The sequence below is a fragment of the Acidovorax sp. Root402 genome (assembly GCF_001425125.1).
Classification (GTDB): Bacteria; Pseudomonadota; Gammaproteobacteria; order Burkholderiales; family Burkholderiaceae_C; genus Acidovorax; species Acidovorax delafieldii.
On record NZ_LMDQ01000005.1, the window covers coordinates 1 to 54,804 of the forward strand.

Genomic DNA, 54,804 nt, shown 5'->3' on the forward strand with positions numbered 1-54,804 from the left:
CGTGCAGGGCCTGATGGCCGTGCTGCTGTTGCCCGCCGGGCAGCAGCAGGCCGAGCAGAGCACGGGCGGCAACACCCACCGCCAGCAAGGTGCCCGCAACGACGCCGACACACACGCGCAGGGCCGCGACCAGAAGCAGCAAGGCAGTCGCGATTCGCACAAGAGCCAGCCCTGAGACCAGGCAGGCCACAACAGCATGTGGCCAGCCGCACCCTTCCATTCCTATTCACTTTCAACTTTTGATATTCCCATTGACCGCAAGGAGAGCACCATGGGCTACAGAGACAGCGACGACAGCAACTTTTCCCGCCATGGCATGGGCCGCGATGCCGACGACATGCGCTTTACCGAGCGCGGTGACCACCAGGGCTACGGCAGCGAAGACCATCGCGGCAGCAGCCCTNCCCGCCATGGCATGGGCCGCGATGCCGACGACATGCGCTTTACCGAGCGCGGTGACCACCAGGGCTACGGCAGCGAAGACCATCGCGGCAGCAGCCCTGGCGGTTACCGCCAGGAGTTCGAGAACCGCAATGACCGCTATGAGCAAGAACGCTATGGCCAGGAGCGTTATGGCCAGGAGCGTTATGGCCAGTACGGCCTGAACCGCAGCCGTGGCGAATCGCAGGGCTACCCGCGCTCGGGGCGCGAAGGTTTTGGCGCGTATGGGCCTCAGGGCCGCTCAGGCTACGACAACGGCCCCGGCCGTCAGCACCAGGCATGGGGCGCCCCGTACGAGAGCCAGGGCTTTCGCGATGACGAAGGGCGCTTTGCCTCGCCCTATCGCGACGATGAACGCGGCCAGGGTGGCTACGGCAACGCCTATGGCTTCACCCGCAATACACCGCCCGCCCAGCAGAGCCGCGGCCACCGCGATCCCGACTACCAGCAGTGGCGCGACGAGCAACTGCGCATGCTGGATGACGACTACGACAGCTGGCGCAAGGAGCGCTACCAGAAGTTCNGGCCACCGCGATCCCGACTACCAGCAGTGGCGCGACGAGCAACTGCGCATGCTGGATGACGACTACGACAGCTGGCGCAAGGAGCGCTACCAGAAGTTCTCGGATGACTTCAGCCAGTGGCGATCCACACGCACCAGCGGCAGTTCGGGCCAGCAGCAGCCTGGTCAGCAGAACCAGAAAGGTGCGGGCTCCCAGAGCGCATCCAGCACTGCATCGGGCGGCAACCAGGGCAATACCGGCAAGTCCAAGGATGCCAGCTGACCGTTGCTGCGACTGACGCGGCCGGGCCGGGGCAGTGTGTGCTGCCCCGGCCCGGTCGTTGAACTCGCCGTCCGTACCACCGTGGGCGCACTGGCCTTGAAGCCCAGGCGCCCCTTTTTTTGGCTCCGGTTGACCTGGAGCCCCTGTCGGCAGAAAGACATTCCGCCATGACCGCCTCCGTCCCCTTCGCTCCCGGCCACCAAGGGTGCGATCCATGCCTTTACCCAGGGGCTGGCGCATAACTTGCCGACCGGGGAATCCGCGTGAAAGCGGTGGCGCCTGGGCCGGTGTGGGCACCGCGGATCCCGGCGGAGCGCCCGGCCAAAGAGGTGGAAAAGGTTGGCGTCACAACACGTCTGGACCGCCCGATGCAACCCGAGGAGATTTCGCCCGCCGGCGTGTTCCTGGCGGCCCCGTGTTGCTCCAGCTACATCACGGGCATCCTGCAGCCGATCACCGGCAACGCAGGCGACGGGGCCTGAGGCGGGGGGCAGGAGCGCAGCGTCAGAGCCGCTCTTTGGCGTACGAGCCCCGGTCCATATCGACGATCTCCACGCTCAATTGCACCATCACGCCCTGGGGCTTGGGGGTGCGCTCGCGCAGTACCGCGGCAATGAGGTCGGACAGCTCCTTCTTGGCCTCGGGCGTGCGGCCTGACAGCAGGCGCAGTTGTGCGTGCACAAAGGCGCGGTTGGCGGGCGCGATGCCGATCTCGAAGCTGTCGGCCACGATGAAGCGCGTCTTCAGGTCGGCCTCGTCCTGCACCTGGGGATGTGCGCACAGGGCGGAGTTCAGGGCCGTCAAGGTTTCGGCTTCGGGGTAGTGGGGCAGGTTGGCCGAGTATTCGATGGTCAGGTGGGGCATGGAATCGTCTCGCTGGAAGGATAGGGGAGGGCCTGCATTGGCAGGGCGCCTGGGCTGTGCATGGTACTGCGGCTTGTCAGCGACTCATCAACGGTGTCGCCAGCGCATGCAGCGCGGCCAGCAGTTGCGCCACATCGTCGGTGGTGTGCGCGGCGGACAGCGCAATGCGCAGCCGCGCCGTGCCCGCTGGCACGGTGGGCGGGCGGATGGCAGGCACCCACAGTCCTTTGGCGCGCAGGCCTTCCATCACCGCCAGCGCCGCTTCGTTGCTGCCGATGATCAGGGCCTGCACGGGGGTGTGCGACGGCAGCAGGTGCCAGCCCAGCGATGCAGGCAATGTGGACAGGCCTTGGCGCAGTTGCGCGATGAGTCCGTCCAGATGTGCACGCCGGTCGTCGGCCGCCTCCATGATCCGCAGGCTTTGGCGCAGTGCGCTCGCCAGCAGCGGTGGCGCGGCGGTGGCAAAGATGTAGGTGCGCGTTTTTTGCAGCAGCCATTCGATGAGGGCTGCATCGCCGGCCACAAAAGCGCCCGCCACGCCCGCTGCCTTGCCCAGCGTGGCCATGTACAGCACGCGGTGCGAGGCGTGGGGGCTCGTCAGCCCCGCCTGTGCCAGGCTGCCGCGCCCCTGGGGGCCCAGCACGCCAAAGCCGTGGGCATCGTCCAGCAACAACAGCGCGTCGTAGCGCTCACACAGCGCGAGCAGGGCTGGGATGTCGATGAGATCGCCGTCCATGCTGAACACCGCATCGCTGATCACCAGCTTGCGCCGAGCGGGGCTGGCGGCAAGCTGCGCTTCCAGCGCTGCCAGGTCGGCGTGGGGATAGCGGTGGATGGTGGCGCGCGACAGTCGGGCACCGTCGATCAGGCAGGCGTGGTTGAGTGCATCGGAGAACAGCGCATCGCCGTCACCCACCAGCGCGGGGATGATGCCGGTGTTGGTGGCATAGCCCGCGTAGAAGTACAGGGCCCGGGGCAGTTGTACATAGGCCGCCAGATCGTGCTCCAGCGCATCGTTGGCAGCGCTGTGGCCGCTGACCAGCGGCGAGCCGCCCGAGCCCACGCCATAGTGGTGTGTGGCCTCGCGCGCGGCTTCGGCCAGCGCAGGGTGGCCGGCCAGGCCCAGGTAGTCGTTGCTGCAAAAGGCCAGCATGGGCCGGCCGTCCACCAGCAGGCGGGCACCGCCGGCGGGCTGCACCACACGGCGGCGGCGCAGCAGGTGGGCGCGTTCGATGTCGGCCAGGCGCGCGGGGATCTCGTCGAGCCACGACGTTTGTGGTGCCGTGGCGCTTGTCATCGCCAGTCCTTGGGCAAATCAAACACCAGGCTGCCGGGTTCGGGTAGCTCCTGGTGCGGCACATCGGCCAGCAGCGGTGCACCCAGCCGGGTGCGCAGGTAGGCAATGTTGTCCTCCACCGCCTCCATGTCGGGGTCCACGCGGTTGGCCACCCAGCCCGCCAGCGTGAGGCCCCGCGCACGGATGGCCTCGGCGGTCAGCAACGCATGGTTCAGGCAGCCCAGCCGCAAACCCACCACCAGCACCACCGGCAAGGCCAGGGCCTGGGCAAGGTCTGCGCCAGTCAGCGTATCGGTGAGCGGCACATGAAAGCCGCCTGCTCCTTCCACCACCACGGCGTCGGCCTGAGCGGCCAGCGTTTGGTAGCTGGCGACGATGGCAGCGATGTCGATCTGCACACCCGCCCGCGCCGCGGCGATGTGGGGCGAGAGCGGGTCGGGCAGTAGCACGGGGTTGTCCAGCGATGGCGGCACGGCCAGGGTAGAGGCCGAGCGCAGCGCAATCGCGTCTTCACTGGCCCAGTCGTCCCCCCAGGGCACCAGGCCAGCCGCCACGGGCTTCATGCCCACCACGCGGCGGTGGTGGCGCGCCAGAGCGTGTAGCAGCCCGGCGGACACCAGCGTCTTGCCGACACCGGTGTCGGTGCCGGTCACAAAACATCCCATCATCAACTTTCCTCCTGCAGGGTGGCGTTCAGCGCATCAAGCGCGCCGCTGGCAAGGCACTGGACGGCCTCGTCGTCGAGCGCATAGGGCGGCATGGCGTACAGCGTTTTGCCAATGGGTCGCAGTACCAATCCGCGTGCCATGGCGTGCTGGTGGTAACGGCGCGCAAAGTCGGGCAGGGTAGTGTCTACATCCCAGGCCCAGATCATTCCCAGCCGCCGTGTATACCGCACACGCGGGTGCTGCGTGAGGGGTGCACAGGCCACATCGATGCGCTGCGCCAGTGCCTTGTTGGTTCTCAGTGCATCCAGTTGCTCAAACAGTTCCAGCGTGGCCAGCGCCGCGCGGCAGGCCAGCGGGTTGCCGGTGTAGGAGTGCGAATGCAGAAAGCCCCGCGCCACATCGTCGTCGTAGAACGCGGCGTACACCGCATCGGTGGTGAGCACGGCCGACAGCGGCAGTGTGCCGCCCGTGAGGCCTTTGGACAGGCAAATGAAATCCGGCCGGATTCCGGCCTGCTGGTGGGCGAACATGGTGCCCGTGCGGCCAAAGCCCACGGCGATTTCGTCTACCACCAGGTGCACCTCGTAGCGGCTGCACAGCGCACGTGCCAGGCGCAGGTATTCGGGGTCGTGCATCGCCATGCCGGCCGCGCATTGCACCAGGGGCTCGACGATGAAGGCGGCGGTGGTTGTGTGGTGCTCCTGCAGCCATGCTTCCAGCGCGGCAGCGGCGCGTCGGGCCACGTCCTGGGCGGTCTCCCCCGGTGCCGCACCGCGTGCGTCAGGGCTGGGCACGGTGTCGGCCAGGCGCACCAGCGGGGCATAGGCTTCGCGAAAGATCGCAATGTCGGTCACGGCCAGCGCGCCCACGGTTTCGCCGTGGTAGCCACCGGCCAGACCCACAAAGCGGCTCTTGGCGGGGCGACCGGTGTTGCGCCAGTAGTGCGCGCTCATCTTCAGGGCGATCTCGGTGGCGGCTGCGCCGTCGCTGCCGTAGAACGCATGGCCCAGACCGGTGAGGGCGGCCAGGCGCTCGGACAGCTCCACCACGGGCGCGTGGGTAAAGCCCGCCAGCATCACGTGGTCCAGCTGGCCCAGCTGGTCCACCAGCGCGGCCTGGATGTGTGGGTGGCTGTGGCCGAACAGGTTGACCCACCAGGAGCTGATGCCGTCCAGGTAGCGCTTCCCATCGGTGCCGTAGAGCCACGGGCCCCGCGCGCGGGCAATCGCCACGGGGGGCTGGGCCTCGTGCCGCTTCATCTGGGTGCACGGGTGCCAGACGGCAGCCAGGCTGCGGGCCACCAGAGCGTCATGGGTCGGTGCCATCGTTACAGGGCCTGCGTGGGCACTGCGTGGCGCAGTTCCGTCTGGCGGTTGTGGTCGTCCACAAACACCAGTTGCGGCTGGTGCGCGGCCACCTGGTCTTCGTGCACCTGGGCGAAGGCCGCAATGATGATGAGATCGCCCACTGCAGCACGGCGTGCGGCCGAGCCGTTCACCGAGATCATGCCGCTGCCGCGCTGGCCCTTGATGGCATAGGTGACAAAGCGCTCGCCGTTGTTGATGTTCCAGATGTGGATCTGCTCGTTCTCTGCGATGTTGGCGGCATCCAGCAGGTCTTCGTCGATGGCGCAGGAGCCTTCGTAGTGCAGCTCGCACTGGGTCACGGCCACGCGGTGGATCTTGGATTTGAGCAGGGTGCGGAACATCGGGCTTCCTTGGGTGAAGTCTGTGAACTTGTGGAGGGTGGCCTGCCGGTGGCAGGGCCGTGGCCGGTCAGGGCTGTGGAAAGTCCAGCGCGCAGCTGTCGCCCAGCGCCTCGCGCCACACGCGCACGCGGCTCAGGCTGGCGCGCAGGTCGGCGGGCAGCGCCTGGGCGATGAACAGGCACAGGTTCTCCAGCGTGGGTGTGCCCAGGCCGGGCACTTCGTCGAGCATGTGGTGGTCCAGCTGCTCGCGCACCACGGCCAGGCCCTGGCGCAGCAGGCCCAGGTCCAGCACCATGCCTGTGGCGGGGTCGCGCGGGCCGGTCAGGAACACTTCGGCGTGGTAGGTGTGGCCGTGTACGCGACGGCTGCCTTCGGCCTCGATCTCGCGGCGCAGGGTGTGGGCGGCGTCGAAGAAAAAGCGCTGGGAGATGGTGAACAACATACGGGAACCAGAAAAGAAAACCGCGTCACCGGATGCCGGTGAGCTTGTGGGTTTGCAGGCTCAATCGCCATGCAGGGTGGGCCAGGCAGGCGTCAATACAGGCGGCAGTGTTCTGGCGCTGCAGCAGGCCGTCCATGGGCTGCAGAAAGCGGTGGGCAAACTCGGTGTCGTTCTCAAGTGCCTGCAGGTCAAAGCCGGGCTGGGGCCACACCAGCTTCAGCTCTTGACCGCTGCGCTGCACCCAGGGTGCGCCGGCCTTCGGGCTGATGCACAGCCAGTCGATGCCTTGGGGCGCTGCGATGGTGCCGTTGCTTTCCACCGCGATGCGAAATTGCTGTGCGTGCAATGCATCCACGAGCGCCGTGTCCACTTGCAGCAGCGGCTCGCCGCCGGTCAACACCACAAGGCGGTGGCCCGCGTCTGCTGGCCACTGCGCGGCGATCAACTCCGCCAGAGCGGTAGCCGTCTCAAACTTCCCGCCCAGCGTGCCATCGGTGCCCACAAAGTCGGTGTCGCAGAACTGGCAGATGGCCTGGGCGCGGTCCTGCTCGCGGCCCGTCCAGAGGTTGCAGCCCGCAAAGCGGCAGAACACGGCGGGCGTGCCGGCCTGACCGCCTTCGCCTTGCAGGGTGTAGAAAATTTCTTTGACGCTGTAGGTCATGCGTATCCTTTCGCGTGGTGTGCTGATGCATCGGCCCATGCGACTGGCGCGGCCAGGGCGAGTGACACCGAGCAAGCGCCGCCCCGCAGCGAGAGTGTCGTCCCCCTTGAGAGGAAAAGCGCGAAGCGACTCAGGGAGTGTTTCATTTCACCGGGGGGACGAGGATGGTAGGGGCTGCCGGGGCAGCGACCTCTGGGTAATCGCGGCTGAAATGCAGGCCACGGCTTTCGCGGCGCAGCTGGGCGCTTTTCACGATCAGGTCGGCCACTTGCACCAGGTTGCGCAGCTCCAGCAGGTCGCGTGTGACGTGAAAGTGCGCATAAAACTCCTGTATCTCGCCCTGCAGCAAGGCGATGCGGTGCGCTGCGCGCTCCAGGCGCTTGTTGGTGCGCACGATGCCCACGTAGTCCCACATGAAGCGCCGAAGCTCGTCCCAGTTGTGGGAGATGACGACGGACTCGTCGGCATCCTGCACGCGGCTGTCGTCCCACGCGGGCACGGCGGGTAACTCGGCTGTGGGGGTGGCAGCAATGGCCTGTGCGGCCGCGCGTGCAAACACCATGCATTCGAGCAGCGAATTGCTGGCCAGGCGGTTGGCGCCGTGCAGGCCGGTGCAGGCGACCTCGCCCACGGCGTACAGGCCGGGCAGGTCGGTGCGGCCGGCCAGGTCGGTCAGCACGCCGCCGCAGGTGAAGTGGGCCGTGGGCACCACGGGGATGGGTTCCCTGGTGATGTCGACACCCAACGCGGCGCAGTGCGCCAGGATGTTCGGGAAATGCTCTTGCAAAAACTCAGGGCTCTGGTGCGAGATGTCGAGGTGCACGCAGTCCAGGCCGTGTTTCTTCATCTCAAAGTCGATGGCGCGGGCCACCACATCGCGCGGGGCCAGCTCGGCGCGCGGGTCGTGGTCGAGCATGAAGCGCGTGCCACCTGCCGATGGGGGCAGCAGCAGCTTGCCGCCTTCGCCGCGCACAGCCTCGCTGATGAGAAAAGACTTTTCGTGCGGGTGGTACAGGCCCGTGGGGTGGAACTGGATGAACTCCATGTTCGCCACGCGGCAGCCCGCACGCCAGGCGGTGGCAATGCCGTCGCCGGTGGCAGTGTCGGGGTTGGTGGTGTACAGGTACACCTTGCCCGCACCGCCTGTGGCCAGAATGGTCTGGGGCGCGCGGAAGGTCACGACTTCATCGGTATCGCTGTCCAGTGCATAGAGCCCCAGGCACCGGTTGCCGGGCAAGCCCAGCTTGCGCGTGGTGATCAGGTCTACCAGCGTGTGTTGCTCGAACAGCGTGATGCCGGGGGTGGCGCGCACCACGTCGATGAGGGTGCGCTGCACCGCCGCACCGGTGGCGTCGGTCACATGGGCAATGCGGCGCGCGCTGTGGCCGCCTTCGCGCGTGAGGTGCAGCTGGTCGCCTTCGAGCGTGAAGGGCACGCCCAACTGGCGCAGCCAAGCAATCGAGGCGGGCGCGTTCTCCACCACAAAGCGTGTGGCGGCCAGGTCACACAGGCCTGCACCGGCCACCAGCGTATCTTCTATGTGGGCTGCAAAGCTGTCATCGTCGGCCAGCACGGCGGCAATGCCGCCCTGAGCCCAGCCACTGGAGCCATCTTGCAGCGTGCGCTTGGTAATGACGGCCACGCGGTGGGTGGGCGCCAGGTGCAGGGCGGCCGAGAGGCCGGCGAGGCCGCTGCCTACGATGAGAACGTCGAAGTCGTGGGATGCCATGGCTTGCGGATGAGGAGGTAATGCCACGGCCACCGGCCAGGGCGGTGAACAGTGGGGCCCGCCTAGGCTGGCGTGTAGGCGAGGCGCACGTAGATGGGTGCGAAGGCTTCGGCCTGCGTGATCTCGATCAGCGTCTCTTTGGCCAATTCCAGCAGCGCGATGAAGGTCACCACCAACACGGTGCTGCCTTTTTCTGGCTCGAAGAGTTCTTCAAACTCTACGAAGCGACGACCCTGCAGGGTCTTGAGCACCATGCTCATGTACTCGCGCACGCTCAGTTCTTCGCGGGTGATTCGGTGGTGCTGTACGAGCTTGGCGCGCTTCAGGATGTCGCGCCAGGCCTCCTGCAGCTCCACCACATGCACGTCGGGAAAACGCGGCTGCAGGCTTTGCTCGATGTAGACCTGGGCTTTCAGGAAGTCGCGGCCGTACTGCGGCATCTGCCCCAGGCGGGCGGCTGCCATCTTCATCTGTTCGTATTCGAGCAGGCGGCGCACCAGCTCGGCGCGTGGGTCTTCGGGTTCTTCGCCTTCTGCCTGCTTCTTGGGCGGCAGCAGCATGCGTGACTTGATCTCGATCAGCATGGCGGCCATCAGCAAATACTCGGCTGCCAGTTCCAGGTTGCGGCTGCGGATCTCGTCCACATACGCCAGGTACTGCTTGGTCACCCCCACCATGGGGATGTCGAGGATGTTGAAGTTCTGCTTGCGGATCAGGTACAGCAGCAAATCCAGTGGGCCTTCAAAGGCTTCGAGGAAGACTTCGAGCGCGTCGGGCGGGATGTACAGGTCCTGCGGCAGCGCAAACAGCGGCTCGCCGTACAGGCGCGCCAAGGCCACCTGGTCCACCACCACGGGCATGCCCGCCGCGTCCAGCGAGGGCGCGCCGGGGGAGTCTGCCGCTTCGGCTGCGTTCGCGGTGGTCATGGTTTGCTATTGAGTCAGGAGCTATCAGCGCAATAAATACCTGCGCTTGCGGCTCAAAAGATGCTCAATCGGCGTTGGTCTGGTACACGTAGGGCTTCTGGGCCACCTGGGCGTCGCGGTACTCGCCCCAGATCTTGCGGTCCACCTGCTTGTCCCACAGCAGGGCACGGCCGGCTTGTTGCTGCTGGTCCAGTTCGGGACGGCTCGCCTTGAGCTGGTTGATGAACTGGGTGGCGTCGGATTGGTAGTCGGGGCGGCGGAAAATAGACATGGACTGTGAACTCTTTCTTGGAACGCGTCAGGCACAGTGATGCACCGAAGGTCCAAGATTTTACCGGGACGAATTTATGCGCTTGATATATCGCTCCGCTGCCCTGGCGGCCGCCACCCTTTCCCTGCTGGTGCTTGCCGCCTGCGACCCGCAACGCATCAGCGAACTCAAGGAGGGCGTTTCGACCGAAGCCGACGTGCGAGACCGCTTCGGCGCCCCCGAGAACGTGTGGGACGAGCCCGGTGGCGCGCGCACCTTCGAGTACAACCGCCAGCCTGCCGGCCAGGTCAACTACATGATCACCATCGGCCCCGACGGCCGCATGACCGCGCTGCGCCAGGTGCTGACGCCCGAGACCTTTGCGCGTGTGTCGCCCGGCATGCGCATGGACGAGGTGCGCCGCCTGCTGGGCAAGCCCGCCAAGGTCACGCCCTACGAGCTGAAAAAGGAGACCTGGGCCGACTGGCGCTACCTGGAGGCTCCCAACCAGTCCAAGGTCTTCACGGTGGTCTATGGGCCCGACCAGTTTGTGCTGCGCACGCAGACGGGTGCGGACACGGACGCGCCCGAGTTCAAGGGCGGCAAGTAGCGGCGCCTGCGCGCACCTGCGCACACTGGCGCGTTGCTTGCTTCTCATCTTGCAGACTGAACGCTGGACGCGCGCCGGGCTGTCCCCAAGTGCCCGGCACTCCACCGGCGGAAAGCCCCCGCGCCTTTGCCACGCACCCCAACGCTGAACGCCCATGCCCGATACCCAGCCCCCCGCCCACGACGCCGCACCGCCGCTATCCGCCCTGCGCCATGGCACCTTTGAAGACGCCCAGGCCCTGTTTGCGGGCACCCTGTTTGTGGCCATGGCGCTCATGCTGTTCAACCAGGCGGGGCTGCTGGTGGGCGGCACGGCGGGCGCGGCGTTCTTGCTGCACTACGTCACCGGCATCTCGTTCGGCAAGCTGTTCTTTGTGGTCAACCTGCCGTTCTACTGGTTTGCCTGGACGCGCATGGGGCGCGAGTTCACGATCAAGACCTTTGTCTGCGTGGGCCTGCTGTCGCTGCTGACCGAGCTGTTCCCGCACGTGATGCATGTGGACTACCTGAACCCGCTGTTCGCCTCGTTGCTGGGCGGGTTGCTGCTGGGCACGGGCTGCCTGTTCCTGGCACGCCACCGCTCCAGCCTGGGCGGGGCCACCGTGGTGTCGCTGTACCTGCAAGGCCGCTACGGCATGCGTGCGGGCAAGGTGCAGATGATGATCGATGGCACCGTCGTGCTGCTCGCACTGTGGGTGGTGCCGGTAGACCGTGTGGCGTATTCGGTGCTGGCGGTGCTGGTGATGAGCGGGTTCTTGTGGATCAGCCACCGGCCAGGGCGCTACGTGGGCCATTGAGCGAGACAGCCGCCAGCGCGGTGGCTGACAGTCTCGTCGGTTGAGCGCGACCCCGGGGTTCTGAGTCCCGCCAAACGCTATGGGGCCATTCCATTCTCTGCGTCAACCCTGCTTCAGGGGGGTGCGCTTGCGCGTTCTCCCGCCATAGAGTTCCAGGCACCCCGCCTGCACGCGCACGAGGGAGCCGGACCTATTCGTGCCTCCCGAGGGGTTGAAGTGTCCATGCAGTTCACAGACCCGGAGAACCCTTGATGTATCGAAATTTTTCTGCCATGGCTGAGGCCCTGCGTGTGAGGCTTGCCGGTGCGGCATGGGCGTTGCCTCTGGTCATGGCAGGCGTCCTGGCAGCTTGCGGCGGCGGTGGTGGGGACTCTGCCGAGCCACCGCCTCCCCCACCACCGCCCTCCGCGGTGCAGCATCCGGTGGGGGGCACTGTGACGGGGCTGACGGGCACCCTGGTACTCGCCAACGGAGCGGGTGCGGAAGTGAGCATCACGGCCAGCGGCAGTTACGTCACCAATGTTGCGCAGGGGCAGGCTTACAACATTGTTGTGCGCACCCAGCCGGTGGGGCAGACCTGCGTGGTGGAAAACGGCTCGGGCGTGGTGACAGGCCCGGTCACCAACATCCTGGTGACCTGCACCACCAACACCTATGTGGTGGGTGGGACCGTCACGGGCCTGGTGGGGGGGCTGAGGCTGCGGCTGAACGGCGCTGCAGATTTGCTGTTGACTGAGAACGGCGCTTTCCGTTTTGCATCGCTGGTGTCTCACGGCAGCGCCTATGCGGTCACGGTGTATGCGCAGCCTGTGGATCAGGCCTGTACGGTCGAAGCTGGCACCGGAGTCGCTGTGGCGCCGGTCACCCAGGTGAGGGTGCTTTGCAGCACGATCTATACGCCGCCTCCGCCACCGCCCCCACCGCCCCCACCGCCGCCAGCTCCTCCGGCGCCGGGTGGCCTGGGCATTGGCTACGGGACGAAGGCGCTGATCTTTTCGTGGACTTCGGCGCCGGGTGCAACCAGCTACACGGTGTACGAGGACCCGGATGGCGCAGGCCCGCTGACACCCGTGCAGATCGGGTCCACCGCCACCACAGGGCTGACCTATGCAGTACCAGTGCTGCTGCACCTGCGGCTGAATGCCACCTACACCGTGCAGGCCTGCAATGCGGGTGGCTGCAGCGCCCCGTCGACGTCTGTAGCGGCCGACATGGTGCGCGCCATTGGGTACTTCAAAGCCTCGGCGACCACCGCCGAAGGCCGCTTTGGCAACCGCGTGGCCTTGTCCAGCAACGGCACCACCTTGGCCGTGGGGGCCTATGGCGAGGGAGGCAACACCGGCGCGGTGTACGTCTTCACGAAGAGTGGCGCCACGTGGTCGCAGCAGGCGCGCATTGCCGCCCCCAACGGCGAGGCCAACGATTATTTTGGCAATGCCGTGGCGCTGTCTTCCGACGGCAACACGCTGGCCATCGGCGCGGATGGCGAGAGCAGCGACCAGAAGGGCACGTTTGCGACGATGCCCGCCACCAACAACCTGGCCAGCAACTCCGGCGCCGTCTATGTGTATTCCCGCACGGGCGCCGTCTGGTCGCAGCAGGCATTCATCAAGGCGAGCAACGCGGATGCCGACGATCTTTTCGGTTCATTCGTAGCCCTCTCGAACGACGGCAACACCCTGGCGGTGGGGGCCTATAACGAGGATGGTGACCTGACCGGAACACACGGCAATGCAGCCTATGCTGCGTCCGGGGCCGCCTACGTCTTTGCCCGCACGGGCACCAGCTGGGCACAGCAGAGCTACCTCAAGGCATCCAACGCAGGCGCGGGAGATTTCTTCGGCATTTACCTCAGCCTGTCTGGCGCGGGCGACACCCTGGCGGTGGGTGCGTTCTTTGAGCGCAGCGCTTTGGCGAGTGATCCTGCGGACGACACCTTGACCAATGCCGGTGCGGCTTATGTGTTCCAGCGCAATGCGGGGGCATGGTCGCAGCAGGCCTATCTGAAGGCCCCCAGTCCCCAAGCGCAGGACCGCTTCGGTGTGTCGGTCATCCTGTCAGGCGACGGCAACACGCTGGCGGTTGGCATGGATGGAGACAGCAGCAACTACACAGGCACCTTCGTCGTGCCTCCACCGCGCAACACCCTGGCACTCAACTCTGGCGCGGTGTTTGTGTTTATTCGCGCAGGTGGCGTCTGGCAGTCACAGGCGTACTTGAAAGCCTCCAACACCCGCACCCCCCACCGGTTTGGCAACAACCTGGCGATGTCCAGCGACGGCAACACGCTGGTGGTGCCGTCGTACCGCGACGACAGCAATGCGCGCGGATTCAGTGGCGACCAGGCCAACACCGCCGCTGCGGATGCGGGCGCTGTGCTGGTGTTCCGCCGCAGCGCGGGCACCTGGGCGCAACAAGCCTACCTGAAGGCACCCAATACGGGCGCTGGGGACCGGTTTGGTGGCCGTGTGGCGATATCGGGTGACGGCACTACCCTGGCCGTGGGGGCATCCACCGAAGACAGTGGATCGACTGGCATTGGGGGCAATCAGTCGGACGAAAGCAGCGCCAACGCGGGCGCGGTGTACCTTTACTGAGAGCTTGCTTCAGGGCGGCAGTCAACATGCCGCCCCTTCCTCTATCGGCGGATGGCGAGGGGCTCAGCACCCCTCGGCATCCTTGACGGTTGCTTTGTCTATGAGCGTTGCACGCCTTACCGCACCCGCATGCCGGGCGTGGCGCCGGGCCAGGGGTTGAGCACGTAGATGCCGGGGTTGGCCTTTTCGTCGCCATGGCTGGCGGCCAGCACCATGCCTTCGCTCACGCCAAACTTCATCTTGCGCGGCGCCAGGTTGGCCACCATCACGGTGTGCTTGCCCACCAGATCTTCGGGCTTGTAAGCGCTGGCAATGCCGCTGAACACGTTGCGCGTACGGCCTTCGCCCACGTCCAGCGTCAGGCGCAGCAGCTTGGTGGAGCCCTCGACCGGCTCGCAGCTCACGATCAGCGCAATGCGCAGGTCGATCTTGGTGAAGTCGTCGATGGTGATGGTGGGGGCGAGTTCTTCGCCACCAGGATGGGAGTTGGCTGCTACGGTTTCAGTAGCTGCTGGCGCTTGTTCTGCTTGCGCTGGGGCCTCAAACAGTGCTTCAAGCTGTTCTGGGGTCACGCGCTGCATCAGGTGCTGGTAGGGCTGGATGGCTTGCACGTCCCCCGCCACGTTCCACTGCTGCATGTTCACCCCCACAAAGCCTTGCACCGCCTGGGCCAGGCCCGGGAGCACAGGTGCCAGGTAGCGGGTGAGCGCGGCAAAGGCGTTGACGAGCACCGAGCACACCTGGTGCAGGGCCTCGTTGTTGGCAGCGTCCTTGGCCAGATCCCAGGGCTTGTTCTGGTCCACATAGGCGTTGACCTTGTCGGCCAGCAGCATGATCTCGCGCGTGGCCTTGCTGTATTCCCGCGTTTCGTACATCTGCGCGATGGCGTCGCCCGCCCCCCGCACCTCGGCCAGCAGGGCTGCGCCCGTGGTGCCAAATTGGTCGGTTAGCTTGCCGTCAAAGCGCTTGGTCAAGAAGCCCGCCGCGCGGCTGGCAATGTTCACGTACTTGCCGATCAGATCGCTGTTCACCCGCAGCATGAAGTCTTCGGCATTGAAGTCGATGTCTTCGTTGCGCGCGCTCAGCTTGGCGGCCAGGTAGTAGCGCAGCCACTCGGCGTTCATGTTCAGGCTCAGGTACTTGAGCGGGTCCAGGCCCGTGCCCCGGCTCTTGCTCATCTTCTCGCCGTTGTTGACGGTCAAAAAGCCGTGCACGAACACGTTGTTGGGCGTCTTGCGGCCGCTGAAGTGCAGCATGGCGGGCCAGAACAGGGTGTGGAAGGTGACGATGTCCTTGCCAATGAAGTGGTACTGCTCCATGGCTGGGTCGGCCATGTAGGCGTCGTAGCTTTCGCCGCGCTTTTCCAGCAGGTTCTTTAGCGACGCGAGGTAGCCCACGGGGGCATCCAGCCACACGTAGAAGTATTTGCCGGGCGCGTCGGGGATCTCGATGCCGAAGTAGGGCGCGTCGCGGCTGATGTCCCAGTCGCCCAGGCCTTCGCTGGTGGTGCCGTCGGGGTTGGTGCGGACGGTGAACCACTCCTTGATCTTGTTGGCCACCTCGGGCTGCAGCTTGCCGTCCTGCGTCCAGTTTTCCAGAAACTCCACGCAGCGTGGGTCCGACAGCTTGAAGAAGAAGTGCTCTGAATTCTTCAGCTCGGGCTTGGCACCCGACAGGGCTGAGAAGGGGTTGATCAGGTCGGTGGGCGCGTACACCGTGCCGCACACCTCGCAGTTGTCGCCGTACTGGTCCTTGGCGTGGCACTTGGGGCATTCGCCCTTGATGTACCGGTCGGGCAGGAACATGTTCTTCTCGGGGTCGAAGAACTGCTCGATGGTGCGTACTTCGATCAGGCTGCCGTCGGCACGGTCGCGCAGGTCGCGGTAGATCTGGCGGGCCAGTTCATGGTTCTCGGGCGCATCGGTGCTGTGCCAGTTGTCAAAACTGATGTGAAAGCCATCCAGGTACTGCTTGCGGCCGGCAGCGATGTCGGCCACGAACTGCTGGGGCGTCTTGCCTGCCTTTTCGGCGGCAATCATGATGGGCGCACCGTGGGTGTCGTCCGCACCCACAAAGTTGACCGCGTTGCCCTGCATCCTTTGGTACCGCACCCAGATGTCGGCCTGGATGTATTCCATGATGTGGCCGATGTGGAAGTTGCCGTTGGCATACGGCAGGGCGGTGGTAACGAAGAGTTTGCGGGCGGAGGTCGTCATGAAAAGCGGCTTTCTCAGGCGGAACCCGCGATTTTAGGGGGTTGTGGTATGTCTGGCCGCGTGAGGCTTTGGGGCAAGCGACGGATACCACCCCGCCAATGGCAAAATTTCAAGCGGCACGCGAGCCGCCCCCTGGCCCTGGAAAAATCCAGCGGCGTCTTTCTCCAACTCTTGCGCAGTCTTTGCGGTTTTTCAGGTCTTCAACATGTCGTGTCCGTGTGCTGGTTGGGTCGTCTCGCGAGTGAGTTTGCGAAAGTCGTTGTACACGTGGCTGTTGAGCTTGTCATTCAGCGCTGTGCCGTCGCTCGCGGCGCCCGTCATTACCACCGTCGCCGAGGATTCTTTTTCCTACGCCAACAACATATCGCTGGTAGGGCAAAACGGGGGCACTGGATGGACTGGAGCCTGGGTTTCTGACAGTATTTCGTTCACCGATTTTTTTACGAACTCTGTGGGGCTGTCGGTGCCGGGTTTGGCAGGCGCAGGGGGTAAGGTGGTGTACCGGGCCGGGTCGCAGCTGAATGATGCTGCGCGAGACTTGCCGTTGCAAAACTCCGGTGTTCTTTTCGTGCAGTTCGTCTCGCAGTTTGGCACACAGTCTGGCGGCGGCACGCCGAACCTTCGTTTCGTCAATGCAGGTGTAACTACGGGTGCAGTGGGCAACAACGGTGCATGTGGCAGCCCCGTATATGCCATTCTTGACAACACTTTGCAGCCAGTGGCCGGCGCGTGCAGCACAGTGGCGCTCAATACCCTCAGCGCCGTAGTGCTGCGCATTGACTACACAGCCAATCTGACCCAGATGTGGGTGCTGTCCAGCTTGTCGGGATTCGATTACTTGAATCCGCCAGCTCCCTCGGCGTCTTATGCCGGTTTGTCACCAGCATTCCAGCGTATTGCGTTTTATAGCCGCAGCCCTGCCAGCATTGATGAACTGAAAGTGTTTCGGGTGACGGCTCCACCCTCTGCGCCCTCTCCGGTGCCCGGACTGTCGGGTGAGGGTGTTGGAGTCCTGGCGGCGTTGCTGGCGCTGGCGGCCGTGTGGCGCGGGGCGAGCAGGTTTCGCCGCCGGTAAGCGGTTGCTTCGGCGGGCACCTCTCAGGTGTGGTGCCGCATCTGCACCTCGGCACCGGTATCCGTCCATCCAAAAAATTGGCACACCTCGGCCCGCATGGCCAGGGTGTCGGCCCGGCCCAGGGCCATCAGCTCCTGCGTGTAGCCGGACTCGAACAGCAGGTAGCTGGCCAGCGCCGCGCCGCGCACATCGGCCATGTTGGACGTGACCCCCAGGGCGCCCAGCATGGTGCGCACGGGGCCGGGCAGGTCGCCCACATGGCGCGCGGCCACGGCGTCCAGGCGCTGTGACGGCGCAATCACCAGCAGCTCGATGGGGCGCAGCGCGCTGTGCAGGCGCTTTTCTTCGGGGATCAGCGACAGGGTCTGGTTGATGCGCTGCACGCGCTCCACGTCCACCGCCAGCGCATCCAGAAAGATGTTGGACAGCGCATGCCCCGCGATCTGCGCCAGCGTGGGGTAGGTGGCGGTGGGGTTGGCGGCGGCATCGCCCTTGGGCTCGTGCATGCGGCCCGCGCCGATCACCAGGATGCGCTCGGCCCCCAGATGGATGGCCGGGGCAATAGGCGCCGACTGGCGCATGGAGCCATCGCCGAAGTATTCGATGTGGTCATCCACCTCGATGCCCTTGGCTGGAAAGATGAAAGGAATGGCTGAGGACGCGAGCAGATGCTCGTGCGTGATGCGGTCGCTGGCCGCCTTGCGCTGGGAGCGCACCCAGGGCTTGACGGGGGTGGCCGCTTCAAAAAAGGTGACGTGCTCGCCCGAGCTGTAGCTGGACGCCGTCACGGCGAGCGCGGTGAGATGCCCCTTGCGGATCAGCCGGGGCAGGCGCACCAGGGGCACCATCTTGACCAGCAGCTTCTCCAGTGGCGAGTTGTCCAGCAGCGAGCGCGGCCGCATGCGCCGCCAGCGTGCCAGCGCCCAGCCCAGCGACACCAGCGTGAGCCAGCGCGCGCCGCTGCGCATCACGCTGAGCGAGTCGGCGCCATACACCTGGCTGGCATGGAACTGCCGCCACACGCGTGCAATGCGGCGGACCGCACGGTCAAAGTGGTCGGCTCCGCAGGCCAGGGCGGCTGCGTTGATGGCCCCCGCCGAGGTGCCGGTGATGATGGGAAAGGGGTTGGGGCCGCCGCCTTCGCCACAGGCCTGGCGCAGGTCGGCAATGGCTTCCAGCACGCCCACCTGGTAGGCTGCGCGGGCACCGCCGCCGGTCAGCAGCAAGCCCGTGGCGGGTGTGGCAGCTACGTTGCCAGGGGCTGCGGTAGGGGTTGTGGGGGGCATGGACGGTGGGGCGGTGTAAGGCTTCCAGTGTGGAGGGGCGTCCGGGCGCAGCTCATGTGGGAAAACCCGCATGTGCGGGCCACCCCACAGGGGGTGGTCTTAGAACCTGTTCACAGTCTTTTTGGAGATTACATTGGAGTGCAATCGGGAGGAGTGGATGCTTCGGGTGCGCCGCATGGGCTCATGCCGATGCAAGCAGCCGGGGCGTCCAATCGCCCGATTTCACTCCAACCCTTCGGGCAAGTGCCTTGCCGGGCGGTCTGCGGCGGAGCAAAGCTTGCCAATAGCACGGGCTATTGGCAGCGCACCGCGCCTTGCATCCCATCCCGGCAAGGCACTTGTGCAACTCCAAAAAGACTGTGAACAGGTTCTTAACGCTGCTTGAGCAGCAGTTGCGCCACCGCGTCACCTTGCAGCACCACGATGCCGTGCTCCCGGGAAAACGCCTGGGCGTTCTCGCTGACCTGGCCCAGGGCGGCCACGTAAACGCCCGCCGACGCATCGGCAGCGGTCATGGCCGTGTGCAGCTCCCGCAGGGGCTCCACCCCGTGGGTAGCGGCCTTCCAGCGCTTGGCGCTGACCAGCGTGGTCTTGCCGCCCTGGCTCAGGCGCATGTCGGCCCCGGTGGCGTTGCTGCCGGTCAGGCGCTCCACGCTGTAGCCTGCGCGTTCCCAGGCGGTGGCCAGAGTGTCGGCGAAGCTGCGCCAGGGCATGCTGCCCACGGCCTCCAGCATCTCCACCACCTTGGCGGGGTTGGGCGCGCGCAGCTGCTTCCAGGCTGCGATGCAGCCCACCACAAAGATGGGGAACCCTGCCAGCGCGCCGACGACAAAGTACTCCTTGGGCAACAACGCCCCGGCCGCCAGCGTGATGAGGCCCACCACCACAAAGCTGATCCACCACGGCGAGCGCAGCAGGACGGCAAACAGGGAGTTTTCGGACATCTTGAATTTCACGGGAGGCCTTTTTGGAGAGAGCGACGATGCAATGCGGTGCGCATTGTCCTTCAGCGGCAGGGGGCGGGAGCTTGGGAATAGACTACCGGCCCCACAGGAGTTATTTGAATGGCAGTCACCGAACAGGGCCTTTTGGCCGCACTTTCCAGCGTGCTGGACCCCCATACGGGCAAGGATTTTGTCAGCAGCCGCGCCCTGCGCAACCTGCAGATCACCGGTGGCGACGTGGCGTTTGACGTGGAACTGGGCTACCCCGCCAAGAGCCTGGTGCCCGAGCTGCGCCGCAGCCTGGTGGCCGCCGCCAAGGGCGTGGCGGGCGTGGACAACGTGTCGGTCAACATCACCACCAAGGTCATCGCCCACGCCGTGCAGCGCGGCGTGCAGCTCTTGCCCCAGGTCAAGAACATCATCGCCGTTGCCTCGGGCAAGGGCGGCGTGGGCAAGAGCACCACGGCCGCCAACCTGGCCCTGGCCCTCGCTGCCGAAGGCGCCAGTGTGGGCGTGCTCGACGCCGACATCTACGGCCCCAGCCAGCCCATGATGCTGGGCATCAACCGCCGCCCCGAAAGCGACGACGGCAAGACCATGGAGCCGCTCGAAAACTACGGCGTGCAGGTCATGTCCATCGGCTTCCTGGTGGACCAGGACGAAGCCATGATCTGGCGCGGCCCCATGGCCACCCAGGCGCTGGAGCAGCTCTTGCGCCAGACCAACTGGAAAGACCTGGACTACCTCATCATCGACATGCCGCCCGGCACTGGCGACATCCAGCTCACGCTGAGCCAGCGCGTGCCCATGACCGGCGCCGTGATCGTGACCACGCCGCAGGACATCGCTCTGCTGGACGCCAAGAAGGGCATCAAGATGTTCGAGAAGGTGGGTGTGCCCATCCTCGGCATCGTCGAGAACATGGCCGCCCACGTGTGCAGCAACTGCGGCCATGTGGAACACATCTTTGGCGCCGACGGCGGCAAGAAGATGGCGGCCGAATACCACATGGACTACCTGGGCACGCTGCCCCTGGACATGAGCATCCGCCTGCAGGCCGACAGCGGCAAGCCCACCGTGGTGGCCGACCCGGACGGGGACGTGGCCAAGATCTACAAGAAGGTGGCGCGCGATGTGGCGGTGAAGATCGCCCAGCAGGCCAAGGACTTCTCGAACAAGTTCCCCACCATCTCGATCAGCAAGAACACCTGATCCTCCCGAGTCGCCCACCGCGCCATGAACCTGCTCGCGTCCCTGCGCTACCTGGTGGCGCTGCACGAGCACCGGCACTTTGGCCGGGCGGCGCAGGCCTGCCACATCACGCAGCCGGCGCTCTCCAACGCGCTGCGCGCGCTGGAAAAGGAGTTTGGCGTGGTGGTGGTGCGCCGGGGGCGCAGCTTCGAGGGCTTCACGCCCGAGGGTGAGCGTGTACTGGCATCTGCCCAGCGCATGCTGCACGAGCACCAGGTGCTGCAGCAGGACCTGAGCGGCGACGCCGCCCACCCGCGCGGCACGCTGCGCCTGGGTGCGGTGCCCACGGCCATGCCCATCCTCGCGCGGTTTGCGGCGCAGCTGCAGGCGCGGCACCCGGGCATCGTACCGGTGGCGCTGTCGATGAGCTCGCAGGCGCTGGAGGCGGGGCTGGAGAGCATTGCACTGGACCTAGCGCTGGGCTACACCGAGCGCATGCCTGCACGCGGCGGGCCATTGCGTGCTTGGCCTCAGTATGTGGAGCACTATTTTTTGCTGCGCCGGGCGCCGAGCCAGCGCAAGGGGCCGGCGCGCGGGCTCCAGATCGGCCCGCCCATGGCCTGGGCCGATGCGGCGGCCTTGCCGCTGTGCCTGCTCACCCCGGAGATGCACAACCGCAGCCTGGTCGATGGCGCCTTCCGCGCGGCAGGCGCCACGGTCATGCCTGCCATGGAAACCGATTCGGTGCTGACCCTGGCGCTGAGCGTGGTGGCGGGCCAGTTGTGCAGCGTCCTGCCCGGGGCGCTGGTCGATGCCGTGCGCGGCCATGAGGGGCTGGAGGCCCTGCCGCTCAAGGGCCCGGTGCTGACCACCCCCATCGGATTCATGTCGCACCGCCAGGTGCAGCCCACCCGCGCCCTCGATGCAGCGCTGGCACTGGCGCAGGACCCCGACTGGCTGCAGCACGCTGCAGCACACAGTGGGCTTCTGGTCGCCGATTGAGCGCTGACCGCACGGGTTGCGGCGGGTGATTCATGGGCAGTTGCAAAAACGGCCGTTTCATTTGTTTTTGTGATCGACCCATGTGCATCGGCAATTTGACGCCGCAGGCGCCCGTGGCCGACACTGCGGCGGCCCGGGCACCCTATGCAGGTGCCTGCATACAACCAGATCAACGCCCCACGCCCCCGGTCCATGCACCTTGCCCCCGAAGCCCCCACCGTCGCCGCCGTGTCCGTCAACGACATGCGCGAACGCATCCGCCGCAAAAGCCGCCTCAAGGGCCGCCAGCCCGAAGACGTGGCCATGGCCGAGGTGGCGCAACTGCTGGGCCCGCGCCCGGCCACCGGCTTTCGGCGTGACCTGCTCATCGAATACCTGCACTGCCTGAACGACCACTTTGGCGTGCTGCACGACCGGCACCTGGTGGCACTCGCCAAGCAGATGAACCTGCCGATGGCCGAGGTATACGAGGTGGCGAGCTTCTACCACCACTTCGAGATCGTGCGTGGTGAAGAGGCCCAGGCGCCCCGCCTGGTGGTGCGGGTGTGCGACAGCCTGAGCTGCAGCATGGCGGGCGCCCGCGACCTGCTGGCCGCGCTGCCCGAGCGCCTGCGCGCGGCCGGGCAGGGCGATGTGCAGGTGTTGGCTGTGCCCTGCGTGGGCCGGTGCGAGCAGGCGCCCGTGGCGGTGGTGCACCAGTGCCCGGTGCCCCTCGCCACGGTCGATGGGGTGCTGGAAGCCGTTGATTTGAAGCCCAATCGGGCGGTAGCGCTACATCCATATGCCCAAGGTGCTATCAATTTTGATATTGCTGAGTGTGTGGAGGCGAGCGTGCCTGCGCAGCCGGATGGAATCAGCCCCGGGCACACCGACCTGGCCACCTACCGCGCCCACGGTGGGTACCAGACCGCCGCTGCGCTGGTCAATGGCGAGATGGACGCCGAGGCCGTGCTGGCCGCCATGGAAGACTCCGGCCTGCGCGGATTGGGGGGCGCAGGCTTTCCGGCCGGGCGCAAGTGGCGCATCGTGCGCGAGCAGGCCGCGCTCGCCGAGCGCCGGGCCGCCCCAAGCGAGGCGACGGGCCCCTCGGGGGGCAGCGGACCACGCGAAGCGGGGGAGCGTGGGGGCACGGCCGTGATGGCCGTCAACATCGACGAGGGCGAGCCCGGCACCTTCAAGGACCGCACCTACTTGGAGCGCGACCCGCACCGCTTTCTGGAAGGGGTGCTCATCGCCGCCCAGGTGGTGGGCACCGAGGCCATCTATATCTACCTGCGCGACGAATACCACGGCTGCCGTGCGCTGCTGCAGCGCGCCCTGGACGACCTGCGCGCCGATCCGCCATGCCCGCTGCCCCACATCGAACTGCGGCGCGGCGCGGGCGCCTACATCTGTGGCGAAGAGTCGGCCATGATCGAGAGCATCGAAGGCAAGCGTGGCGAACCCCGCATGCGCCCGCCCTACATCGCGCAGGTGGGTCTGTTCGGCCGGCCCACGCTGGAGCACAACTTCGAGACGCTGTACTGGGTGCGCGACATCGTGGAGCGCGGGCCGCAGTGGTTTGCCAGCTTTGGCCGCCACGGCCGCAAGGGCCTGCGCAGTTTCAGCGTGAGCGGCCGGGTGAAGCACCCAGGCGTCAAGCTTGCTCCGGCGGGCATCACGGTGCAGGAACTCATCGACGAATACTGCGGCGGCATGTTGGACGGCCACCAGCTCTATGCGTACCTGCCCGGCGGCGCCTCGGGCGGCATCCTGCCCGCCAGCCTGAACCAGATTCCCCTGGACTTCGACACGTTGCAGCCCTACGGCTGCTTTATCGGCTCGGCCGCCGTCATCGTGCTCAGCCAACACGACCGCGCGCGCGACGCGGCGCTGAACGTGATGCGCTTCTTCGAACACGAAAGCTGCGGTCAGTGCACGCCCTGCCGTGTGGGCACGGCCAAGGCGGCCACGCTGATGCAAGCGCCGAAGTGGGATGAAGAACTGCTCGACGATCTGGCACAGGTAATGGCCGACGCTTCCATCTGCGGCCTGGGCCAGGCTGCGCCCAACCCCATCCGCTGTATCCACAAATACTTTGCGCACGAAGTGGGCGAGGGGCCCTGGCCGGGCGATTTGCCCAAGCCGCGTAACAGCCCGCTGACCGAACAACTGCCTACCGGGGTAAAGCCATGAGCGCCGTGTTGACTTCTGCCGCAGCGCAGCCCGGCGTGGCTTTCGAGCTGGACGGCCAGCCCGTCACCGCCCATCCTGGCGAAACCATCCTGAAGGCTGCGCAGCGCCATGGCGTGGAGATTCCGCACCTCTGCTACTCCGACGGCCTGCGCCCCGACGGCAACTGCCGCGCCTGTGTGGTTGAGATCGCGGGCGAACGCACGCTGGCCCCCAGCTGCTGTCGCGCACCGACGCAAGGCATGAAGGTGCAGGCCGCCAGCCCCCGCGCGCGCAAGAGCCAGCAGATGGTGGTGGAGATGCTGCTGTCCGACATGCCGGACGTGGGCTACCAATGGAACGATGGGGTTGAATATGCTCCTGAATTGATAGCTGTTGGCGCATATTCATCTAGCGCTACAGGCCCATTGGATTCAAAAACTGCCCAAGCGGTAGGCCAGCACGGCGAGCTGAGCAGCTGGGCCAGCCGCCTGGGCGTCACCGTGCGCCCCGCGCTCCAAGCCCTGCGCCGCGAGCAGCCCGCGCCCGACCTGAGCCACCCGGCCATGGCGGTGAACCTGGACGCCTGCATCCAGTGCAACCGCTGCGTGCGCGCCTGCCGCGAAGAACAGGTCAACGATGTGATCGGCTACGCGCTGCGCGGGGCCGACAGCAAGATCGTCTTCGACCTCGACGACCCCATGGCCGAGAGCACCTGCGTGGCCTGCGGCGAATGTGTGCAGGCCTGCCCCACGGGCGCGCTCAGCCCCAAGACCCACGTCGGCTCGCAAAAGGTGGACCGCAAGGTCGACTCGGTTTGCCCCTTCTGCGGCGTGGGCTGCCTCATCACCTACAACGTGCGCGACGAAAAGATCATCAGCGTCGAGGGCCGCGACGGCCCGGCCAACCGCGGCCGCCTGTGCGTGAAAGGGCGCTTCGGTTTCGACTACGCCCACCACCCCGACCGCCTCAGGGTGCCGCTGATCCGCAAACCTGGTGTGCCCAAGGAGGTGCGCCCCTACGGTGCCGACTGGCGCGACACCTTTCGCGAAGCGACCTGGGACGAGGCGCTGGGCCTGGCCGCCGGCACGCTCAGGTCGCTGCGCGACACGCACGGCCCCAAGGCGCTGGCGGGCTTCGGCTCGGCCAAGGGCAGCAACGAAGAGGCCTACCTGTTCCAGAAGCTGGTGCGCACCGGCTTTGGCAGCAACAACGTGGACCACTGCACGCGGCTGTGCCACGCGTCCAGCGTGGCCGCGCTGCTCGAAGGCGTGGGCTCCGGCGCGGTGAGCAACCCGGTGCACGACGTGGAGCATGCGGAACTGATCTTCGTGATCGGCTCCAACCCCACGGCCAACCACCCCGTGGCCGCCACGTGGATGAAGAATGCCGCCCAGCGTGGCGCGAAGATCGTGCTGGCCGACCCGCGCATCACGGACATCGGCCGCCATGCCTGGTGCACGCTGCAGTTCAAGGCCGATACCGACGTGGCCATGCTCAACGCGCTGATCCACACGGTGATCGACGAAGGCCTGGTGGATGAGGCCTTTATCAAAGATCGCGCCAACAACTTCGAGGCACTCAAGGCCAACGTGATGGGTTGCAGCCCCGAGGCCATGGCGCCCGTGTGCGGCATCCCGGCCGAGACGCTGCGCGAGGTGGCGCGGGCGTTTGCCACGGCGAAGGCGTCGATGATTCTCTGGGGCATGGGCGTGAGCCAGCATGTGCACGGCACCGACAACGCGCGCTGCCTCATCGCGCTCTGCGCCGTCACGGGCCAGATCGGCAAGCCCGGCTCGGGCCTGCACCCGCTGCGCGGCCAGAACAATGTGCAGGGCGCGAGCGATGCGGGGCTGATTCCCATGATGTTCCCCAACTACCAGCGCGTGGACAACGCCGGGGCGCATGCGTGGTTTGAACAGTTCTGGGGCACTCCGCTGGACGAGACCCCCGGCTACACCGTGGTCGAGATCATGCACAAGGCCCTGGCGCCTGACAGCGACCCGCACAAGGTGCGCGGCATGTACATCATGGGCGAGAACCCGGCCATGAGCGACCCCGACCTGAACCACGCGCGCCACGCACTGGCCAGCCTCTCGCACCTGGTGGTGCAGGACATCTTCCTGACCGAGACCGCCTGGCTGGCCGACGTGGTGCTGCCCGCCAGCGCCTGGCCCGAAAAGACCGGCACCGCCAGCAACACCGACCGCATGGTGCAGATGGGCCGCCGCGCGCTCAATCCGCCGGGCGATGCGCAGCCGGACCTGTGGATCATCCAGCAGATCGCCGCGCGCATGGGGCTTAGCTGGAACTACGAAGGCGAGGAGTCTGGCGTGGCCGCTGTCTACGACGAAATGCGCCAGGCCATGCACGCCAGCATCGAGGGCATCACCTGGGACCGCCTCGCACGCGATTCCAGTGTGACCTACCCCTGCCTCACGCCTGACGACCCGGGCCAGCCCATCGTCTTCACCGAAAAATTCCCAACGCCCACGGGCCGCCTGCAGTTGGTGCCCGCCAGCGTGATCCCGGCGGCAGAGAAGCCCGATGCCGACTACCCCCTGGTACTCATCACCGGTCGCCAGCTGGAGCACTGGCACACCGGTAGCATGACGCGGCGCAGCACCGTGCTGGACGCGATCGAGCCCATGGCCACCGCGTCGCTGCATGGCGACGAACTGGCGCGGCTGGGCGTGGCGCCCGGCGCGCTGGTGGGCATCCGCTCGCGGCGCGGCATGGTGCAGGTGCGCGTGCGCCGCGACGACGGCACGCCGCGCGGCACGGTGTTCATGCCATTTGCCTATGTGGAGGCGGCGGCCAATCTGCTCACCAACGCGGCGCTGGACCCGTTCGGCAAGATCCCCGAATTCAAATATTGCGCCGTGGCGGTGGAGGTCATGCAGGCCACTGGCGTGCCGGGCTGACACCGCGTGATCCGTACGTTGGCTGTGGGGCTTTGCACCGCGCGCTGCGGGCAAGGGGTTACTCCGGGGTACAGTCGCAGCCCATGACAGAGCGCCCCTACACCGACGTTGCCGTGATCATGCGGCGCGAGCACATCGACAACCGCTGGCAGCCCTGGCGCTGGTCGCTGGCCGAGGTGGTGATCCACGAGCCCGCCTTTGGGACCGAACCCCGCCCTCTGATCCAGGACCAGCGCGAGCAGCGCTGGCTGTTCCCGGGCTTTCGCGTGGAGCTGTTCCGCGACGACGCCGAGGGTTATCACCTGAACCTCACTTCGCCCGCGCCCTGCTGGTTTGTGATGTGGCGCCAGGATGAAGACACCGGCGCGGGCGAGGTCCCCATGGCCCGCCCGGTGGCGGTGAGCCTGAGCTACCACGACGCCGGCCGCTGGCTGGACGCACAGGAAACCGTGGAGCAAGTGCCCGCCGATGCCGAGGTGGTGGAGGCACTGCGCGCCTTTGTGGCCGAGCATTACCAGCCCGAGCCCAAGCGCCGCAAGCGGCCCGAGAGCTTTCGCACGCTGCAGGACCGCTTTGGCAACCCCGCGTCCGTGTCCACCGACAAGCCGCGTGGCGGCGGTGGTGGTGGTGGCAGCCATGCGGGAGGCGCGCGAGGAGGTGGCGACCATGGCTGACGGATTCCTCGGCCGCTGGTCGCGGCGCAAGCAGGATGTGCTGGCGGGCAAGCCCGTGCAGGACCCGCCGCCGCCCGCCCCCCAGGTGGCAACCCCCGCGCCGGTGGCCGCTGTGGCTGCGCCCGTCGCACCTGCAGCCCCTGCTGTCCCTGCCCCGGAGGTGCCACCGCCGCCCACGTTGGCGGATGCTGAGGCGCTCACGCCCGCGTCCGACTTCAAACCGTTTGTGGCCCGTGCCGTGTCGCCTGAGGTGCGCAATCTGGCCATGAAAAAGCTGTTTGCCGACCCGCACTTCAATGTGATGGACGGCCTGGACATTTACATCGGCGACTACACCCAGCCCGACCCGCTGCCTGCAGGCATGCTGCGCAAGATGGCCAGTGCGCATGCACTGGGCTTTTTTGACCACGAGAAAAAGGCCGCGACCGCTGCGCAGGGTTTGCCAGGTGATGCTGCGCCGGACGCGGCCCCTGCGGCCGCAATATCCCCGCCGGGCAGTCAGCCTCGGGATGATGCGGAGGCGCAAAGCCCCGCAGACGTGGCACAGTCCCAGGTATGCAACGCTGTTCCTAGCGTTCCCTCTAGCGAGCCTGAGGTGGCCCCACGCTCTGCCCAGGATGCGGTGGTCACGCCAGCCAGCCATACCCACAATGACCACGACGCTCATCTGCGACTGCAACCAGACGATGCCCCTCAACGCCAAGGCGTTGGGCGAGGCACTGCATGAAGACCTGACCCTTCACTCCACCCTGTGCCGGCGCGACGCGGGGGCGTTCCAAAAGGCCATCCAGTCCGGGCAGGACGTGGTGGTGGCCTGCACGCAGGAGCAGCGTCTGTTTGGCGACCTGGGCCAGCAGACCGGGGGCGCGGTGTCGCCCATCCGGTTTGTGAATATCCGCGAAACCGGGGGCTGGAGCCGTGATGCCGCCAAGGCCAGCCCCAAGATCGCCGCGCTGCTGGCCGCCGCCCGGCTGCCCGACCCTCCGCCCGTACCCACGGTCACCTACAAGAGCACGGGCCGCTTGCTGATCATCGGACCGCTCGACCAGGCCGAGCAGGCGGCCGCCCTGGTGTCGGATGTGCTGGATGTGACGCTGTTCACCCAAGGCCCTGGCAATGCCGGTGGCGCGCAGGCGCGGCGCTATCCGGTGCTGGGTGGCCGCATCACGGGCCTCACCGGCTGGCTGGGTGCGTTTGAGCTGCAATGGGCGGCCGACAACCCCATCGACCTGGACCTGTGCACGCGCTGCAATGCCTGCGTGGCGGCCTGTCCCGAAAACGCCATTGGCCTGGATTACCAGATCGACCTGGCCGCCTGCCAGTCGCACCGCGCCTGCGTGAAGGTGTGCCAGGTGGCGGGCGCCATCGACTTCACCCGCGATACCACGGCGCAGACCGAGCGTTTTGACCTGGTGCTGGACCTGCGTTCATCCACTGCCACGCCTACCTTCCTGCAGCACGCGCTGCCGCAGGGTTACCTGCGCTGGGACGGGCGGGACCTGGGCACGCTGCTCAAGCTGCGCGAGCTGGTGGGCGAGTTCGAGAAACCCAAGTTTTTTGTCTACAAACAAAAGCTCTGCGCCCACAGCCGTAACGAAACCGTGGGCTGCAATGCCTGCGTGGACATCTGCTCGGCCGAGGCCATCAGCAGCGACAAGGGCCGCCAGCAAATCAAGGTGAACCCCAACCTGTGTGTGGGCTGTGGCGCCTGCACCACCGTGTGCCCCACGGGCGCACTGACCTATGCCTACCCCAGTGCGACGGAGCAGGGCACCAAGCTCAAGACGCTGCTGTCCACCTACACCGCCGCCGGCGGCAAGGATGCGGTATTGCTGCTGCACAGCCAGGAGCGCGGCCAGGCGCTGGTGGAAGAACTGGGCCGTGCTGCTCAGCTGAAGCTGGCGCACGGCGTGCCTGCCAACGTGATTCCGGTGGCGCTGTGGCACACGGCGAGTACGGGGGTGGACCTGTGGCTCAGCGCCATGGCCTATGGTGCGTCACAGGTGGTGGTTTTGAGTACCGATGAAGAAGCGCCGCAGTACCTCGAAGGCCTGCAGGCGCAAATGGACGTGGCGCAGGCCATCCTGCGCGGCCTGGGCTACACCGGCACCCATGTGCAGTTGCTGCGTGCCAACCACCCCACCGCGCTGGATGCTGCACTGCAGACCCTGGGCCAGACGCGCCAGAAGACCCCGGCCGTGGCTGCACGCTTTGCGGTGGCCCAAGAGAAGCGCAGCACGCTGGAGATGGCACTCGACCACCTGATCGAGCAGGCCCCGATGCCCGTAGACGAGCGGCCTGCGGCCATTGCTCTGCCTGCCGTGGGGTCGCCGCTGGGCACGATTGAAGTCAACAAAGATCGCTGCACCCTGTGCCTGAGCTGCGTGAGCGCCTGCCCCGCCAGTGCGCTGCAGGACAACCCGCAGATGCCGCAGCTGCGCTTCATCGAAAAGAACTGCGTGCAGTGTGGCCTGTGCGCCACCACCTGCCCCGAAGACGCCATCACCCTGCAGCCGCGCCTGCTGCTCACGCCCGAGCGTGCACAGCTGCGTGTGCTCAACGAGGCCAAGCCCTGGGCCTGTGTGCGCTGCAGCAAACCCTTTGGCACGGTGAAAGCCATCGAGGCCATGCTGGGCAAACTGTCGGGCCACCCCATGTTCCAGGGCGAGGCGCTGGAGCGGCTGAAGATGTGCAGCGACTGCCGCGTGATTGACCTGTATTCCGCACAAAACGAGACGAAAGTGACCGACCTGTGAGTGCCCCATCCACCTTGACCCCCCTGGGCGGCAGCTCTGCGCTCGATGAAGAAACTGCCCGCGCCGAGCTGTATGGCTTGTTGTCGCAGCTGTACTACGCAGCGCCCGGCCCGGAGCTGCTGTCGGCCTTGCGGGTGGCAGTGACGGAGGCGCCTGCCGATGGCGGCTTTTTGCAGGAGCCCTGGCAGCAACTGGTGGCGGCGTCGCGTGCGCTCAGCGATGCTGCCATTGCGCAGGAGTTTGACCGGCTCTTTGGTGGTGTGGGCAAGCCCGAGGTGTTTTTGTATGGCTCGCACTACCTTAGCGGGTTTCTCAACGAGAAGCCGCTGGCGCGTCTGCGTACCGATCTGCAGCAGCTGGGCCTGGCGCGGGACGAGACCATGCCCGAGACCGAGGACCATGTGGCCTACCTGCTGGAGGTCATGCGCTACCTGATCGCTGGAGACGATGTAGCTGTCTGCAACCTGACATCGCAGCGTGAATTTTTTTCAACGCATCTGCAGCCCTGGGTCCTTCAGCTCTGCGATGCCTTGGCCGCACAGCCGCAAGCACGGTTTTATGCGGCTGTGGCGCACTTCACGCGGGCCTTTGTGTCGGTGGAGACCCAGGGCTTCGACATGTTGGATTGATCCCTCCAGATGCTCGTAAACCCTCGATATGCCGCTACAAAAGATGAGTGTGTTACTGGGAGTTGTAAAGCCCGATGGCGGGTTTTTACACACTGACATAGACTGTATGAATTCCGTTTCATAGCTGCCAGCCTTTCTGGAGACAAGCATGCAGAACAGCCAGCCAAATTCCTCCCGCCGGAGCTTCTTTTCCGGCGCCGCCACCGTAGGGGCTGCCGCAGCAGCCGTGGTGGCACTCCCCCATGTCGCGCCGTCCGATGCCGTGGTGTCCGAGCCCGCGCGCGTCGCACCCGAAAAGGGCGGTGGCTACCACCTGTCTGCCCGCGTGAAGCAGTACTACAAGACCACCCAACTTTGACATCGGGGCACGCCATGTTGCTAACCAAGAAGTCTTCCCATTCTGTGCAGGGCAACGGCTCTGCATCGCCTTTTGTGCACAGCCTGCGCCGTGGCCTGTCGCAGGCCCTGCCCACCATGGACCGTCGCTCGTTCCTGCGCCGCTCTGGCCTGGGAGTGGGCGTGGGCATCGCGGCCTCGCAGCTCACGCTGGTCAAGAAGTCCAACGCTGCCGAAGGTGCCAAGGTCGGCATCGGCGACAGCAAGGTCGAAGTGCGCCGCACGGTGTGCACCCACTGCTCGGTGGGCTGCGCGGTCGATGCGGTGGTCGAAAACGGCGTGTGGGTGCGACAGGAGGCGGTGTTCGACTCGCCCATCAACCTGGGTGCCCACTGCGCCAAGGGCGCAGCCCTGCGCGAGCACGGCCATGGCGAGTACCGCCTGCGTTATCCCATGAAGCTGGTCAACGGCAAGTACGAGCGCATCAGCTGGGACACGGCCCTGAACGAAATCACTGCCAAGATGCAGGAGCTGCGCAAGGCCAGCGGTCCTGACAGCGTGTACTTTGTGGGTTCGTCCAAGCACAACAACGAGCAGGCCTATCTGCTGCGCAAGTTCGTGAGCTTCTGGGGTACCAACAACTGCGACCACCAGGCGCGTATCTGCCACTCCACCACGGTGGCGGGTGTGGCCAATACATGGGGCTACGGCGCCATGACCAATTCGTACAACGACATGCAAAACAGCAAGGTCGCTCTGTACATCGGCTCCAACGCGGCCGAAGCGCATCCGGTGTCCATGCTGCACATGCTGCACGCCAAGGAAACCGGCTGCAAGATGATCGTGGTGGACCCGCGCTTCACCCGCACGGCCGCCAAGGCGGACGAGTACGTGCGCATCCGCTCCGGTACCGACATTCCCTTCCTGTTTGGTGTGCTGTACCACATCTTCAAGAACGGCTGGGAAGACAAGAAGTACATCAACGACCGTGTCTATGGCATGGACAAGGTGCGCGACGAAGTGCTGGCCAAGTGGACGCCTGACAAGGTGGAAGAGGCTTGTGGCGTCAAGGAAGACCAGGTTTTCAAGGTCGCCAAGATGCTGCACGAGAACAACCCTGGCACCATCGTGTGGTGCATGGGCCAGACGCAGCACACCATCGGCAATGCCATCGTGCGTGCATCGTGCATCTTGCAGCTGGCTTTGGGCAACGTTGGAAAGAGCGGTGGCGGCACCAACATCTTCCGCGGCCACGACAACGTGCAGGGCGCAACCGACGTGGGTCCCAACCCAGACTCGCTGCCTGGCTACTACGGCCTGGCCGAAGGCTCGTGGAAGCACTTCGCCGCTGTGTGGGGAGTGGACTTCGAGTGGATCAAGAAGCAGTATGCGTCGCCCGCGATGATGACCAAGAATGGCATCACCGTGTCGCGCTGGATCGACGGTGTGCTGGAGAACAACGAGCTGATCGACCAGGACTCCAACCTGCGCGGCGTGTTCTTCTGGGGCCATGCGCCCAACTCGCAGACCCGTGGTCTGGAGATGAAGCGCGCCATGGACAAGCTGGACCTGCTGGTGGTGGTGGACCCATATCCTTCGGCCACCGCCGCGATGGCTGCCATGCCAGGCAAGGCCGAAGATTTGAATCCCAACCGTGCGGTGTATCTGCTGCCCGCAGCCACGCAGTTCGAGACCAGTGGTTCGTGCACGGCATCCAACCGGTCGCTGCAGTGGCGCGAAAAAGTGATCGAGCCGCTGTGGGAGAGCCGCTCCGATCACATGATCATGCACCAGTTCGCCGAAAAGCTGGGCTTTGCCGCCGAGCTCTCCAAGAACTATAAGATGCAGAAGGTCAAGGGCATGGACGAGCCCGTGCCCGAGGACATCCTGCGCGAGATCAACAAGTCGGTCTGGACCATTGGCTACACCGGCCAGAGCCCTGAGCGCCTGAAGGCCCACATGAAGAACATGCACCTGTTCGATGTGAAGACCCTGAAGGCCAAGGGCGGCAAGGACAAGGAGACTGGTTACGACTTTGGCGGTGACTATTTTGGCCTGCCATGGCCCTGCTATGGCACGCCGGAGCTCAAGCACCCAGGCTCGCCCAATCTGTACGACACCTCCAAGCATGTGATGGAAGGCGGCGGCAACTTCCGCGCCAACTTCGGCGTGGAAAAGGACGGCGTCAACCTGCTGGCGGAGGACGGCTCCCATTCGGTGGGCAGCGAGATCACCACGGGCTACCCCGAGTTCGACCACGTGCTGCTCAAGAAGCTGGGCTGGTGGGACGATCTGAGCGATGCCGAAAAGGCCAAGGCCGAGGGCAAGAACTGGAAGACCGACCCCACGGGCGCGATCATCCGGGTGGCCCTCAAGCACGGTTGCCATCCATTCGGCAATGCCAAGGCGCGCGCTGTGGTGTGGAACTTCCCGGACGCCATTCCGCAGCACCGTGAGCCTCTGTATGGCACGCGTCCTGACCTCATGGCCAAGTACCCGACCCACGACGACAAGAAGGCCTTCTGGCGCCTGCCCACGCTGTACAAGAGCGTGCAAGAGAAAAACGTGGCCGACAAGGTGCACGAGAAATTCCCGCTCATCATGAGCTCGGGCCGACTCGTGGAGTACGAAGGCGGCGGCGAGGAAACCCGCTCCAACCCCTGGCTGGCGGAGCTGCAGCAGGAGTCGTTCGTCGAGATCAACCCCAAGACGGCGGCAGACCGGGGCATCCGGAATGGCGAGCGTGTATGGCTCAGTTCTCCCACCGGTGCCCGCATCAATGTGCAAGCACTCGTCACCGAGCGCGTGGCACCCGATACCGTGTGGATGCCTTTCCACTTCTCGGGCCGCTGGCAAGGGGCGGATATGCTGGCGTACTACCCCAAGGGTGCGGCACCTGTGGTGCGCGGTGAAGCCGTGAACACGGCCACCACCTATGGCTACGACAGCGTGACCATGATGCAAGAAACCAAGACCACGATCTGCAACGTGGAACGCGCCTGATCGCGCCACGCAAGGAGACACACATGGCACGAATGAAATTCATCTGTGACGCAGAGCGCTGCATCGAATGCAACGGCTGCGTGACCGCCTGCAAGAACGAACACGAAGTACCCTGGGGCGTGAACCGCCGCCGCGTGGTCACCCTCAACGATGGTGTGCCGGGTGAAAAGTCCATCTCGGTGGCCTGCATGCACTGCAGCGACGCACCCTGCATGGCGGTCTGCCCCGTCAACTGCTTCTACCGCACCGAAGAGGGTGTGGTGCTGCACGACAAGGACGTGTGCATTGGCTGCGGCTACTGCAGTTATGCCTGCCCGTTTGGCGCGCCGCAGTTCCCATCGTCCGGCACCTTTGGTGTGCGCGGCAAGATGGACAAGTGCACCTTCTGCGCCGGTGGTCCTGAAACCCATGGCAGCCAGGCCGAGTTTGAAAAATACGGCCGCAATCGCCTGGCCGAAGGCAAGCTGCCCGCCTGCGCAGAAATGTGTTCTACCAAAGCCCTGCTGGCCGGTGACGGCGATGTGGTGGCGGATATCTTCCGCAACCGCGTGGTGCAGCGTGGCAAGGGAGCCGAAGTGTGGGGTTGGGGCACGGCCTACGGCTCACAACAGGCAGGTCAGCCTGCAGGAGGCAAGTCATGATGCAGCGCACCATACACATGACCTTGGCCGCTGCGGTGGCCGCCCTGGCATTGACGGGCTGCGGTGAGAAACCGCAGACCGGCGCGGGCATTCGCAGCGATGCTCCGTCTTACGCCGGCACCGGCAGCAACTTCACGCAGCCTGGCTGGAAAGCCGGCGACAAAACCAGCTGGGAAGCGCAGTTGAAAGCGCGCCAGCAGTACGGCCAGAACGAATACACCCGCACCCAGGCGAAGTGAGGTCCACCATGAAATACATCGTGTGGTCCATGGCCTTGGCGGCCAGCCTGGCCTGTGGGCTGGCTGGCGCCCAGACGCCGCCTGCTGCGCCCGACGCATCTGCGGCAGCTCCTGCAGCCACGGCTGCACCGGCTGCGGTGGGGGGTGTACAAAGCCAGAATATCTTTCAGGTCAAACCCGACGCCAGCGCTGATCCCAAATACGCGGAACAGACCAATGGCGAGCGCATGAAGGTGCAGCCCGGCAACAACGCGCCCATGTGGCGCCAGGTGGGGCAGGGCGTGACAGGCTACAGCAGCTTGCCTGTGACCCAGGCGCCCGAGGCGGGCAACCTGATCCAGCGCTTTGTGCAGTACCCCGGCTCGCGCTACACCAATGCGGGCGAGGCGTGGCGGCAAGTGCGCAACCACTGGATCATCCCCTACGGTGCGGCGCTGTTTGCCATCGTGTTGCTGGCTTTGGGCATCTTCTACTTTGTGAAAGGCCCGCTGGGGCATGAGCATCCCGACGGCACCGGCCCCCGCCGCATCGAGCGTTTCACCCCGTTCGAGCGCGCGGCCCACTGGGCCAATGCGTTTGCATTCGTCGCGCTGGCCATCTCCGGTATCGTGATGGCGTTTGGCAAGTTCTTCCTGTTGCCCATCCTGGGGACCACGCTTTTTGGCTGGTTGACCTATGCGCTCAAGAACGTTCACAACTTTGTGGGTCCGTTGTTTGCCGTGTCGCTGCTGGTGATCATTCTTACCTTCATCAAGGACAACATCGCCAACCGCGCTGACTTTGTCTGGTTGGCCAAGGGCGGTGGCATGCTGGGCAAGGGCAATCACGAGGTGCCCTCACACCGCTTCAATGCGGGCGAGAAGGGCCTGTTCTGGTGGGGCATCACCATCCCCGGCATCTTCGTGGTGGCCACTGGCCTGGTGCTCGACAAACTCATCCCCGGCTTTGGCGACGTGCGTGGCGACATGCAGATCGCCCACATGATCCACGCCACTCTGGCCATCTGGATGATGGCGCTGATCTGTGGTCATATCTACATGGGCACAGTGGGCATGAAGGGTGCCTACAAGGCCATGCGCACCGGCTATGTGAGCGAGGGCTGGGCCAAGGAACACCATGAGCTGTGGTACGACGATGTGCAGGCCGGCAAAATCCCGCGCCAGCGCAGCGCCAGCCAGTCAGCGACCGACGTAACAGCATCTGCGGGCCAGCAGCCCGCCCAGGTATGAGGATCCACTCCATGACGAGATCAAGCATCCGCACCTCTTTGCTGGCGCTGTGCGCGGCAGCTGTATGCACTGTGGCATCCGCCAAGCTGCCGGCCCCGTCCCCCGAGGCGGCTGCCAAGGCCGCCGAAGCGGCAGCCAAGGCTGCATGGGCCGGCAAGGTGGACAACTACAAGTTGTGCCTGTCCCAAGACAAGGTGGCTGCGCACTACCGCAAGACCACGCCCTCGGCCAAGCCCGCGGCTGCTACTGGTGCTGCATGCACGGACCCTGGTCCCTTCGCCTACACGCCGCCAGCTGCCAAGCCTGCAGAGGCTGCTGGTGCACACTCGCCACCTGGCACAGCCAGCAGCCCTCCCAGCACGCAGGTACCTGCCGCTGCAGCTGCACCGGCCTCCAAGTCCTGACACGCGCCCTGCCGCGCCGGGCTCGAAGCCGCGTTCCCTGGTGGGGCGCGGCTTTTTTTCTGGGCGCGATGTGCCAGGTGCATCGCCGAGCCAGCACTCGCAGGGCGATACGGCACCAGCCTGCCCCCTTGGTGCAGTGGACCGGGCCACGCAGCGGTTCATTCCAGTGCGCCAACCGCTGTAGCACCACACTGCGTATATTTGCCCCATGAGTTCCAGTTCTTTGTCCACTCCTTCCGTTTTGTCTTCGCCCTCTCTGCCGCGCCTGACGCAGGCCCACGCACCGCTGACCCATGCAGTCGAGGTCGTCAACGAACTGGGCGCACGGGAGCAGGTACAGATTCCCGCCGAGCGTCCGCTCACGATCTACGTAGACAAGCGCGAGCTCGTGACGCTGATGACACTGGGCGCACAACCAGAGCTGCTGGTGCTGGGTTATCTGCGCAACCAGCGGCTGGTCGAATCGGTGTTCGACATCGAATCGATCACGGTCGATTGGGAGGTCCACGCCGCCGCTGTGCGCACGCGCCATGGCATTGCACGGATCGAAGAGCGCACGGCCAGCAAGGTCGTCACCACGGGCTGCGGACAGGGCAGCGTGTTTGGCGGGCTCATGGACGAAGTGGACCGCATCCAGTTGCCCGACGCCCGCCTGACCCAGGGCCAGCTGTACGGCATCGTCAACGCGATTCGCCTCAAGGAGACCACCTACAAGTCGTCCGGTTCGGTGCACGGCTGTGCCCTGTTCAAGGGGGAGGACTTGCTGATTTTTGTGGAAGACGTCGGCCGCCACAATGCGATCGACACCATCGCCGGCTGGATGTGGATGAATCCTGAGACGTGCTCATCCAGCGACTGTGCAGGAGACCCCGCAACCTCTCCCATGTCAGGGGCAGACAAGGTGTTCTACACCACCGGCCGCCTCACCAGCGAGATGGTCATCAAGTCCGCGCAGATGGGGGTGCCCATTGTGGTGTCTCGCAGCGGCATGACGCAAATGGGCCATGCCGTGGCCCAGCAGCTGGGCCTGTGCGCCATCGGGCGCGCCACCAACCGCCGGTTTGTGTGCTACAGCGCTACGCACCGCTTGGTATTGCAGCCTGAACTGGCCCAGGCACCGGTGGTACCCCCCGCCCGGGCTGCTGGTGAAGTGTGAGGCGGCAGCGCTTCATAGTTAGCGCCCGTGCAGACAGGGTGGTGCTGGGGCCGTTGCCGCTCAATAGTCCTTGAGTCGGCCACCGCAGCGGCGTCGAGCACCTTCGGCCCGCCTTGGCCTGCGGCCCATGCAAAGGCATGGGGCGAGACGAAAAAAAAGCCGGCTACAGCGAGCCGGCTTTTTTCATGAGCCACAGGGCTCAATAGCGGCCGCCGCCGTAGCCGCCCGTGCCATAGCCAACGTCCGAGCGTTTGCTCGCACTGTAGCCATTGGCGCTGTAGCCGCCTGCGCCGCCACCTTCTTCACGGGGGCGGGCCAGATTCACCACAATCGAGCGCCCATCGACGGACATGCCGTGCAGCGCGCTGATGGCGGCTTGGGCCACTTCGGCCGACGCCATTTCCACAAAGCCGAAGCCCTTGGAGCGACCGGTTTCGCGGTCCATCATGACCTTGGCGGAGGACACATTGCCGAACTCGGCAAAGTTGCTTTGCAGGCTGGAATCGGTCACGGAATAGGGCAGGTTGCCCACGTAGATCTTGGTGCTCATGGAAGAGCCTTTCTGAAGGATGGCACGCAACGAAGGGCGCACCGTTGGGGTACAGCACTGTGAGCGGGAGCCCACGGCAACTGGGATGAGGACATGGAGCCTGCGGTCAGCAGAGCTTCAGCACACAGGGGGATTGGACATGCACGCTTGCAGCCAGCCCTGGGTGACGGCAAAGAGCCTGGCAGCTTCGCGCGAGGCAAAGGCTTTGTCAAAACGGAACACTCGGCAGTAGCTGCCGTTGCCACTTGAACGATGGACCGAGAAGGAGGCGCGGAAGCGGCCGCAGTCGGTCGGGTGTGTCGCGGGCGAAACGACGTACTGGCCCATGGAAATGGCGTTATTTGAAATCTGGTGCATTCGGGACCGCAGGCCGTCATCGACCTGCGTGAGCATCGAGGGACTCGGTGGGCTGCAGCTCTTCAGACCCACTGGGCGACAAGGTCGCAAAAGGCGGCCTGCCGCGGCGCGTTAGACCGCTGGGAGGCAGGCGTTGCGGTGACTGCTGGCGTCAAGAGCCGTGACTGCAACGAAGTGAAGTATATTCGATTTGTTATTTAATTTTTATTTAATATCATTTTTGGTTTTAAAAAACCGGTGCCCGTGCCTCGCTTCCGCCTGCGAAGGCCGATGGGCGCTGGCGCAATAGCGAGCTCGAGCATCGCTCTTCCTCGTCTTTTGGCCCGTTCCTGCAGCCTCTTGCGTCCTGGCTTCGACGGATTCCGCGGCCACAGAAGGCGCCACCCCGCGATGGCATGATGCGCGCATGAAAGACCTGAACGCCAGCAGCAGCACCTGGGCCGACACGTTGCCCAGCCAGTGGGGACCAGAACTGGCCCACACGGAAATTGAAGTTCCTTTGAGCCGGTCGCCGCAAGACCTGCCCACATCGTCTGCCATCAGGGCGATTTCCGCCACGGAGCGCCTTTCACTGTGGGGCTGGATGCGCGAAGGACTGCGCGCTGCACTGTTTCTGGCGCCGCGTACAGGGGCTGCGGCACCCACGCCCTGGCAGTTGCTGGTGTTGTCGTTGATCAGCGGCGCTTTGCTGGTGGGCGCTGCACGGTTACAGGTCGTGGGCCCGGCCCAGTTCAGCATGCGTGGCTGGCTCACCCCCATGTGGAGCAGCCTGGTGCTGCTGTGGCTGGCTTGGTGGGCCATGGCGCCAGCACAGCGTGCTCCTACCCCTGCGCCCGAGCTGGGTGTGCCCGGCCCCTCGGGCGGGCTGGCCGCTTGGTATGTGCTGTCGGCGTGGGCGCCCTTGGCCCCCTTGCTGGTGCTCTATGTCCTGATGGGATTGGCGGTTCACCAGCCTGCACTGTGGAATGGGCCGGTGGCGAGCATCCTTTTCTGGGTGGCCTACGGCGTGCTCACGGTATGGGTGCTGGCCACGTTGGTGGTGGTGAGTGCCCGCTTCATCCGATCGCGGGTGCGCACTGCGGTCTTTGGCGTGGCGATGGCTGTGGTGGTCGGGGTGGGCATGTGGCAGTTTCAGGACCAGCCCTGGGAGGAAGACGCCCTGGCGGTGGCCGATGCGTCGGCCGCGTCCGCCGACGGAGCACAGCCTCCAGAGCCTGCGCAACTGGCGCTATCGCAAGGCCTTTTTGAGAACCAGCAGCTGCTGTGGCAACAGCAGGTGGATGCTTTGTTGCCTCAGCGTCCCGGCGTTGTGGATGTCTATGGGTTGGTGTTCGCGCCCTATGCGGATGAAAACGTGTTCCGCCGCGAAAGCACGATGGTCACCACGCTGCTGCAGGAGCGGTTTGACGCCCAGGGCCGGGTTCTGCACCTGCTCAACCATGCTGAAACTGCCGAGACCCACCCCTGGGCGACGCCCGAGAATCTGCAACGCGCCATTGCTGCGCTGGCCGCGCGCATGGATCGCGAGCATGATGTGCTGGTGATTTACATGACCTCGCATGGCGCACGCAACCATGAACTGGCCGCCGCACACTGGCCGCTGCAGGTGCCGCCGGTGACGCCGGAGATGCTGCGCGCAGCGCTGGACGAATCGGGTATCCGCAACCGCGTGATCGCAGTGTCTGCCTGCTTTTCGGGAGGCTGGATCGAACCGCTGGCCACCGACAGCACCCTGATCATGACGGCGGCCGACGCCACCCACACCTCGTATGGCTGCGGCAGGCTGTCTGAGCTGACTTTCTTTGGCCGCGCGGTGTTTCATGAACAACTGCGCCAGACCCATTCCTTCACCGAGGCCTTTGCCAAGGCTGTGCCGCTGATTCAGCAGCGCGAGGTCGAGGCCGGCAAGGCAGACGGCTTTTCGAACCCGCAGATCCGCGTGGGCCAACAGATCGCCCCGGTGTTGCAGGCGCTGGAACAGCGGCTGCAGACGGAGGCACCGAATGCCTCCAGCGTAGCGCCGGCGGCCGAAGCGCCGAGCCCGGTGCCGGCGACAGCTGCGGCGATCGACGCCGCTATAGCGCCACCCCCGCGGCCCTGACTCGTTGAACACGTGCTAACACCCCACGCCCCGCTAGCCCGTTCGCTTTGCGCTAAGGTCTGCCCATGAACCTGTCTTTCCTGCGCCTTGGCTGGCGCACCCTGGCCCGGGACCTGCGCGCGGGCGAGTTGCGCCTGTTGATTGTGGCGGTCACCCTGGCAGTGGCCGCGCTCACATCTGTGGGTTTTTTTGCCGATCGCCTGCAAGGCGGACTGCAGCGCGACGCTCTGCAGCTGCTGGGGGGGGATGCAGTCGTGGCCAGCGACAACCCAACGCCCGCGGCATTCGTGGAGCGCGCCAAGGCGCTGGGGTTGCAATCGGTGACCACGCTGGGCTTTCCGACCATGGGCCGCGCGAGCGATGCGCAGGGCGGCGCCAGCAAGCTGGTGGCACTCAAGAGCGTGCAGCAGGGTTACCCGCTGCGCGGCAGCCTCACGGTGGCAGATGCCCCTGGTGCGCTAGAGCAGCCGACGCGTGACATCCCGGCGCCCGGCGAGGTGTGGGTGGACGCGCCACTGCTCGAATCGCTCAACCTCGCCATGGGCGACAAGCTGTTGCTGGGCGATGCGCAACTGCGCATCGCGCGCATCATCGTCATCGAGCCTGACCGGGGGGCGGGCTTCATGAGCTTTGCACCACGTGTGATGGTGAACGAACGCGACCTGCCCGCCACGGGGCTCGTGCAGCCTGCCAGCCGCCTGACCTACCGCTTTGCCGTGGTCGGCCCGGCGTCGGCCATCAAGGCGTTCAACGATTGGGCGGTGGTCGAGGCCAAGAAGCCCGAAGTGCATGGCGTGCGCGTGGAGTCGCTGGAAAGCGGCCGCCCCGAGATGCGCCAGACGCTGGACCGCGCGCAGAAATTCCTGAGCCTGGTAGCGCTGCTGGCTGCACTGTTGTCTGCCGTGGCCGTGGCGCTGGCCGCGCGCGGGTTTGCGGCGGAGCACCTCGACGCTTCGGCCATGCTGCGTGTGCTGGGGCAGAGCCAGCGCACCATTGCTGGGGCCTACACCACGGAGTTCGCGCTGATCGGCCTGTTTGCCAGCTCCTTGGGTGTGGCGCTGGGCTATGTGGTGCATTACGCGTTTGTGCTGCTGCTGGCGGGATTGGTGGAATCGGCCTTGCCTTCGCCCAGCCTGTGGCCGGTGGTGTTTGGCCTGGGCATGGGGCTCACGCTGCTGTTTGCGTTTGGCTTGCCGCCGGTGCTGCAGCTGGCGCAGGTGCCGCCATTGCGGGTGATACGGCGTGATGTGGGGGGGCTCAAGCCCGCATCGCTGGCAGTGCTGGGTATCGGCATTGCGGGCTTCGCTGCGCTGTTGCTGGCCGTCAGCAGCGACATCAAGCTGGGTCTGATTGCTGTGGGTGGTTTTGCCGGCGCCGTGGCGCTGTTTGCAGGCCTGTCATGGGTGGCGGTCAAGCTTCTGCGCAAGAGCGTGAACGAGAGCACGGCCCCGCGCTGGCTCGTGCTGGCCACGCGGCAGATTTCTGCGCGCCCGGCCTATGCCGTGGTGCAGGTCAGCAGCCTGGCGGTGGGTCTGCTGGCCCTGGTGCTGCTGGTGCTGCTGCGCACCGACCTCATCAGCAGCTGGCGCAAGGCGACCCCGCCCGATGCCCCCAACCGCTTTGTCATCAACGTGATGCCTGACCAGTCGGAGGCCTTTCAGCAGACGCTCAAGGACAGCGGAGTGGGTCGCTACGACTGGTACCCCATGATCCGGGGCCGGCTGGTGGCCGTGAACGGCAAGCCAGTGGGCCCCGACAATTACACCGACGACCGCGCCAAGCGCCTGGTGGACCGAGAATTCAACCTGTCCAACGCTGTGGAGGCACCGCCCCACAACCAGGTGGTGGCTGGGCGCTGGACGCCCGGCGAGGAGGGCGCCATCAGCGTGGAAGAAGGTATTGCCCAGACGCTGGGCCTGCAGCTGGGTGACCGTTTGCAGTTCGATATGGGCGGCGTGCAGGACGAGGCCCGCATCACCAGCCTGCGCAAGGTGGACTGGGGCTCTATGCGCGCCAACTTCTTTGTGATGTACCCGGTGGCCGAGGTCAAGGATGTCCCGGTCACCTACCTGGCCGCCTACCGCGCTCCAGAAACCCACGGTTTCGACAACGCGCTGGTGCGCCAGTTTCCCAACATCACCAACGTGGACATGGGCGCCACCATTGCCCAGGTGCAGCGGGTGCTGGAGCAGGTGATCCGGGCGGTGGAGTTCTTGTTTGCCTTCACGCTCGCAGCTGGGCTGGTGGTGCTGTTTGCCGCCGTCACGGCCACCCGCGAAGAGCGCGCACGCGAGTACGCCATCATGCGTGCCGTGGGGGCCCGTGCCAGCCTGCTGCGTCAGGTGCAGCGGGCCGAGCTGGTGGGTGTGGGTCTGCTGGCGGGCTTTCTGGCCAGCGCGGTGGCAGTGGGCGTGGGCTGGGCATTGGCGCGTTATGTGTTTGACTTCACCTGGACCGCCGCCCCCTGGGTGCCGCTGGCCGGTGCGCTCGCGGGCGCGGTGCTGGCGCTGGCCGCAGGCTGGTGGGGTCTGCGCGAGGTGCTGCTGCGCCCGGTGGTGGACACGCTCAGGCGGTCTGCCGAGTAACTGGACAGCAGCAGGCGCACTGCACTGCGTCCGGAAAGGGTGAGAGTCCGCACGAGCGCCCTCTGCCTTTCGCTGGTGCCAAACGCTTTCCGAGGGGGTTTGTCGTGGCAGCTGCGGGACATTGTTCGCCCCGCGATGCAACGACCGCACGCGGCGCAAGGTGTTGCGGCCATTGGCCTCGCCGGCCCAGAGTTTGAATAAAAACAGACGATAGCGCCGAATTCATATGCGCTGATAGCTATCAAATGGATAGCAAATACTCGCCAATGCGCTGACTGCGCCTACTGCATTTTTGCTGCTCCGGGCCCGAAAAATCACTTTTTGGGCCACCGGTGCGACAATAGAGGGCTAAATGACAAGTTCCTTTTCCAATCTATCGCTGGCTGAGCCGCTGGCGCGCGCCGTAGCCGAAATGGGCTACGAGTCCATGACGCCCATCCAGGCGCAGGCCATCCCGGTGGTGCTCACCGGCCAGGACGTGATGGGCGCAGCCCAGACCGGCACCGGCAAAACCGCCGCGTTCTCGCTGCCTTTGCTGCAGCGCCTGCTCAAGCACGAGAGCAGTTCCACATCCCCCGCTCGCCACCCTGTGCGCGCTCTGGTGCTGTTGCCCACCCGTGAGCTGGCCGACCAGGTGGCCCAGCAGATTGCGCTGTACGCCAAGTACACCAAACTGCGCAGCACGGTGGTGTTTGGCGGCATGGACATGAAGCCCCAGACCATCGAGCTGAAAAAAGGCGTCGAAGTGCTGGTGGCTACGCCGGGCCGCCTGCTCGACCATATCGAGGCCAAGAATGCGGTGCTCAACCAGGTGGAGTACGTGGTGCTCGACGAGGCCGACCGCATGCTGGACATCGGTTTTCTGCCCGACCTGCAGCGAATCCTGAGTTACCTGCCCAAGCAGCGCACCACGCTTCTGTTCAGCGCCACCTTCTCGCCCGAGATCAAGCGCCTGGCCAGCAGCTACCTGCAAAACCCCATCACCATTGAGGTGGCCCGCCCGAACGAAACGGCCTCCACGGTGGAGCAGCGCTTTTACAGCGCCAATGATGACGACAAGCGCCGAGCCATCCACCAGGTGCTCAAGACGCGCGGCATCAAGCAGGCTTTCATCTTCGTGAACAGCAAGCTCGGATGCGCCCGTTTGGCGCGCAGCCTGGAGCGTGAGGGCCTCAAGACAGCAGCCTTGCACGGCGACAAGAGCCAGGACGAGCGACTGAAGGCGCTGGAAGCCTTCAAGAGCGGCGAGGTTGATCTGCTGGTGTGCACCGATGTGGCAGCGCGCGGCCTGGACATCAAGGACGTGCCTGCGGTGTTCAACTTCGACGTGCCTTTCAATGCGGAAGACTATGTGCACCGCATTGGCCGCACAGGCCGTGCGGGCGCGTCCGGCCTGGCCGTCACACTGGTGTCGGGCAGCGATGCCCGCCTGGTGGCCGACATTGAGAAGCTGATCAAGAAAAAGATCGATCTCGAAGCCATCGAATACGAAGAAGACCGCCCCCGCGGCCGCATCAACGACGGCCGCCGCGCATGGCGTGAAGCAGGCGAGACCGGTGATCCGCGCGATGTGATTCCGGCTGCCGTGCGTGAGCGCAACGAGCGCCGTGAACCCCGCGAGCCGCGTGAACACCACCGGGGTTTCCGCCCTGCCGTGGCCTCGCGCGATCCCTTCTTCGAAAAGCCTTACGAACCCAGCAGTGCGGATACCGCCCCCGCCTGGGAGGCCGCCGCCAAATCCCCTGCGCGCAGCAGCATTTCGGCCAACATCAAGCCCAAGCGCAAGGTGGCAGCCTTGTTCAAGGCGGTTCAACCCGAGACCTCCACGCAGTAACGGCAGCCGCTCTTTGCGCTGGCTGCCGTAGTGTGCGTCCCGGGCGCGTTGACTGCCCGGGTCAATCCCCAGCTCTTTAGCCCGGCTGCTGCGCCTGTTCGCAATGCACCTGCAGCAGCTCGCGGTCAGCCAGTGTCGCGCCGAAACGCACGGCGCTCAGGCAGCCGCCCCATACACAGCCGGTATCCAGGCCCAGCAGGTCGCTGCGGTTGAGCCACCCCAGGGTGGACCAGTGGCCAAAGGCCATCAGCGTGCCAGTGGTGCGTCGGCCTGGCACATCAAACCAGGGCATCAGGCCCTCTGGGGCAGCGCTGGCGCTTTCGGTGCTTTCAAAATCCATCACACCGTCGGATGAGCAAAAGCGCATGCGCGTCAGCGCGTTCACGATCACACGCAGCCGGTCGGTGCCTGTGAGGGTATCGCTCCAGTGGTCCGGCGTGTTGCCATACATGCTGTGCAAGAAGGCGGGCAGGTCCGGACTACCCAGCACGGCATGGACCTCCTGCGCGCGTTCCAGGGTGTCCGTGGGGGTCCAGGCAGGTACCACGCCCGCATGCACCATCAGCAGGGTCTGGCCGGCATGCTCGTGGGCCCGCGCCAACGGCTGGTGGCGCAGCCACTCGAGCAAAGCGCTGCGGTCCGGGGCGTCGAGCACCGAGGCCAGGGTGTCGCGGCGTGAGGGTTTGCGCGCGCCGTGTGCGGCAGCGAGCAAGTGCAGGTCGTGGTTGCCCAGCAGGCAGCGGATGGCGTCGCCCTGCTGCATGCAGCGGCGTAGCACGGCGGCGGAGTCGGGGCCGCGGTTGACGAGGTCCCCCAGCAGGTACACCGTGTCACGGCTGGCAGAAAAGCCGATGGTGTCCAGCAGGCGTCCCAGGGCGTCGTCGCAGCCCTGAATGTCGCCGATACAGTAAAGTGCCATGATGGTCTTCGGTTGCAAACCTGATTGAGTGAAGCATGGATTTTCTGCTGATCGCGCTGCTGACCCTGCTCAACGGCGTGTTCGCGATGTCCGAGCTGGCGCTGGCGTCAAGTCGCAGGTCGCGGCTGACCGCCATGGCCGAGGCGGGTGACAAGGGCGCACAGGCCGCTCTGGCGCTGCTTGAGAACCCAACGCAGTTTTTGTCCTCGGTGCAAGTGGGCATCACCTCCATTGGCATGCTCAACGGGATCCTCGGAGAGGCTGCTTTCAGCGATGACCTGGGGCTGTGGCTGCAGCAGCTCGGGATGCCTGTGCGGGCCGCCAGCATCACCGCTACCGCGCTGGTGGTAACCGTCATCACCTTCGTCACCATCGTGTTTGGCGAACTGGTGCCCAAACGCATCGGACAGCTCTATCCCGAGGCGGTGTCCCGCCTGGTGGCGCGACCCATGGCCTGGGTGGCCCGGGTGGCCAAGCCTTTTGTGCGCCTGTTGTCGCTCTCAACCCAAGGGGTGCTGCGCCTGATGCAGGTGGACAACACAGCAGGGCGTTCGGTCACGGAAGAAGAAATCGTTGCCAGCCTGGAAGAAGGGCGCGAGGCCGGTGTGATCGAGCACCATGAGCACCAGATGGTGCAAAACGTGTTTCGCCTGGATGATCGGCCATTGACCTCGCTGATGGTGCCGCGCAGTGATGTGGGCTGGCTCGATGCAGGGTGGTCGGTATTGCAGGGCTTGCAGCAGGCGGGCCGTGGCGGTGAGCATGCCGCGCATTCGTGGTACCCCGTGTGTCGCAATTCTCTGGACGAGGTGGTGGGTATTGTGAGCGTGGCCCGGTTGCTGGAGCTGGGGCCTGATGCGCCCGGCACGCTGGAACAGTATGTGAAGCCCGCCGCCTTTTTGCCCGAGACCTTGAGCGGCATGGAGCTGCTGGAGCAGTTTCGGGCGCGCTCGGGGCGCATGGTGTTTGTGGTGGACGAATATGGCGTGGTGCAGGGCATCATGACCCCGCACGATCTGCTCGAAGCCATTACCGGTGAATTGCAGCCCGGCGCTGCCGCCGATGCCTGGGCCACCCCGCGTGGTGATGGCGCATGGCTGCTGGATGGGCTGATGCCTGTGTCCGAACTCAAGGCCCGCCTGAATATTCGAGATCTGCCGCAGGAAGACCGTGGGCGCTATAACACCCTGGCGGGGTTTTTGATGGCAGAAACAGGGCATTTACCTGCCGTAGGCGAACAGATTGTGTGCGTGGGCTGGATATTCGAGGTGCTGGCCCTGGAGGGCAAACGCATTGACCGCGTATTGGCACACCCTGACAGCGCACTTTGAAGCCTTTGTGGCTTCTTGGACCACCGGCTGTCCAGGTACTGAATATGCCAGGCAGTATTTTTGTGGTTTCTTAATGCAAAATCTTTACTCCGGCGTGTGCTCGCAGCGGTTATCCATATAATCGCTCTGTCACCAACCCCATTTTCTTATTCAGACACCATGACCAGCTACAAAGAACTTTTGAAGCAGCGTGAAGCGCTTGAGCAGCAAATCAGCGAAGCCCGTCGCCGAGAATTGTCGGACGCTGTTTCCCAAGTGCGCGCCTTGGTGGCCGAATATGGTCTGACCGCCCAGGATGTGTTCCCCGCAGGCAAGGCCGCAGGGAAAACCGGCCGCAGCTCTACCGCAGGCACCAAAGTGGCCCCCAAATACCGCGACCCGGCGACTGGCCAGACATGGACCGGCCGTGGCAAGGCGCCCAAGTGGATTCAGAACGAAAACCGCGAAAAGTTCGCCATCTGAGAAACGGCATTCGCTGCACTCAAAAAAATAGCCCGCAACTGCGGGCTATTTTTTTTGGGTGGCCTGGCATGGGGCGTAGAACTACCGAGCCTGGCCCAGCATCTGGAGCCTTCATACCTCGCTGGCGACACAAAATCTGCGCCCTGCATTCACTGGGTGGATACCGCAAAAACCGCTATCCCGACCAGCCATTGCCCACGGAACCCAAAAATTCGGTCCGCGTGTTGTTGTTCAACGCACCCCGGGCAGTCAATCCGCAGCATATTGCTGCGCCATCTCCCGCAGTACCTGGGCGGTAAATGCGTCGGCCGGGAAAAACGATTCCACCGCCAGCTCCTGCAGCGTCACATCCACTGGAGTGCCGAATATCGTCGTGGTGCTGATGAGCGACAGCATGCCATGCATGCTATTGAAACAAAACGGCATCACCACACCCAGCATTTCTCCCGCCATGACGAGTGGTGTGGATTCATCGGGCGCGGGGTATTCCAGCAGTTCGGCCTGCAGGGCCAGCAATGCCGGGTCCCCCGTGGCATGAATCTGCTGGCGCAGGCGCTCAAAGAGGTGGTGGCGCCATTGCGCCAGATTGGCGATGCGTGACGCCAGGCCGTTGGGGTGCAGGCTCAGGCGGAACACGTTGATGGGGGGCGTGAGCAGTTCAGGGCTCACGTGCGCGGCCAGCAAGGCCTGCGCTGCGCGGTTGGCAGCCACCACGTTCCAGCAGCGGTCGAGCGCGATGGCGGGGCAGGGCTCATGGCCCTTGAGCACCAGCTCGACGGCCTGGCGCGCTGCGGTCAGTGCCGGGTCGTCCAGCGCGCGTTCTCGGTACATGGGGGCGTAGCCGGCTGCCACCAGCAGTGCGTTGCGTTCGCGCAGCGGGATGGCCAGGCGCTCGCACAGGCGCAGCACCATGTCGCGGCTGGGGTTGGTGCGGCCGGTTTCCATGAAGCTCACGTGCCGCGTGGAGATGTCTGCCTCGTCGGCCAGCTCCAGCTGACTCAGGTGCCGCTGCTGGCGCCAGGTGCGCAGGTGGTCGCCAAAACTGGCAGGCCCCGCCGCTGCGCTGCGGTGCGGCAGCGGATGGCGCGGGGTGCGGCGAGAGGGGGTGGAGGGTGCGGACGTCATGCCTCGCATCCTAGGCCCAACCAGGCCGCAGGCCATTACCTGCCATGTCATCGACGCCATGCACCGCAGCGGCAACGATGCAGCCTTCTTCAACCCCCAAGGAGCTTGCCATGTTGAACCTGTTGTATTCCCCCTCCCTTTTGCGTGCCGTGGTCTGGTTCGATGCGTCCACCGGGCTGCTGTTGGGCGCCTTGCATCTGCTGCTGACGGCGTCGCTGGCCGAATGGCTGGGGCTGCCGCACGGACTGCTGGTGGTGTCCGGCGTTTTGCTGCTGGGCTACGCAGCACTGGCCACCCGCATTGCCCGCGCGCGCACCATGCCGCGCGGAGGGCTGTGGGCGCTGATCGCTGCCAACTTTGGATGGGCGTTGGCCAGCCTGGTGCTGCTGCTCGGTAACGCCGTGGCACCCACGTTGCTGGGCCAGGCGTACCTGGTGGTGCACGTGGTCTCGGTGGCGCTCATTGCTGAGCTGCAGTGGATGGGTGTGCGCCGCCTGCCTGCTTGGGCTGCCGCTTAGTTCTTTTACGCTATATATTTGATAGCAATTGAGGCATAAGGATGTAGCGCTTGGCCGATTTTTTCCGCAAAAATGGTGAAAAGAGCGTCGTATGAGCCTCTGCGCCAGGGCGGCGGGGCACAGCGGCATACCCCCAACGATTGCGCCGTCATGGGGGACTGCCAGAATAGACGCTGTTGCCTTATCAAGGAGTTCGCCATGGCCTCATCGTCCAAGCCGCTAGCCAAACCGTCGTCCCGACCCGCACGCCACGCCTTTGCCAACACGCTCAAGGGCTTCAAAACGGCGTCGGGCAAGGAGGGCAAGTTCTACTCTCTGCCCGCGCTGGCCAAGCAGTTTCCGCAGATCCAGCGTCTGCCGGTGTCGATCCGCATCGTGCTCGAATCGGTGCTGCGCAATTGCGACGGCCGCAAGGTGACGGCCGAGCATGTGCAACAGCTTGCGCACTGGGCGCCCAATGCCGCGCGTACCGACGAGATCCCTTTTGTCGTCTCGCGCGTGGTGCTGCAGGACTTCACCGGTGTGCCTTTGCTGGCCGATCTGGCCGCCATGCGCAGCGTGGCCGCCAAGCTGGGCAAGAACCCCAAGAAGATCGAGCCCCTGGTGCCGGTGGACCTGGTGGTGGACCACTCGATCATGGTCGACCACTACGGCAAGAAGAATTCGCTCGACCTGAACATGAAACTCGAATTCCAGCGCAACAAAGAGCGCTACGAGTTCATGAAGTGGGGCATGCAGGCCTTTGACACCTTTGGTGTGGTGCCCCCGGGCTTTGGCATCGTGCACCAGGTGAACCTTGAATACCTGGCGCGCGGCGTGCACAAGCGCAAGGATGGCGTCTACTACCCCGACACCCTGGTGGGCACCGACAGCCACACCACCATGATCAACGGCATCGGCGTGGTGGGCTGGGGCGTGGGCGGCATCGAGGCCGAGGCCGCCATGCTGGGCCAGCCGGTGTACTTCCTCACGCCCGATGTGGTGGGCTTTGAGATGACCGGCCAGCTGCGCGAGGGGGTGACCGCCACCGACCTGGTGCTCACGGTGACCGAGCTGCTGCGCCAGCACAAGGTGGTGGGCAAGTTCGTGGAGTTCTTTGGCGAAGGCACGCGCACCCTGGCGCTGCCCGACCGCGCCACCATCGGCAACATGGCGCCGGAGTACGGCGCCACCATGGGCTTCTTCCCGGTGGACGAAAAGACCATCGACTACTTCAAGGGCACGGGCCGTACCAAGGGCGAGATCGAGGCCTTCGAGGCCTACTTCAAAGCCCAGGGGCTGTTTGGTGTGCCGCTGGCCGGCGAGGTCGACTATTCGCAGGTCGTCAAGCTCGACCTTGGCAGCGTCACCCCCAGCCTGGCGGGCCCCAAGCGCCCGCAAGACCGCATTGAGCTGGGCAAGGTCAGCAGCCAGTTCGCTGAGCTGTTCAGCAAGCCCAACGCGCAAAACGGCTTCAACCGCCCGGCAGAGCTGCTGCACACGCGCCATCACATCCACCGCCATGGCGAAGCTGTCGCCGAAGAGGCTACGCCAGACGGTAAGCCCACGCCGGCCGGCGCACCGCGCTCGGTGGTCGAGATGGAGGCCAACAAACCGGCACTGGCCACTGCGCACGGCGAGGCCCGCGCAGCCACACTGCCCGCCAAGGGGGCTGACCCCACAGTGGGCAATGGCGACGTGCTGATTGCCGCCATCACCAGTTGCACCAACACCAGCAACCCCAGCGTGCTGCTGGCTGCAGGCCTCTTGGCCAAGAAAGCGGTGGAGGCAGGCCTCAAGGTGCAGCCACACATCAAGACCTCGCTGGCCCCCGGCTCGCGCATCGTCACCGAATACCTCACGCAGACCGGACTGCTGCCGTACCTGGAAAAGCTGGGCTTTGCGCTGGCGGGCTATGGCTGCACCACCTGCATCGGCAACGCGGGCGACCTCACCCCCGAATTGAACGAGGTCATCACCAGCAACGATCTGGTCTGCGCAGCCGTGCTGTCGGGCAACCGCAATTTCGAGGCGCGCATCCATCCCAACCTCAAGGCCAACTTTCTGGCCAGCCCGCCGCTGGTGGTGGCGTATGCCATCGCGGGCACGGTGCTCAAAGACCTGATGACCGAACCCGTGGGCAAGGGCAAGGGGGGCAAGGACATCTACCTGGGCGACATCTGGCCCACCAGCGATGAAGTCCACGCCCTGCTCAAGTTCGCCATGAACGGCAAGGCCTTCCGCGAAAACTACGCCAAGGTGGCGACCGACCCCGGAAAGCTGTGGGAGAAGATCAAGGGAGTCAGTGGCACGGCCTACACCTGGCCCGCCAGCACTTACATTGCCGAGCCGCCGTTTTTTGCCCAGTTTGCGCTCGACAAAGGCGCTGCGGCCGCGTCGGCGGTGCACGGCGCGCGCATCATGGCGCTGTTCGGCGACTCCATCACCACCGACCACATCTCGCCCGCAGGCTCCATCAAGGAAAGCTCGCCCGCAGGCCAGTGGCTGTTGCAGCACGGCGTGCAAAAGGCAGACTTCAACAGCTACGGCGCCCGCCGGGGCAACCATGACGTGATGATGCGCGGCACCTTTGCCAATGTGCGCATCAAGAACCTGATGATTCCGCCCACCGCCGATGGCTCGCGTGAAGAGGGCGGCGTCACGTTGTTCCAGAACGATGGTCCGCTGCAGGGCGAGAAGATGTTCATCTTTGATGCCGCCATGCAGTACATGGCGCAGGGCACGCCCACCGTGATTTTTGCGGGCGAAGAGTATGGCACCGGCTCCAGCCGCGACTGGGCCGCCAAGGGCACGCAACTGCTCGGCATCAAGGCGGTGGTGGCGCGCAGCTTTGAGCGCATTCACCGCTCCAACCTCGTTGGCATGGGCGTGTTGCCGCTGCAGTTCAAGGCGGGCGATTCTTGGGAAACGCTGGGCCTGACGGGCAATGAGGTGATTGATGTGGTGCCTGATGCCGCACTCACGCCACAGAGCGATGCGAGGCTGGTCATCCACCGTGCCGACGGCACGCGCCAGGAAGTGACGGTGACCCTGCGCATCGACACCCCCATCGAGGTGGACTACTACCAGGCCGGCGGCATCTTGCCGTTTGTGCTGCGCCAGCTGCTGGAGGGTTGAGGGCCCGCTGCATCCTTCTTCCTTGCCGCATCGCGCCCTGCGCTGATGCGTGCACGCAACGCCTGGGCGCAGCGCCGTCCCGGGTTGTCTTGGACGGGGCTTTGGCCCCGTTTTTCATGGTGCGAGCGCTCTGGTCATTTCCTTACGCGTAGATACACTTGTGACGTTGTGCGGCCATTTCGCTGGCACTGCCATTCACCCCTTCGTCCATGCCACCTCCCAACAGCTCTCCGACAGCGCGCATGCCCTGGTCGGATGCGCCCGCCATCACCGTGGTGCTGGTGGTGGCAGTGCTGGCGCTGGTCGTGGTGCCGCTGGCGCAGATGCTGGGGGATGGGGCGGGCGCCCAGCACGGGCTGGAACCGTTGCTGGAACTAGTGGCGGTGCTGCTGGGACTGCTGGTGGTGTCGGTGTCCCTGCACGCCCTGGAGGCGCAGGAGCAGGCGCGCGCGAATGTCCTGGTGGTGGGTTTTGGCGTAGCGGCGGCCTGCAATTTTCTGCACGGGGTGCTGGTGCACTCCGGCCCTGTGCACATGCCGCCCGGCAGTGCCGACATGTCGTTGTGGCTGAGCAGTTGGGCGCGTGTGGCCGAGGCCCTGACCTTGGGGCTCACCGCCACGCGCTTGTCTGCCCCCGGGCCGGCCCGCGCCTGGCTGGCAGCGGCGGGGGGTGTCACGCTGGTGCTCGCAGGGTCGTCGCTGGGGCCGCTGCCCCAGTGGTTTGCCCATGCTGCAGACGGTGCCTTGCGCCAGGTGGTGGCCGTGGGGCTCGCCCTGGCCTTGGCCGCCAGCGCTGTGGTGTTGCATCGCCGCAGCCGCAGCGAAGAGGCACCGCGTGAACGCCTGTTTGCCTGGGCGGCCGGAGCGTTCGTGTGCGGTGAGGTCACGGTGGGCGCGCTGGGGGGGCATTCGATGCTGGGTGGAGTGCTGTCCCATGGCTTTCGGGTGGTGGCGTATGCGCTGCTGTACCAGGCGGTGTTTGATGCAGGCATCCGCCGCCCGTTCGCGCGCATCCAGGAGGCCGAGAGCCGGTTGCGCGAGAGCGAGGGGCGTCTGTCATTGCTGGGGCGCAACCTGCCGCACAGCGTGTTGTTCCAGATCGTGCGCGAGCTGGATGGCCGGGTGCATTTTGTGCACATGGGCGACGCCATCGAACGGCTGAACGGGGTACGCGTCGAAGACGTGTTGCAGGACCCACGCGTGCTTTACCGGCAGATCCTCCCGGAAGACATAGATCGCCTGCGGCAGGCAGAGCGCCAGTCCTACCTGTCCATGACCAGTCTGGAGGCGGTGTTTCGGGTGCGCCGCACCGACGGTCAGGTGCGCTGGATGCACCTGAGTTCGTCGCCGCGCCGGCTGCAGGATGGCCGGGTGCTGTGGGATGGCGTGCAGACCGACATCACCGCCCACCACCAGGCCGAAGAGGCCGCGCACGCCCAGCAGGCGCTCATGGCCAACACGCTGCGCCATGTGCCGGGTGGTGTGTCGCGGATTGATCGGGACTTGCGCGTGCTGTACGTCAATGAACAGCAGGCCCGCTGGCTCTACACCACGCCCCAGGCGCTGGAAGGGCAGCGGCTGCAGGATGTGATCCCGCCCGAAGTGTTCGCGCGCATCCACCCGCATCTTGAAAAAGCCTTTGCGGGCGAGACCGCGGTGTTCGAAAACCGCATTGACGGCCCTGACGGCACACAGTTTCGCCACACCACCATCGCCCCAGAGAGCGTGACGGCGCAAGGGGTGGCAGCCGTGGTGCTGTTTGCCTACGACTTGACGGCGCTCAAGCGCATCGAACAAGAATTGGCCCAGCAGAAGGCGCATCTGGCCAGCGTGGTCAATGCCATGCCGGACATGGTGTTCATGAAGGACACCAACGGGGTGTACCTGTCGGTCAACCCGGTATTCGAGCGTTTTGCGGGCCGGCCCGAACGCGATGTGGTGGGCCGAAACGACTACGACCTGACCAACGCGGCCGAGGCCGAGCGCTTTCGCAAGTACGACCAGCGCGCCATGCAGGCTTGGCAGCCGCTGGTGTATGAGGAAACGCTCACCTTCGCCGAAGACGGCTACCAGGGCCAGTTCGAGACCATCAAGACGCCCATCCGCGATCTGCATGGCCGCGTGACGGGCATCCTGGGCGTGTGCCGCGACATCACAGACCGCAAACGCGCCGAACAGGAGATCGAACGCCTGGCGTTCTACGACGCGCTCACGGGTCTGCCCAACCGCCGCCTGCTGCTGGACCGCCTGCAACGCTCCATCGCCGCCTGCCAGCG

At 65.4% G+C, this 54,804-nt stretch carries 44 protein-coding genes and 1 pseudogene; 28 read left to right on the forward strand and 17 right to left on the reverse strand.

Translation table 11 applies throughout. The features are described 5' to 3' along the window. Nucleotides 1-1,421: 1,421 nt before the first annotated feature. Nucleotides 1,422-1,708, forward strand: a pseudogene (locus tag ASC83_RS23380) (SDR family oxidoreductase); the annotation flags it as partial. A 22-nt stretch (nt 1,709-1,730) separates the two neighbouring features. Here the strand turns inward: ASC83_RS23380 and ASC83_RS04155 are convergent. The 10 genes from ASC83_RS04155 to ASC83_RS04200 form a co-directional block, all read right to left on the reverse strand. After that, nucleotides 1,731-2,090 (reverse strand): 5-carboxymethyl-2-hydroxymuconate Delta-isomerase, encoded by a 360-nt coding sequence (locus tag ASC83_RS04155; protein ID WP_056058553.1) that lies wholly within the window; start codon nt 2,088-2,090, stop codon nt 1,731-1,733. Nucleotides 2,091-2,166: 76 nt separating this feature from the next. After that, nucleotides 2,167-3,387, reverse strand: a complete 1,221-nt coding sequence (gene bioF / locus ASC83_RS04160; protein ID WP_056058556.1) for an 8-amino-7-oxononanoate synthase — start codon at nt 3,385-3,387, stop codon at nt 2,167-2,169. Further along, nucleotides 3,384-4,055 carry a dethiobiotin synthase gene (gene bioD, locus ASC83_RS04165; RefSeq protein WP_056058559.1) on the reverse strand — a complete coding sequence of 224 codons (672 nt, stop codon included), beginning with the start codon at nt 4,053-4,055 and terminating at the stop codon, nt 3,384-3,386. The genes bioF and bioD overlap by 4 nt, the downstream gene beginning before the upstream one ends. After that, nucleotides 4,055-5,380 carry an adenosylmethionine--8-amino-7-oxononanoate transaminase gene (gene bioA / locus ASC83_RS04170; RefSeq protein WP_056058562.1) on the reverse strand — a complete coding sequence of 442 codons (1,326 nt, stop codon included), beginning with the start codon at nt 5,378-5,380 and terminating at the stop codon, nt 4,055-4,057. The genes bioD and bioA overlap by 1 nt, the downstream gene beginning before the upstream one ends. Nucleotides 5,381-5,382: 2 nt before the next feature. After that, on the reverse strand, nt 5,383-5,763 hold the full coding sequence (panD, locus tag ASC83_RS04175) for an aspartate 1-decarboxylase (protein ID WP_056058565.1): 381 nt from the start codon (nt 5,761-5,763) through the stop codon (nt 5,383-5,385). A gap of 67 nt (nt 5,764-5,830) precedes the next feature. After that, the gene (locus tag ASC83_RS04180; RefSeq protein WP_056058569.1) at nt 5,831-6,205 is read right to left on the reverse strand and encodes a 6-carboxytetrahydropterin synthase; all 375 of its coding nucleotides are present in this window, start codon (nt 6,203-6,205) and stop codon (nt 5,831-5,833) included. Nucleotides 6,206-6,230: 25 nt separating this feature from the next. Beyond that, nucleotides 6,231-6,866, reverse strand: coding sequence for a 7-carboxy-7-deazaguanine synthase (gene queE, locus ASC83_RS04185; RefSeq protein WP_056058572.1), 636 nt, complete (start codon nt 6,864-6,866; stop codon nt 6,231-6,233). A gap of 142 nt (nt 6,867-7,008) precedes the next feature. Then, a complete protein-coding gene (nadB, locus tag ASC83_RS04190; protein ID WP_056058574.1) occupies nt 7,009-8,595 on the reverse strand; it encodes an L-aspartate oxidase in 1,587 nt (528 codons plus the stop codon). Nucleotides 8,596-8,657: 62 nt separating this feature from the next. Then, nucleotides 8,658-9,521 (reverse strand): ScpA family protein, encoded by an 864-nt coding sequence (locus tag ASC83_RS04195; RefSeq protein WP_056058577.1) that lies wholly within the window; start codon nt 9,519-9,521, stop codon nt 8,658-8,660. A gap of 64 nt (nt 9,522-9,585) precedes the next feature. Beyond that, a complete protein-coding gene (locus ASC83_RS04200; RefSeq protein WP_056058580.1) occupies nt 9,586-9,792 on the reverse strand; it encodes a DUF3460 family protein in 207 nt (68 codons plus the stop codon). Nucleotides 9,793-9,868: 76 nt separating this feature from the next. On the opposite strand from ASC83_RS04200, the gene ASC83_RS04205 reads away from it, so the two are divergent. From ASC83_RS04205 to ASC83_RS04215, 3 genes are all read left to right on the forward strand, one after another. Further along, nucleotides 9,869-10,381 carry a hypothetical protein gene (locus ASC83_RS04205; RefSeq protein ID WP_056058583.1) on the forward strand — a complete coding sequence of 171 codons (513 nt, stop codon included), beginning with the start codon at nt 9,869-9,871 and terminating at the stop codon, nt 10,379-10,381. 154 nt (nt 10,382-10,535) lie between these two features. Further along, nucleotides 10,536-11,177 carry a YitT family protein gene (locus ASC83_RS04210; protein ID WP_056058586.1) on the forward strand — a complete coding sequence of 214 codons (642 nt, stop codon included), beginning with the start codon at nt 10,536-10,538 and terminating at the stop codon, nt 11,175-11,177. A 272-nt stretch (nt 11,178-11,449) separates the two neighbouring features. Further along, nucleotides 11,450-13,774: an integrin gene (locus ASC83_RS04215; protein ID WP_156379420.1), complete on the forward strand. Its 2,325-nt coding sequence runs from the start codon at nt 11,450-11,452 to the stop codon at nt 13,772-13,774. A 116-nt stretch (nt 13,775-13,890) separates the two neighbouring features. Here ASC83_RS04215 and metG read toward each other — a convergent pair whose 3' ends face one another. Then, nucleotides 13,891-15,990, reverse strand: a complete 2,100-nt coding sequence (gene metG, locus ASC83_RS04220) for a methionine--tRNA ligase (protein ID WP_056058590.1) — start codon at nt 15,988-15,990, stop codon at nt 13,891-13,893. Between the two features lie 259 nt (nt 15,991-16,249). On the opposite strand from metG, the gene ASC83_RS23825 reads away from it, so the two are divergent. Continuing rightward, nucleotides 16,250-17,065, forward strand: a complete 816-nt coding sequence (locus ASC83_RS23825; protein ID WP_156379421.1) for a hypothetical protein — start codon at nt 16,250-16,252, stop codon at nt 17,063-17,065. A gap of 23 nt (nt 17,066-17,088) precedes the next feature. On the opposite strand, the gene ASC83_RS04225 is transcribed toward ASC83_RS23825, so the two are convergent. Both ASC83_RS04225 and ASC83_RS04230 read right to left on the reverse strand, forming a co-directional pair. Further along, complete coding sequence (locus ASC83_RS04225; RefSeq protein WP_056058594.1) at nt 17,089-18,351, reverse strand: patatin-like phospholipase family protein; 1,263 nt, start codon at nt 18,349-18,351, stop codon at nt 17,089-17,091. Between the two features lie 371 nt (nt 18,352-18,722). Further along, entirely contained in the window at nt 18,723-19,295 is a 573-nt protein-coding gene (locus ASC83_RS04230) for a restriction endonuclease (protein ID WP_056058663.1), read from the reverse strand. Between the two features lie 120 nt (nt 19,296-19,415). Here ASC83_RS04230 and apbC point away from each other — a divergent pair, with 120 nt between their 5' ends. The 15 genes from apbC to ASC83_RS04305 all read left to right on the forward strand — a co-directional run bounded on the left by apbC (nt 19,416) and on the right by ASC83_RS04305 (nt 37,630). Then, nucleotides 19,416-20,507: an iron-sulfur cluster carrier protein ApbC gene (gene apbC, locus ASC83_RS04235; RefSeq protein WP_056058597.1), complete on the forward strand. Its 1,092-nt coding sequence runs from the start codon at nt 19,416-19,418 to the stop codon at nt 20,505-20,507. 24 nt (nt 20,508-20,531) lie between these two features. Beyond that, complete coding sequence (locus ASC83_RS04240; RefSeq protein ID WP_056058601.1) at nt 20,532-21,488, forward strand: LysR substrate-binding domain-containing protein; 957 nt, start codon at nt 20,532-20,534, stop codon at nt 21,486-21,488. 192 nt (nt 21,489-21,680) lie between these two features. Then, nucleotides 21,681-23,663, forward strand: coding sequence for an NADH-ubiquinone oxidoreductase-F iron-sulfur binding region domain-containing protein (locus tag ASC83_RS04245; protein ID WP_056058665.1), 1,983 nt, complete (start codon nt 21,681-21,683; stop codon nt 23,661-23,663). After that, nucleotides 23,660-26,563, forward strand: a complete 2,904-nt coding sequence (gene fdhF / locus ASC83_RS04250) for a formate dehydrogenase subunit alpha (RefSeq protein WP_056058603.1) — start codon at nt 23,660-23,662, stop codon at nt 26,561-26,563. Before ASC83_RS04245 ends, fdhF begins: the two co-directional genes overlap by 4 nt. 83 nt (nt 26,564-26,646) lie before the next feature. After that, nucleotides 26,647-27,237 (forward strand): DUF3305 domain-containing protein, encoded by a 591-nt coding sequence (locus ASC83_RS04255; RefSeq protein WP_056058606.1) that lies wholly within the window; start codon nt 26,647-26,649, stop codon nt 27,235-27,237. Further along, on the forward strand, nt 27,230-27,964 hold the full coding sequence (locus ASC83_RS04260; RefSeq protein WP_056058668.1) for a DUF3306 domain-containing protein: 735 nt from the start codon (nt 27,230-27,232) through the stop codon (nt 27,962-27,964). Before ASC83_RS04255 ends, ASC83_RS04260 begins: the two co-directional genes overlap by 8 nt. Next, nucleotides 27,924-29,993: a 4Fe-4S binding protein gene (locus ASC83_RS04265; protein ID WP_056058609.1), complete on the forward strand. Its 2,070-nt coding sequence runs from the start codon at nt 27,924-27,926 to the stop codon at nt 29,991-29,993. The genes ASC83_RS04260 and ASC83_RS04265 overlap by 41 nt, the downstream gene beginning before the upstream one ends. Further along, nucleotides 29,990-30,622 carry a molecular chaperone gene (locus tag ASC83_RS04270; protein WP_056058612.1) on the forward strand — a complete coding sequence of 211 codons (633 nt, stop codon included), beginning with the start codon at nt 29,990-29,992 and terminating at the stop codon, nt 30,620-30,622. Before ASC83_RS04265 ends, ASC83_RS04270 begins: the two co-directional genes overlap by 4 nt. A 148-nt stretch (nt 30,623-30,770) precedes the next feature. After that, nucleotides 30,771-30,980 carry a hypothetical protein gene (locus ASC83_RS04275; RefSeq protein WP_056058615.1) on the forward strand — a complete coding sequence of 70 codons (210 nt, stop codon included), beginning with the start codon at nt 30,771-30,773 and terminating at the stop codon, nt 30,978-30,980. A 14-nt stretch (nt 30,981-30,994) separates the two neighbouring features. Beyond that, nucleotides 30,995-33,961, forward strand: a complete 2,967-nt coding sequence (locus ASC83_RS04280; protein ID WP_056058619.1) for a formate dehydrogenase subunit alpha — start codon at nt 30,995-30,997, stop codon at nt 33,959-33,961. A gap of 23 nt (nt 33,962-33,984) precedes the next feature. Then, nucleotides 33,985-34,602 carry a formate dehydrogenase FDH3 subunit beta gene (gene fdh3B, locus ASC83_RS04285; protein WP_055402827.1) on the forward strand — a complete coding sequence of 206 codons (618 nt, stop codon included), beginning with the start codon at nt 33,985-33,987 and terminating at the stop codon, nt 34,600-34,602. After that, a complete protein-coding gene (locus tag ASC83_RS04290; protein ID WP_056058622.1) occupies nt 34,599-34,841 on the forward strand; it encodes a hypothetical protein in 243 nt (80 codons plus the stop codon). Before fdh3B ends, ASC83_RS04290 begins: the two co-directional genes overlap by 4 nt. A gap of 8 nt (nt 34,842-34,849) precedes the next feature. Next, on the forward strand, nt 34,850-36,070 hold the full coding sequence (locus ASC83_RS04295; protein WP_056058625.1) for a formate dehydrogenase subunit gamma: 1,221 nt from the start codon (nt 34,850-34,852) through the stop codon (nt 36,068-36,070). A gap of 11 nt (nt 36,071-36,081) precedes the next feature. After that, the gene (locus ASC83_RS04300; protein WP_056058628.1) at nt 36,082-36,474 is read left to right on the forward strand and encodes a hypothetical protein; all 393 of its coding nucleotides are present in this window, start codon (nt 36,082-36,084) and stop codon (nt 36,472-36,474) included. A 208-nt stretch (nt 36,475-36,682) separates the two neighbouring features. Then, complete coding sequence (locus tag ASC83_RS04305) at nt 36,683-37,630, forward strand: formate dehydrogenase accessory sulfurtransferase FdhD (RefSeq protein WP_056058632.1); 948 nt, start codon at nt 36,683-36,685, stop codon at nt 37,628-37,630. A 199-nt stretch (nt 37,631-37,829) separates the two neighbouring features. Here the strand turns inward: ASC83_RS04305 and ASC83_RS04310 are convergent, their stop codons facing one another. Both ASC83_RS04310 and ASC83_RS04315 read right to left on the reverse strand, forming a co-directional pair. Then, on the reverse strand, nt 37,830-38,180 hold the full coding sequence (locus ASC83_RS04310) for an RNA-binding protein (protein WP_056058635.1): 351 nt from the start codon (nt 38,178-38,180) through the stop codon (nt 37,830-37,832). A 117-nt stretch (nt 38,181-38,297) separates the two neighbouring features. After that, nucleotides 38,298-38,537, reverse strand: a complete 240-nt coding sequence (locus ASC83_RS04315; protein WP_200938892.1) for a hypothetical protein — start codon at nt 38,535-38,537, stop codon at nt 38,298-38,300. A 406-nt stretch (nt 38,538-38,943) separates the two neighbouring features. Between ASC83_RS04315 and ASC83_RS04320 the strand changes: the two genes are divergently transcribed. The 3 genes from ASC83_RS04320 (at nt 38,944) to ASC83_RS04330 (ending at nt 45,057) form a co-directional block, all read left to right on the forward strand. Beyond that, nucleotides 38,944-40,638 carry a C13 family peptidase gene (locus ASC83_RS04320; protein ID WP_056058638.1) on the forward strand — a complete coding sequence of 565 codons (1,695 nt, stop codon included), beginning with the start codon at nt 38,944-38,946 and terminating at the stop codon, nt 40,636-40,638. 65 nt (nt 40,639-40,703) lie between these two features. Beyond that, on the forward strand, nt 40,704-43,223 hold the full coding sequence (locus ASC83_RS04325) for an ABC transporter permease (protein WP_056058640.1): 2,520 nt from the start codon (nt 40,704-40,706) through the stop codon (nt 43,221-43,223). A 352-nt stretch (nt 43,224-43,575) separates the two neighbouring features. After that, nucleotides 43,576-45,057: a DEAD/DEAH box helicase gene (locus ASC83_RS04330; protein ID WP_056058643.1), complete on the forward strand. Its 1,482-nt coding sequence runs from the start codon at nt 43,576-43,578 to the stop codon at nt 45,055-45,057. Between the two features lie 76 nt (nt 45,058-45,133). Here ASC83_RS04330 and ASC83_RS04335 read toward each other — a convergent pair whose 3' ends face one another. After that, a complete protein-coding gene (locus ASC83_RS04335) occupies nt 45,134-45,976 on the reverse strand; it encodes a symmetrical bis(5'-nucleosyl)-tetraphosphatase (protein WP_056058647.1) in 843 nt (280 codons plus the stop codon). A gap of 35 nt (nt 45,977-46,011) precedes the next feature. On the opposite strand from ASC83_RS04335, the gene ASC83_RS04340 reads away from it, so the two are divergent. Both ASC83_RS04340 and ASC83_RS04345 read left to right on the forward strand, forming a co-directional pair. Then, nucleotides 46,012-47,307, forward strand: coding sequence for a hemolysin family protein (locus ASC83_RS04340; RefSeq protein WP_056058649.1), 1,296 nt, complete (start codon nt 46,012-46,014; stop codon nt 47,305-47,307). Nucleotides 47,308-47,466: 159 nt separating this feature from the next. Beyond that, nucleotides 47,467-47,769, forward strand: coding sequence for an H-NS histone family protein (locus ASC83_RS04345; RefSeq protein WP_056058651.1), 303 nt, complete (start codon nt 47,467-47,469; stop codon nt 47,767-47,769). 249 nt (nt 47,770-48,018) lie between these two features. Here the strand turns inward: ASC83_RS04345 and ASC83_RS04350 are convergent, their stop codons facing one another. Continuing rightward, on the reverse strand, nt 48,019-48,894 hold the full coding sequence (locus ASC83_RS04350) for a helix-turn-helix domain-containing protein (RefSeq protein WP_056058654.1): 876 nt from the start codon (nt 48,892-48,894) through the stop codon (nt 48,019-48,021). Nucleotides 48,895-49,004: 110 nt separating this feature from the next. Between ASC83_RS04350 and ASC83_RS04355 the strand changes: the two genes are divergently transcribed. The 3 genes from ASC83_RS04355 to ASC83_RS04365 all read left to right on the forward strand — a co-directional run. Then, nucleotides 49,005-49,412: a hypothetical protein gene (locus ASC83_RS04355; RefSeq protein ID WP_056058657.1), complete on the forward strand. Its 408-nt coding sequence runs from the start codon at nt 49,005-49,007 to the stop codon at nt 49,410-49,412. 198 nt (nt 49,413-49,610) lie between these two features. Next, nucleotides 49,611-52,529 carry an aconitate hydratase gene (locus ASC83_RS04360; protein ID WP_056058660.1) on the forward strand — a complete coding sequence of 973 codons (2,919 nt, stop codon included), beginning with the start codon at nt 49,611-49,613 and terminating at the stop codon, nt 52,527-52,529. Between the two features lie 209 nt (nt 52,530-52,738). Further along, a partial coding sequence (locus ASC83_RS04365; RefSeq protein WP_304439361.1) for a PAS domain-containing protein occupies nt 52,739-54,804 on the forward strand: 2,066 nt, incomplete at its 3' end.

Bases quoted from the DNA above. Each gene is read 5' to 3' on its own strand.
- ASC83_RS04310 (WP_056058635.1), bottom strand. From the start codon at position 38,180: ATGAGCACCAAGATCTACGTGGGCAACCTGCCCTATTCCGTGACCGAT.
- apbC (WP_056058597.1), top strand. From the start codon at position 19,416: ATGGCAGTCACCGAACAGGGCCTTTTGGCCGCACTTTCCAGCGTGCTG.
- ASC83_RS04355 (WP_056058657.1), top strand. From the start codon at position 49,005: ATGTTGAACCTGTTGTATTCCCCCTCCCTTTTGCGTGCCGTGGTCTGG.
- ASC83_RS04155 (WP_056058553.1), bottom strand. From the start codon at position 2,090: ATGCCCCACCTGACCATCGAATACTCGGCCAACCTGCCCCACTACCCC.
- panD (WP_056058565.1), bottom strand. From the start codon at position 5,763: ATGTTCCGCACCCTGCTCAAATCCAAGATCCACCGCGTGGCCGTGACC.
- ASC83_RS04225 (WP_056058594.1), bottom strand. From the start codon at position 18,351: ATGCCCCCCACAACCCCTACCGCAGCCCCTGGCAACGTAGCTGCCACA.
- ASC83_RS04290 (WP_056058622.1), top strand. From the start codon at position 34,599: ATGATGCAGCGCACCATACACATGACCTTGGCCGCTGCGGTGGCCGCC.
- ASC83_RS04245 (WP_056058665.1), top strand. From the start codon at position 21,681: ATGCACCTTGCCCCCGAAGCCCCCACCGTCGCCGCCGTGTCCGTCAAC.
- ASC83_RS04195 (WP_056058577.1), bottom strand. From the start codon at position 9,521: ATGACCACCGCGAACGCAGCCGAAGCGGCAGACTCCCCCGGCGCGCCC.
- fdh3B (WP_055402827.1), top strand. From the start codon at position 33,985: ATGGCACGAATGAAATTCATCTGTGACGCAGAGCGCTGCATCGAATGC.
- ASC83_RS04345 (WP_056058651.1), top strand. From the start codon at position 47,467: ATGACCAGCTACAAAGAACTTTTGAAGCAGCGTGAAGCGCTTGAGCAG.
- ASC83_RS04330 (WP_056058643.1), top strand. From the start codon at position 43,576: ATGACAAGTTCCTTTTCCAATCTATCGCTGGCTGAGCCGCTGGCGCGC.
- ASC83_RS04295 (WP_056058625.1), top strand. From the start codon at position 34,850: ATGAAATACATCGTGTGGTCCATGGCCTTGGCGGCCAGCCTGGCCTGT.
- ASC83_RS04210 (WP_056058586.1), top strand. From the start codon at position 10,536: ATGCCCGATACCCAGCCCCCCGCCCACGACGCCGCACCGCCGCTATCC.
- ASC83_RS04265 (WP_056058609.1), top strand. From the start codon at position 27,924: ATGCCCCTCAACGCCAAGGCGTTGGGCGAGGCACTGCATGAAGACCTG.
- fdhF (WP_056058603.1), top strand. From the start codon at position 23,660: ATGAGCGCCGTGTTGACTTCTGCCGCAGCGCAGCCCGGCGTGGCTTTC.
- ASC83_RS04205 (WP_056058583.1), top strand. From the start codon at position 9,869: ATGCGCTTGATATATCGCTCCGCTGCCCTGGCGGCCGCCACCCTTTCC.
- ASC83_RS04255 (WP_056058606.1), top strand. From the start codon at position 26,647: ATGACAGAGCGCCCCTACACCGACGTTGCCGTGATCATGCGGCGCGAG.
- ASC83_RS04280 (WP_056058619.1), top strand. From the start codon at position 30,995: ATGTTGCTAACCAAGAAGTCTTCCCATTCTGTGCAGGGCAACGGCTCT.
- ASC83_RS04305 (WP_056058632.1), top strand. From the start codon at position 36,683: ATGAGTTCCAGTTCTTTGTCCACTCCTTCCGTTTTGTCTTCGCCCTCT.
- ASC83_RS04350 (WP_056058654.1), bottom strand. From the start codon at position 48,894: ATGACGTCCGCACCCTCCACCCCCTCTCGCCGCACCCCGCGCCATCCG.
- ASC83_RS04360 (WP_056058660.1), top strand. From the start codon at position 49,611: ATGGCCTCATCGTCCAAGCCGCTAGCCAAACCGTCGTCCCGACCCGCA.
- bioF (WP_056058556.1), bottom strand. From the start codon at position 3,387: ATGACAAGCGCCACGGCACCACAAACGTCGTGGCTCGACGAGATCCCC.
- ASC83_RS04240 (WP_056058601.1), top strand. From the start codon at position 20,532: ATGAACCTGCTCGCGTCCCTGCGCTACCTGGTGGCGCTGCACGAGCAC.
- ASC83_RS04325 (WP_056058640.1), top strand. From the start codon at position 40,704: ATGAACCTGTCTTTCCTGCGCCTTGGCTGGCGCACCCTGGCCCGGGAC.
- ASC83_RS04320 (WP_056058638.1), top strand. From the start codon at position 38,944: ATGAAAGACCTGAACGCCAGCAGCAGCACCTGGGCCGACACGTTGCCC.
- ASC83_RS04200 (WP_056058580.1), bottom strand. From the start codon at position 9,792: ATGTCTATTTTCCGCCGCCCCGACTACCAATCCGACGCCACCCAGTTC.
- ASC83_RS04180 (WP_056058569.1), bottom strand. From the start codon at position 6,205: ATGTTGTTCACCATCTCCCAGCGCTTTTTCTTCGACGCCGCCCACACC.
- ASC83_RS04335 (WP_056058647.1), bottom strand. From the start codon at position 45,976: ATGGCACTTTACTGTATCGGCGACATTCAGGGCTGCGACGACGCCCTG.
- ASC83_RS04340 (WP_056058649.1), top strand. From the start codon at position 46,012: ATGGATTTTCTGCTGATCGCGCTGCTGACCCTGCTCAACGGCGTGTTC.
- queE (WP_056058572.1), bottom strand. From the start codon at position 6,866: ATGACCTACAGCGTCAAAGAAATTTTCTACACCCTGCAAGGCGAAGGC.
- metG (WP_056058590.1), bottom strand. From the start codon at position 15,990: ATGACGACCTCCGCCCGCAAACTCTTCGTTACCACCGCCCTGCCGTAT.
- ASC83_RS04300 (WP_056058628.1), top strand. From the start codon at position 36,082: ATGACGAGATCAAGCATCCGCACCTCTTTGCTGGCGCTGTGCGCGGCA.
- ASC83_RS04315 (WP_200938892.1), bottom strand. From the start codon at position 38,537: ATGCACCAGATTTCAAATAACGCCATTTCCATGGGCCAGTACGTCGTT.
- bioA (WP_056058562.1), bottom strand. From the start codon at position 5,380: ATGGCACCGACCCATGACGCTCTGGTGGCCCGCAGCCTGGCTGCCGTC.
- ASC83_RS04275 (WP_056058615.1), top strand. From the start codon at position 30,771: ATGCAGAACAGCCAGCCAAATTCCTCCCGCCGGAGCTTCTTTTCCGGC.
- nadB (WP_056058574.1), bottom strand. From the start codon at position 8,595: ATGGCATCCCACGACTTCGACGTTCTCATCGTAGGCAGCGGCCTCGCC.
- bioD (WP_056058559.1), bottom strand. From the start codon at position 4,055: ATGATGGGATGTTTTGTGACCGGCACCGACACCGGTGTCGGCAAGACG.
- ASC83_RS04230 (WP_056058663.1), bottom strand. From the start codon at position 19,295: ATGTCCGAAAACTCCCTGTTTGCCGTCCTGCTGCGCTCGCCGTGGTGG.
- ASC83_RS04260 (WP_056058668.1), top strand. From the start codon at position 27,230: ATGGCTGACGGATTCCTCGGCCGCTGGTCGCGGCGCAAGCAGGATGTG.
- ASC83_RS04215 (WP_156379420.1), top strand. From the start codon at position 11,450: ATGGCTGAGGCCCTGCGTGTGAGGCTTGCCGGTGCGGCATGGGCGTTG.